38 protein-coding genes (1 of these 38 running past the window's edge) are annotated in these 57,671 nt (G+C 38.3%); 21 read left to right on the forward strand and 17 right to left on the reverse strand.

What is annotated here, in order from left to right; genetic code table 11:
• Nucleotides 1-68: 68 nt before the first annotated feature.
• The 4 genes from M899_RS00035 to M899_RS00050 form a co-directional block, all read right to left on the reverse strand.
• Entirely contained in the window at nt 69-662 is a 594-nt protein-coding gene (locus tag M899_RS00035; RefSeq protein WP_021269373.1) for a globin family protein, read from the reverse strand.
• A gap of 159 nt (nt 663-821) precedes the next feature.
• Complete coding sequence (locus M899_RS00040; RefSeq protein ID WP_021269385.1) at nt 822-2,513, reverse strand: hypothetical protein; 1,692 nt, start codon at nt 2,511-2,513, stop codon at nt 822-824.
• A gap of 80 nt (nt 2,514-2,593) precedes the next feature.
• Nucleotides 2,594-3,337: a hypothetical protein gene (locus M899_RS00045; protein ID WP_021269369.1), complete on the reverse strand. Its 744-nt coding sequence runs from the start codon at nt 3,335-3,337 to the stop codon at nt 2,594-2,596.
• Nucleotides 3,334-5,130: an SH3 domain-containing protein gene (locus tag M899_RS00050; protein ID WP_021269382.1), complete on the reverse strand. Its 1,797-nt coding sequence runs from the start codon at nt 5,128-5,130 to the stop codon at nt 3,334-3,336. Before M899_RS00050 ends, M899_RS00045 begins: the two co-directional genes overlap by 4 nt.
• Nucleotides 5,131-5,364: 234 nt before the next feature.
• Between M899_RS00050 and M899_RS00055 the strand changes: the two genes are divergently transcribed.
• The 9 genes from M899_RS00055 (at nt 5,365) to M899_RS00095 (ending at nt 20,417) form a co-directional block, all read left to right on the forward strand.
• The gene (locus M899_RS00055; protein WP_021269386.1) at nt 5,365-10,101 is read left to right on the forward strand and encodes a tail fiber domain-containing protein; all 4,737 of its coding nucleotides are present in this window, start codon (nt 5,365-5,367) and stop codon (nt 10,099-10,101) included.
• A 70-nt stretch (nt 10,102-10,171) separates the two neighbouring features.
• Nucleotides 10,172-13,690, forward strand: a complete 3,519-nt coding sequence (locus M899_RS00060; protein WP_021269402.1) for a fibrinogen-like YCDxxxxGGGW domain-containing protein — start codon at nt 10,172-10,174, stop codon at nt 13,688-13,690.
• Nucleotides 13,691-13,733: 43 nt separating this feature from the next.
• Nucleotides 13,734-14,483 (forward strand): hypothetical protein, encoded by a 750-nt coding sequence (locus M899_RS00065; RefSeq protein WP_021269396.1) that lies wholly within the window; start codon nt 13,734-13,736, stop codon nt 14,481-14,483.
• Between the two features lie 41 nt (nt 14,484-14,524).
• On the forward strand, nt 14,525-14,827 hold the full coding sequence (locus M899_RS00070; RefSeq protein ID WP_021269398.1) for a hypothetical protein: 303 nt from the start codon (nt 14,525-14,527) through the stop codon (nt 14,825-14,827).
• A 74-nt stretch (nt 14,828-14,901) separates the two neighbouring features.
• Entirely contained in the window at nt 14,902-15,390 is a 489-nt protein-coding gene (locus M899_RS00075; protein WP_021269387.1) for a hypothetical protein, read from the forward strand.
• Nucleotides 15,390-16,790 carry a sensor histidine kinase gene (locus M899_RS00080; RefSeq protein WP_021269352.1) on the forward strand — a complete coding sequence of 467 codons (1,401 nt, stop codon included), beginning with the start codon at nt 15,390-15,392 and terminating at the stop codon, nt 16,788-16,790. Before M899_RS00075 ends, M899_RS00080 begins: the two co-directional genes overlap by 1 nt.
• Entirely contained in the window at nt 16,787-17,563 is a 777-nt protein-coding gene (locus M899_RS00085) for a S1/P1 nuclease (protein ID WP_021269400.1), read from the forward strand. Before M899_RS00080 ends, M899_RS00085 begins: the two co-directional genes overlap by 4 nt.
• Before the next feature lie 62 nt (nt 17,564-17,625).
• Entirely contained in the window at nt 17,626-18,876 is a 1,251-nt protein-coding gene (locus M899_RS00090; protein ID WP_021269389.1) for a C1 family peptidase, read from the forward strand.
• Between the two features lie 50 nt (nt 18,877-18,926).
• Nucleotides 18,927-20,417 (forward strand): PAS domain-containing sensor histidine kinase, encoded by a 1,491-nt coding sequence (locus M899_RS00095; protein ID WP_021269374.1) that lies wholly within the window; start codon nt 18,927-18,929, stop codon nt 20,415-20,417.
• On the opposite strand, the gene M899_RS00100 is transcribed toward M899_RS00095, so the two are convergent.
• Nucleotides 20,414-20,968, reverse strand: a complete 555-nt coding sequence (locus M899_RS00100) for a pentapeptide repeat-containing protein (protein ID WP_021269343.1) — start codon at nt 20,966-20,968, stop codon at nt 20,414-20,416. The genes M899_RS00095 and M899_RS00100 overlap by 4 nt on opposite strands.
• 267 nt (nt 20,969-21,235) lie before the next feature.
• Between M899_RS00100 and M899_RS00105 the strand changes: the two genes are divergently transcribed.
• Both M899_RS00105 and pdxH read left to right on the forward strand, forming a co-directional pair.
• Complete coding sequence (locus M899_RS00105) at nt 21,236-23,182, forward strand: hypothetical protein (RefSeq protein WP_021269338.1); 1,947 nt, start codon at nt 21,236-21,238, stop codon at nt 23,180-23,182.
• Between the two features lie 53 nt (nt 23,183-23,235).
• Entirely contained in the window at nt 23,236-23,835 is a 600-nt protein-coding gene (pdxH, locus tag M899_RS00110) for a pyridoxamine 5'-phosphate oxidase (protein ID WP_021269395.1), read from the forward strand.
• Nucleotides 23,836-23,839: 4 nt separating this feature from the next.
• Here pdxH and M899_RS00115 read toward each other — a convergent pair whose 3' ends face one another.
• Nucleotides 23,840-24,706 (reverse strand): hypothetical protein, encoded by an 867-nt coding sequence (locus M899_RS00115; RefSeq protein ID WP_021269410.1) that lies wholly within the window; start codon nt 24,704-24,706, stop codon nt 23,840-23,842.
• 134 nt (nt 24,707-24,840) lie between these two features.
• Complete coding sequence (locus M899_RS00120; protein ID WP_021269401.1) at nt 24,841-25,413, reverse strand: superoxide dismutase; 573 nt, start codon at nt 25,411-25,413, stop codon at nt 24,841-24,843.
• 242 nt (nt 25,414-25,655) lie between these two features.
• Here M899_RS00120 and M899_RS00125 point away from each other — a divergent pair, with 242 nt between their 5' ends.
• The 7 genes from M899_RS00125 (at nt 25,656) to M899_RS00155 (ending at nt 32,394) form a co-directional block, all read left to right on the forward strand.
• Complete coding sequence (locus tag M899_RS00125) at nt 25,656-26,543, forward strand: hypothetical protein (RefSeq protein WP_155897008.1); 888 nt, start codon at nt 25,656-25,658, stop codon at nt 26,541-26,543.
• A 136-nt stretch (nt 26,544-26,679) separates the two neighbouring features.
• The gene (locus tag M899_RS00130; protein WP_021269399.1) at nt 26,680-27,162 is read left to right on the forward strand and encodes an NADH-quinone oxidoreductase subunit B; all 483 of its coding nucleotides are present in this window, start codon (nt 26,680-26,682) and stop codon (nt 27,160-27,162) included.
• The gene (locus M899_RS00135) at nt 27,155-27,805 is read left to right on the forward strand and encodes an NADH-quinone oxidoreductase subunit C (RefSeq protein WP_021269394.1); all 651 of its coding nucleotides are present in this window, start codon (nt 27,155-27,157) and stop codon (nt 27,803-27,805) included. Before M899_RS00130 ends, M899_RS00135 begins: the two co-directional genes overlap by 8 nt.
• 11 nt (nt 27,806-27,816) lie before the next feature.
• Nucleotides 27,817-28,956, forward strand: coding sequence for an NADH-quinone oxidoreductase subunit D (locus M899_RS00140; RefSeq protein ID WP_021269339.1), 1,140 nt, complete (start codon nt 27,817-27,819; stop codon nt 28,954-28,956).
• Nucleotides 28,953-29,492: a 4Fe-4S binding protein gene (locus tag M899_RS00145; RefSeq protein ID WP_021269350.1), complete on the forward strand. Its 540-nt coding sequence runs from the start codon at nt 28,953-28,955 to the stop codon at nt 29,490-29,492. Before M899_RS00140 ends, M899_RS00145 begins: the two co-directional genes overlap by 4 nt.
• Nucleotides 29,493-29,623: 131 nt before the next feature.
• Nucleotides 29,624-31,558, forward strand: a complete 1,935-nt coding sequence (locus tag M899_RS00150; RefSeq protein WP_021269340.1) for a methyl-accepting chemotaxis protein — start codon at nt 29,624-29,626, stop codon at nt 31,556-31,558.
• 68 nt (nt 31,559-31,626) lie between these two features.
• On the forward strand, nt 31,627-32,394 hold the full coding sequence (locus M899_RS00155) for a murein L,D-transpeptidase catalytic domain-containing protein (protein WP_021269359.1): 768 nt from the start codon (nt 31,627-31,629) through the stop codon (nt 32,392-32,394).
• On the opposite strand, the gene M899_RS00160 is transcribed toward M899_RS00155, so the two are convergent.
• From M899_RS00160 to M899_RS00190, 7 genes are all read right to left on the reverse strand, one after another.
• Nucleotides 32,383-33,138: an alpha/beta fold hydrolase gene (locus M899_RS00160; protein ID WP_021269355.1), complete on the reverse strand. Its 756-nt coding sequence runs from the start codon at nt 33,136-33,138 to the stop codon at nt 32,383-32,385. The two genes, M899_RS00155 and M899_RS00160, sit on opposite strands and share 12 nt — an antisense overlap.
• Nucleotides 33,138-34,094 (reverse strand): M14 family zinc carboxypeptidase, encoded by a 957-nt coding sequence (locus M899_RS00165; protein WP_021269381.1) that lies wholly within the window; start codon nt 34,092-34,094, stop codon nt 33,138-33,140. Before M899_RS00165 ends, M899_RS00160 begins: the two co-directional genes overlap by 1 nt.
• 81 nt (nt 34,095-34,175) lie before the next feature.
• The gene (locus M899_RS00170; RefSeq protein ID WP_021269377.1) at nt 34,176-38,561 is read right to left on the reverse strand and encodes a beta strand repeat-containing protein; all 4,386 of its coding nucleotides are present in this window, start codon (nt 38,559-38,561) and stop codon (nt 34,176-34,178) included.
• A gap of 161 nt (nt 38,562-38,722) precedes the next feature.
• Nucleotides 38,723-43,579, reverse strand: coding sequence for a hypothetical protein (locus M899_RS00175; protein ID WP_021269379.1), 4,857 nt, complete (start codon nt 43,577-43,579; stop codon nt 38,723-38,725).
• A gap of 163 nt (nt 43,580-43,742) precedes the next feature.
• The gene (locus tag M899_RS00180) at nt 43,743-47,360 is read right to left on the reverse strand and encodes a fibrinogen-like YCDxxxxGGGW domain-containing protein (RefSeq protein ID WP_021269372.1); all 3,618 of its coding nucleotides are present in this window, start codon (nt 47,358-47,360) and stop codon (nt 43,743-43,745) included.
• 1 nt (nt 47,361) lies between these two features.
• Nucleotides 47,362-51,450 (reverse strand): tail fiber domain-containing protein, encoded by a 4,089-nt coding sequence (locus tag M899_RS00185; protein WP_155897010.1) that lies wholly within the window; start codon nt 51,448-51,450, stop codon nt 47,362-47,364.
• A 180-nt stretch (nt 51,451-51,630) separates the two neighbouring features.
• Complete coding sequence (locus M899_RS00190) at nt 51,631-53,088, reverse strand: hypothetical protein (protein WP_021269346.1); 1,458 nt, start codon at nt 53,086-53,088, stop codon at nt 51,631-51,633.
• A gap of 339 nt (nt 53,089-53,427) precedes the next feature.
• Between M899_RS00190 and M899_RS17295 the strand changes: the two genes are divergently transcribed.
• Nucleotides 53,428-54,411, forward strand: coding sequence for a gamma-glutamyl-gamma-aminobutyrate hydrolase family protein (locus M899_RS17295; RefSeq protein ID WP_052610284.1), 984 nt, complete (start codon nt 53,428-53,430; stop codon nt 54,409-54,411).
• Here the strand turns inward: M899_RS17295 and M899_RS00200 are convergent.
• Genes M899_RS00200 through M899_RS00210 form a run of 3 tightly spaced genes read right to left on the reverse strand, consistent with a single transcriptional unit; the run spans nt 54,400 to nt 56,402 of the window.
• On the reverse strand, nt 54,400-54,849 hold the full coding sequence (locus M899_RS00200; RefSeq protein ID WP_021269407.1) for a DMT family transporter: 450 nt from the start codon (nt 54,847-54,849) through the stop codon (nt 54,400-54,402). The two genes, M899_RS17295 and M899_RS00200, sit on opposite strands and share 12 nt — an antisense overlap.
• Before the next feature lie 9 nt (nt 54,850-54,858).
• On the reverse strand, nt 54,859-56,112 hold the full coding sequence (locus tag M899_RS00205; RefSeq protein WP_021269351.1) for a class I SAM-dependent rRNA methyltransferase: 1,254 nt from the start codon (nt 56,110-56,112) through the stop codon (nt 54,859-54,861).
• 2 nt (nt 56,113-56,114) lie between these two features.
• Entirely contained in the window at nt 56,115-56,402 is a 288-nt protein-coding gene (locus M899_RS00210) for a hypothetical protein (protein ID WP_021269370.1), read from the reverse strand.
• Between the two features lie 97 nt (nt 56,403-56,499).
• Here M899_RS00210 and M899_RS00215 point away from each other — a divergent pair, with 97 nt between their 5' ends.
• Both M899_RS00215 and ettA read left to right on the forward strand, forming a co-directional pair.
• Nucleotides 56,500-57,360 carry a hypothetical protein gene (locus tag M899_RS00215; protein ID WP_231370241.1) on the forward strand — a complete coding sequence of 287 codons (861 nt, stop codon included), beginning with the start codon at nt 56,500-56,502 and terminating at the stop codon, nt 57,358-57,360.
• Nucleotides 57,361-57,450: 90 nt separating this feature from the next.
• Nucleotides 57,451-57,671 carry the 5' end (the start) of an energy-dependent translational throttle protein EttA gene (ettA, locus tag M899_RS00220; protein WP_021269413.1) on the forward strand. It continues 1,462 nt past the right edge of the window, so the window shows 221 of its 1,683 coding nt (coding positions 1-221); its start codon is at nt 57,451-57,453; its stop codon lies beyond the right edge, outside the window.

A 57,671-nucleotide genomic window follows, 5' to 3' on the forward strand; every position in this document is an offset into this window, starting at 1 on the left:
TTTTCTTATTTAAAGTCTTCAAGATGGATTCTTTAAAAGATTAAAAGGCAGGTTAGACCTGCCTTTTTTTATGCGGCCTTTTTATTGTGAAATAGTTTTTCAGACTCTTCTTCTAAAACTTGAACAAGTATACTTCTTACTTTTGCTCTAACTTCTTCTTTAAAGTTTTCATCAAGTTGTTCTTCAATTGTCTCCAAGAGAAGATTGTTGCAAATTGCTCTGGCCTTTTCTCGAATCTGTGAAATTTCTGGTGTTTTATTTTCTGCACCCTCTAGCATTGTTTCAGCAATAAAAGTATAGGCCTGCGTCCATTGAGATTTAAGCTCTGGCGTCCATTCATCACCAAAAAAGAAGGCGAAAGTTTTAAGTAAACTTTGTCCAACCCAACTGTAATGTTCTGGTTCTGTCCCATAATTTACATGGCGAGAACCCATCTTTTTTAAATAATTTGTTAGCTTTTCGCCGTCTTCAAGATGATCCACAATATAGACTAAAGAATTGATAAGCGCCTTTTTCTGAGCGGCCATATTTACATCAGTAAATAATCCCTTGGAAGCGGGGTAGTCCTGAAAAAGAAACTCATAAAACTTATTGGCCACATCACCTGCGATTGGCTTTGCTTTTTCAAAAGAACTTCTGATCATATTGATATCTAAACTCATGGCATCCTCCAGTATGTTGTATCTTATCGGAGTGCTTTAATCAGTATAGACTCAATTTAATCTTTAGATTTTGGAGATAATGCTTGTCCCTATAAATGGACGATTGTAAGTGGTTAAAAAAAAGACCAGTAGATGATTTACTACTGGTCTATTCTTTTTTTAATTGAAAATTTCTTTTAGGCCAAGATCTTCTTGGGCAACTTTTGAAATTGGTGCACTTGGTAGTTCTCTTAGAGAATAGTCCATTTTCATAGAGTAATCCCTATCAATTCTATTTCTTAGGCCTTGCTGGGCATTGTACCAATCAAGTTTTTCTCTATTTTGACCACAGTTATTGATACTTGTAGAATCAGTCAGACCCCAACGAAGTTCAACACAGTGATATGGGTCAAAAGAAAGTTTGAATAAGTTCTCTAAAACCATATCAAGATTTAATGAAATATCATTGCCAGCACTTCCTTTAATATCAAAGGCACAGCTGGCGGTTTTTTTCTTATACACTCTTTCAAGGTCAGAAAGAAGATCTACTCCATTGTACTGAATGTTTGCATCACCATTGCGATGTCCTTCAATCATTTTTAGGACAAGTTCTTTTCCTTCTCTTACAGATGCTTTTAGACGAGCATCTCTTGAAGGAGATGAGTATGTTTCCCAATCCCCCTCAGTTCCGTAAATATTTTCAGGAAGAGTATCTGGATGAGACTGATTTTGAAGTCCAGCTTTCAAAGAAGCATTTACTGCAAGATTTCTTTCTTTTACATCGTAACAAATCTCATCTAATAACTCTGAAAATTCAGCAACGGGTTCGTAGACAAGATTCCCTTTTGAAAGTTTATTTCTTACATATTCGTAAAAAGACATTGGTCTATCATTGAAATTATAAGTATCGCTCTTTTGAAATTGCTCAAGAGAGTAGTCTGATAGTTCTTTGTTTTCCACAGTTTCAACAGTGTCATTTGCAACACTGAACGAGCGCCAATTTGCAAATCCTCCACCGATGCGAACATCTGTTCTTGAAAATTTCTCACCGTAAGTGATCGCAGTTAAAGAATTGTCTGGGTGGGCATCAATTAAATGGATTTTACCATTACTTGTTACTTCATAAACAACGGCTATATGTCCATTTGGATCATAGAGAACAGTACCTGGTTTAATGGCATCTCTAGAAATTTCAACTGGGTAAGTATCTCTAAAGTTTTTACCATCTTCAAATTTTGAAGCATTCGTACGAAAAGATGCCGTTGAAATTGAACCGCTAATACTAGAGAGGACTTCGTTTACACTGTCACCATTTTGAACATATCTCTTCGAGATAACGACGTTACCAAGTGTATTGTATCTTAAGTCTGGTACTTTCTTTTTCCCATCATTAAGGGCCTGTCTAAGATCTTTAATTTTTGCTTTAATTGATCTTTTCTTAAAAAAACCAGCGTTGTACATTTCTTTTTCAAGCTCTTTTATTTGAGCACGAATTGCATCTTTTTCTGGTGTGTACCATGTCGCTGGATGAAGAGCATTTGGGTAGCTAAAGGGAAGATCGTTCATCCACGCAAAGTAGCCGCGAAGAATATAGGGAAGATCCGCACAATCTGAAAATACATCTCTCAGATTTGATGGATTAAGATTGTAATATTTCGGATTGGCCTCTTTGCTCTTTAGACATTGGTCAGTCGTATGGCAAAGACCAGCTTTTTTTGCCTTACCAAGAGAGGCAATAAAGTCTTCGTAACTTTTTTCAAATGAGCGCGTCCAAGTCTTGTTCTTCACTTGCCAGCTTAAAGATTTTTTTGTGTTTGCAAAAGTCGGAGAGACAACAAGCAATGTTGCTATAACAGCATATTTTTTCAACATAAAATTCCCCCAATTTTAATTGGGGGTAATGTAAGTGAATTAGTAAAATAATCAATGGGTTTCGGTGGGATAGGGCATTTTTACATGCGTTCTCGCTCGAATCTTCGTAAATTTGATCTTAATATTTTCACGCTTTTAGCATTCCAGTTCTGATTTTGCGCCATCTCACTGTACTTGTTGAAAGTATCTTCATTGATAAAAGGAAAAAGACCTTTTGCAAGCTTTTCTTTAATCATTGGTGAGGCCACCTGAAAACTCTCTGTTAAAGCTTCAGTGATCTGCTCTTGGTGACCAAGTTTTTGATACCTTTCAAGCTCCATCATCGCATCTTCAATTAATGCATCGTCATGATACTTGAGTACATCTTGAACTATTGAGTGAAAATTTTCAGAAGATATAGGCTGGGTGCTCATAAGGGCAAGGGCCGCTTCTTTCACGTGCCCATCTTCAATTTTTAAATACTCTCTCGCTATCTCACTATACTTAGGATTGCTTTTTTCGTTCAGGGCCTTCTCTTTAAGTTTGAAGAGTTTATCTTTGATTTTTTGTCCCAATGCTAAGTCATGCATTCGTGGGTCTTTATTTGGAAAATTGCATATCTTTGAATAGCAGTCTTTTAGTTTTTGTATTTCTTCTTCTAGATTTTGAGAAATAGATGTGTCAAAAGATGCTGGAGTACGATCAATGTTTTTATTACTTTGATAGTGAGAAAAATGATGGATCTCGTTATGGGGATCTCTAGACCACAGTTCTTCACTTTTGTTTATTAAAAACAAGGCAACAAAAGTGAAGAAAAATATAAGTGCAGTTAATTTCATTCTCATATTTCACTTATATCCTTATTTTCTAAGTACCCTCGTTTACCTTTGATTTCTACCAGTGACCATTTTGTTCCTTTTGATATAATTTTGAAAGTATAAGAACCAAGTACAGGGCCTCTCACATACATGATACGAGAGCATTTATTACTCTCACAAGAGCGCAATGATCTATACCATATTCCACTTTTTAGCTTTCCATATTTCGGTTCAGGTTCTGGGTGAGGAGTGGGCACAGTATTCGTTACGAGTTCAATTCTCTCTTGTACCGTATTTTCTGGGAGTAGATCTCCTGCATAGATTATTGCACTAAAGCCACTCGATTGGATGGCGTAATAGACGGAATTTTCTTCTCCCGTAATTTTATGAGAGATGACTTCAACAATTGAATCACTTGATAAAAGGCCAATTTCATTATGTTCGTTATCAAGAAGTTTCATATCAACGAGGGTTTTTATTTTATCACCCTTTCTTGCGAGTATAGGATTTATACTTTCTGTTGTTATACTTACTTCGGAGGTCCATGAGCTGTAATCTTTATTTGTTCCCGCAAAAATATAACCTTCGCTATTACCAGATTTAATTTTGTAATAACGGTTGTATATTCCTATTGAATCTGTCGTGTAGTCTAAAATGGTAAAGACTTGTCCTTTTTTTGTGGTTGTTAATAATTTTCCACCAGGAGTCTCTCGGAGGTTGATATTCTTTTGTATTTTAATTTTTGAACCTACACTGTAGAGACCTGGGATTGATTGACAGATGTCATGTCTATCGTGTTTGACTATTTCTTCGTCCACATCTTCAGCAAGTGCGGTAATGATATCAGAAGTCATTGATGGTGAAAATTTGCTGATGAGACATAATTTGTCTTCAATACTTTCCAGACACTCAAAACGACCATCTCTATAGAGACAAGTTGGACCACTTTTAAGTGAATAGAGCATATCTTCTTCATAGGTGATTGGTGTTGGTTCTTGAGGAGTTCGAACACAGTTCTCACTGCCTTCTGCTATACAGGTTACATCTACGCTCGCAATTTCTCTTTTTTCTGAAATGTATTTTTCCCAGTCTTTTTTTCGATATTTATCGTAAAAGCCTTTGTCGTTTCTGGCCCATTTGTCATTAGGATTTGTAAAACGACATATTCTACTTGGACCACCGTTATAAGCACTATAAGCAGCTCTCGATCTCGCTACCCAATTTGTTTCACTTTTTACACAGCTTTGCGAAGGAGCTCTCTTCCATGCACTATAATACTCTTCTAGAGAATAGAGCATATTAAAAACGATATTTGATGCCTTTCCAGATGTCACGGCCTCGAAGTGCCATCGGTCATCAACTTGCATTATTCCATGTCCATGGCCATAGTCGCCTCTCATATATTGAGTGTGTCCACTTAAGGCCTGACGATAATGACTCCAGTAACTTTCTTGATGGGCAATGGCAAAAGTCGCATGAGTGAATTCGCGTTTTTCATCAGCACTTACACCTGGCTTCTTTGTCTCAATAAAATATTCTGCGGTTTCTTTTATGAGAGCGTAAACTTCTTCCATATATCGTTCACGTTCATTAGAGCGCTCGCTTACATCGAAGAATATTGATTCAGAAAAGTTCTTTTCAACCATAGGAAGGTCGATAAATTCATCGACATTACAAATATTGGGGGCGCGTCCAAACGTCCATTCACCACCTCGCTTATCAAGACAGCGCCAATAATCCGGCGTATCGTTGAAAGCAGATACTGAAAAAATGTTGATGAATAAAAGGCCGATTAATACTAGGTTTTTTGCTCTTCTCATGCTCTCTTCATCGGCTAGGACGAGAATCTATTGAGGGCCGATATTTAGCTAGGTTTAAGCAATATTAAGAATATATGAATATTTAAGTACTTAATGCCAGAAAAAAATGCCAATTTGTGAAATAAACCTAATTTGTTACGACATGTTTCCGATAAGTTAACACGGACTTGCTGAGAAATTTGAAGATAAATGTACACTTATATTCATCCTCAAAAGTAGTACGTAGGTGAATTTATGGGGTTTAAAAAAAGATTAATTATTTTTGGTTTATGTGGCCTGATGGGTACGAGTTTTTCGGCAGAAAAACTTGGATACACTGGTCGTCTTGTAAACTCAAATGGTGTACCTGTTGGTGGTGCTTCCGGCAGTGCCGATCTTGTTTTTAAACTTTATGAAGAAAATGGTGGTTCATATACTGGTGTTTGTACTCAAGAGGTTAGTAGTGTTCCACTTAAAAATGGTGTTTTCAGAGTCAGCCTCGATTTTTTAACTGGTTCTCAAACTTGTGATCTTGTTGCAGTTTTTAATAGTGCTAAAGTGAATGCAAGAGAGCTTTATATTGAAGTTACTGAGAGTTCAAACCCTAGTTCTCCCTATCCAAAACAACAATTAACATCAACTCCTTTTTCAACGATCGCCGAAACTGTTGTTGATGGAAATATTTCTCCCATTAAGTTAAGTGGTATCACGGCTGCAGGTTGTTCAACCAACCAGGTTCTAAAGGCCAATAGTAACGGAACTTTTTCTTGTGTTACCGATCAAGGATCATCAGGAACGATTACTGACGTAACTGTTGTGGCCCCATTGGCGAGAAATGTTTCAGGCTCAACTATTGATCTTTCAATTCCTGTTGCTGATGCAGCGACTGATGGTTATTTAAGAAAAGAGGACTTTGCACTTTTTAGTGGAAAGCAAGATGCTCTACCATCAGGTGGAGATACTTCAAAGTATTTGCGTGGTGACAATTCATGGGCAACACTTGCTGATGATGTGGAAAATACAGTACTTGCTAACTTTTCCCCTGTAAGTGCTGTCGTAGCAAATTCAGATACAGTTGTTCAGGCCATAAGCAAGCTACAAGGACAAATTAATACAGTTAGTGCAAGTATTCCAACTGATACCGACTCACTTGCTGAGGGAAGTACTAATCTCTATTTTACAGATACCAGAGCTCAAAATGCAGTTATTAGTAATGTCATTACAGATAATGTTACGAATAAAGCGCCAAGTGAAGATACTGTTTATGAGGCCCTTGTTTTAAAACAAAACCAAATTGTTCAAAGTGACACTATCGTTCCAGGTCGCGTGCAAGTGAGTATGCAAAATGGAGTAACTCTTCTTCCATTTGGTACAAACCCAGGTGAAACGAGTGAAGTTCAATTTAAAGAGCTCATTTCAAATGGGGCCAACTATGTAGGGCTTAAGGCCCCAGATAGCGTGGCCGCTGATATTGTATTTACTTTACCAAGCACAGATGGAACTTCTGGTCAGGTTCTTTCAACTAATGGTTCGAAGGTACTAGGCTGGTCTACAATTGGTGGTTCATCCCTTGCCGGTGATTCAGTTGATTCTTCAAAGATTGTTGATGGCTCAATCGTTAATGCTGATATCAATGCAAGTGCTGCGATAGATGCAACTAAGATTGCTGCTGGAAGTGTGGACAATACAGAGTTCTCTTACTTAAACGGTGTCACTTCAGCTATTCAAGCACAAATTGACAGCAAGGAAGCGGCCTTGCCAACTGGTGGGACAACGGCGCAATACATTCGTGGAGATAAAACTCTCGCGACACTTGATACTCAGGCCGTGCCTGAAAATACAAATCTCTACTTTACAACAGCAAGAGCAAAGGCCGCAACTGTGGCCGATGCCATTGTTGATGGTGTCTTAGATGTGGCGCCTTCTCAAAATATTGTTTATGACAGTCTTCTTCTTAAAGCAAATGTTTCAGATCTTGCCAACTATGTTGAGATTGCTGATGTGGCCAACTGTACGGCCGATGGAAGTCGCTTAACTTTCAATGGAACAACTTGGGCCTGTACGGCCATTAATGAAAATTTAGGTAACCATACCGCTACCCAAAATATTGATCTCGCAACTTATAAACTTGTCGGCAATGGTGGCTCAGATGGAATTTCTGTATCAAGCGCAGGTAGTGTTGGTGTAGGTGCAGCCGCACCACTTGGAAAATTGCAAATCTCACATGCAAATGATGCCATTGATGGAACAACAGTAACTTCTGATAAAGGTCTTGCCGTTCTTCATAATACCAATGCAGGTATTGTCGGTATGAGAGCAGAACACTCCGTTGGAAATGCAAATGATGGTGATTTTGTTCTTTATAATCAAGTTTATGAAACCTCTCAATATGTTTGGCGTGAACGATTTAGAGTAAGAAGTGATGGTAACGTTGGGATAGGAACTTCTGCACCTTCATCAAAACTTACTGTGGCCAACGCGCCAGTGGAAGCAACGATAGTAGGTCAATCTGCAAATAGCGTAACTTTATTTGGAGATGGTAATACTTACTTTCAAGGGCGTGATGCTACTAACGATGTTGAATTTGTCATGGGAACAAGTATTTCCGGCACTGAAGTTTTTGCAGGAAGTATGACGGCCCATCCGTTTACACTGAGAACTTCTAATATTTCTCGACTAACAGTTTTACCAAATGGTGACGTCGGAATTGGAACAACAACTCCAACTGCAAAATTAGATGTGAATGGAACTGTTAAGGCCACGGCCTTTGTCGGTGATGGCTCTGGTTTAACGGGAATTAGTGCTGATAGCTCAAGCAATACTGGCAATGCTGTTATTACCGCAGATAGTGATGTCAATGGTAGTGGTGAAATACAATTCAAAACGGGTGCTACAACAAGAATGAATATTCTAAATGATGGAAAGGTTGGGATAGGTACAAGTTCGCCAACGGCAAATTTTGAAGTGAGTACCAACACAGCGGGTGTAAAATCAGTTGCTAAATTTAGAGATAATTCAGGTACAGCAAAACCATTTCTAGATGTAAAACTTGATGACACAAGTGGAGTTGAGCTTTCTACTGGATTCGCAACAGGAATTGCTGGAGACTTCAAGCTAACGGCCACTGGTGGTTCGTCGAAATTAATTTTTTCTACTAACAGTACAGAAAAAATGAGAATTGATAGCAATGGTAATGTTGGGATTGGGACTATCACTCCAAATGAACCACTTCATGTTAATTCTGCATCTGCAGGAACTACACAAATAAGAATGACTGATTCTGCAACAGGACAAACTTCAACTGATGGTACACTTTTATCAATTGATAGTGCTATGAATACAGTCCTCTGGCAATATGAGAATGCAGGTATGTCGTTTGGAACAAATAACGTAGAACGTATTCGAATTGACCCTGCAGGTAAAGTTGGTTTTGGTACAAGTACACCAACTTTTCATCTTGATATCCAAAAAGATGGTGCAAATCTTAGAGTTGATGATCTTGCTGCTCCTGGTACGTGGGGAGCGAATATTGATATCTCAAGAAGTGGCGTTACTTCAGGACGTTTTGAAGCAGATGCCACTGACAATGTGATTATTTCAAATATGCTAAACAACGACATGAGATTTAGAACTAATGCTGTTGATCGCATGACTATCAAAAATAACGGTTATATTGGTATTGGCACAATGAATCCAAGTACAACTCTCGATGTTAATGGAACAATTAAGGCCACTTCTTTTTCGGCCGAAGGTTATGGCCCTCAGTTCTACAGTTCTGAAGTTGGTAAAACAGATTACAGGCTTACTCTTAATACAACGGATGCCGATTTATCTGAAATTTATAATTATAAAAACGGCAGTACAGGACCTGAGGTATACGGAGACGTTATGCTTGGTCGTAGTACTGTTGGTGGTGTTTTTGTTGAGGGTGATAATGGTAGAGTGGGGATAGGGACAAACGCACCAACGGCTAAATTAAATGTTACAGGTCTTGAAGCTGGAAATGGGACTCCAAATGCAGAAGTTATTATCGAAGACACTGATGCACATCTAGATCTCGTTTCAACAAGTGATGCAGAATGGGGTTCAATAATTAATTTCGTTGAAAACAGTCATGCCACAAAAGCTTTTATGAATGTTTGGAGTGTGGGAAGACAGGCATCTGGAACAGGAACAAGTGGATTTTATTTTAATTACGGAACAGCTAATTCACACGTAAATCCAACGCGATTATATCTTGGAACTAATGGTAATCTTGGTCTAGGAACAGTTGCTCCGGCAGCAAAACTTGCTATTCATGGAGATGGTCAACGTCTAAGATTTCAAGCGACAACTGCAGATCTCGCAGATTCAAGTTCAATTGACTTTGGTGAGAACAATGATACTCATATGCGAATTCGCTACGATGGAAATCAAGTCAGTGGAAGTAATGGCCGCTTAGTTATTTCATCTCCTTTAGATGCGGCCGATAATATAACTGTCTTTGATCGTCTTGGTCGTGTTGGGATTGGTGTAGCGACTCCAACAGAAACTCTCCATGTTGGTGGAAACGTCCTTGCGACGGCCTATCTTTATACTTCAGATTTAAGATTCAAAGATAATATTGAAACAATTCCAAATTCATTAGACAAAATCTCAAAGCTGAGAGGGGTGACTTTCGATTGGAGAACTGATGAATTTCCTGAGCGCCATTTTCCAGAAGAAAAAACAATGGGATTTATTGCTCAAGAAGTAGAAGAAGTTGCTCCTGAATTAGTGAAGACCGCAGAAGATGGTTATAAGTCTGTTCAGTACGGAAATATTACGGCGTTAATTGTGGAAGCGATTAAAGAAGTTGGTGTAAAAATCGAAAAACTTTTCAGCAATGATGAAGAAAATAGTAGAAGAATTGCATCACTAGAAGCTGAGAATGATCAATTGAAAAAAGATATGGAAGATATGAAAAAAGCTATTCAAGAAATGAAAAGTGAAATAAACGAATCGAAAAAGTAGTCCTAACATGATTTCTAATGCTGTACGTACGCTCACAATAATATCACAAGGTATTTTGCTTTTTCTAAGCATGCCTGCGTATGCCCTAAATACAGTAGATACGGGTTTTCAAGTTGCATCGGGAGAATTGAAAACTATTGTGGCCCATAATACTTGTAAAAAAGTATGGAACACTGGGGCCAGTTCTCAATTTGTGGCGACAAAAACAAGTATGGAGTGGACAAACTTCTACGTGAACCACCCAAGCTCACTTACTGTTAGAGATTGCAATGTTAGTTGTTCAAATCTAAAAAAAGCAGGCCCTAGTTACCCCACTGGTATTTACGCATTCGATCCAGATGGGGCTGGTCCACTAGGATCAATGAATATCTACTGTGATATGGACAATGACGGTGGTGGTTGGATGAGAGTTTTTGCCCATGATACATCTGCTGGATATTTTGCATCTTCTGCAGAAGCGGCAAGTGTCAATACGACAACTCCAAGTGCAACCAAGTATTCTATCTTAAATTTAATAGATTCATTTCGTTCTATGAATAGACTAACATTTAAGATCTATTGGCCAACTCTTAATAAAGGCAATATCTGGTCTCAAAGTTCTAATCCTACCTATAATTCTAAAGTTGTAGGTTACAGACCAATTGATCTCGATTCAAAAACAAATTATTGGGGCGGACTTGAATACAGCAGTGTTCAGACCTCAACTTTTATCGACGGCTCTGTTGAACATTCTAATTGGTTTTATTCAATTGGGGCGCGAGTTGCATGGATGGGTGGACTTCCATCATCGAATGAACTCTCATATGAAACAGGTGTTACTAAAGTTGAGCTTTATGTTCATGATGGTGGACTTCGTCCAATGAGTTGTGAACATATTTTAGAGCTTGGAGAGAGTAAGGGTAGTGGTGTTTATACTATTTATCCTGACCAGGTAACGGCCACAGATGTCTATTGTGAGATGAATGTTGATGGTGGGGGCTGGACACTTTTCTATGCGAATGCTGCTGATCCATCGATGACGATAAAAAAATCTTATAATGAACACTTAGCAAGTAAGTCTGGAATCGCTATTACTCCTACTAATTATGCCGATGCCAACACCGCCGGAATGTTAAACTTTGAAGAATTTTCGGCCACACAAGTGATGACCCGAGATATAACCAACTGGAGTGCAACTGATTTCTCAACAGTAGAATTTTTCAATTCCATCGACTTTAATAAAGTCGTTAATATGAAACATAGTCCTACTACGACAACAGTTGGCGATTGTGACGATCAAACAAATGGTTTCATGTTCAGATTTAGAAATAGTAATGGAATGAACTATTATAAAGACAAGGCCAATAACTGGCTTGGATTTGGTTGGGGAGATTGTGATGCTGGCTTCAATCAAACAGCAGCCTCCGATGTTCAAAATTATCCTCGCCACTACGTCTATAGTATTAATGGAAGTGCTGATAGTACACGTGTGCGTGGTGTTGGAGGTTTCAATTCGGGAGATTTAACTGTTAAAGCTCGCTACTTCCTAAGAGAAAAATATGATAAACCTAGAAACTGTATGGACATTCTTTTGTCTGGAAATTCAAAAGGAAATGGCAGTTACACTATTTATCCGGAGGGTAGCGCCATCACTGTTGATTGTGATATGACAACTCAAGGTGGAGGCTGGACAAAAATATGGCATGGCTTTCCAACACATGCGGCGGCAAGTAATACTTCAGCAGAAGTTTATTCTCGATCAAATTCAATTGCCTTTAATCAAATGAGAATGGAAGGAGTAAACTCCGGCTATAATATAGTGGATAATACTTGGAAAACGGCCTATCTCGATAAAACCATTCCACAATACTTTCAGCAAGTCATCGCTCAATCAGATGCTTCTAATGCAACTGTTTCATTTGCTGATTTTGACGGTGTAGAAAATGTAAAACTTGTTGGAAATTATTTTTTTCATGGCTATGGAAATATGTGGCGTGTTTTCAATTCATGCATCAACGTAGATCCGGGCACATCTGATCGTATTTTCGTTGGAGGGACCTATTCTCCTCGCTGTTCAGTAATAGATTCCTTTGCACAAGCATCAATTTCAACTTGTACTTCTACAAATAACTACTACTGTACTAATGCTTATGCTAGCACTGAGATTGATAGTGGTCTTGGCCTTACTCTTAAACAGTATCAGGAAACGAGAGTATGGGTGCGTTCAATTCCTTCAATGAGATCTTGTCGCGATATTTTAGATCGTGGATTCTCTGCTGGAAATGGTGTTTATCTTATCGATCCAGATGGCCCTTTTGGTGCGACGGAGCCCTTCCCAACATACTGTGATATGACGACTAATGGTGGAGGTTGGACTCTGGTTTGGGGTAATACGCGAGCGGGAACAAATAAACCAGTTACTAATTTAAGCTACGCAGATAGTATTAGCACTCGTCCGCGATGTTCTACGGCCAATTCTACAGTTTCTGATTTTACGGGTGCATGTACTTCAATGTATAACACTTTGATTAATTCAAATTTAGAAACTGCGTGGTTAGAAAAATTTAATTATTTTGTCGGACTCAAGCATTGGGACGATATGGTTGATGGCAGTGACTTTCAACTTATGTACAAATGGTCTGCGGATTATTTGAGAAGTCTTGATCAAGAAGCAATACTTCATGTTAAAAACTTCAATGAAGCTGATATGTACCGTTTAAATTTGAAAGGAATGACGCAAACGCTGGGGACAGTGGCCCCAGGATTAAGTTCACTTCATGGTGGAAATCCATGGTCAGCTTTTGATGCTGATAACGATAGTCATGCCAGTAACTGTGCGACTCTTTATACAAATTCTCCTTTTTGGTATCAAGCATGTTGGAGTGGAAGTATGAATGGTGGTGGTGAAGGTTCAGGTTCCGGCCATTACAACGGAGCTTATTGGTATAGCTCAACCGCAGCGTGGGGGGCCGCGAACGGAACGGGTGCAGGTAACGGATGGTATTTTATTCGAGAAAATAAAAGTAAAGGTCGTTTGAAATCTTCATGTAAAGAAATACTTCAAGATGATCCGAGCTCCCCTTCAGGTTATTACACAATTGACTTTAGTGCAGGAAATCCACAAGACCAAGTAACAGTTTATTGTGATATGACAACAAGTGGTGGGGGATGGACACTCGTGGCCTTTTCAAATGGTACGGCCACTGCGAGTACACCAAATGATTTCATGGTTAAAGAATACTCTACGAGCTATCTTTATGATCATACGAGAGTAAATTCTCAGGCCTCAATAAATCCAGAAAATTTCTCTCGTCTCGTTGGAACAACAGACGCAATGTTTGTTTCACCATCTTATAATGGTGGGGCCCCTTATATCGATACGGGCTTTGGTTTATGGGATTATAATTATACAAAATGTACTGGACCGCTTTATCACACATCAAGAACAGCTGGTTGCTCAGGGCAAAATGCCAATGATAATTTCGACACTGCCGATAGATTCAATATTGGATTTAATTCTGGGAACGAGGCCATCGTACCGGCCTATAAAGCGACAGAGGTTTGTTATAGCGGAAAAGGCAGTTGTTCATTCAAGTTCTTTCTAAGATAAAAGCTATTTGACCACTTTGTTTAACCCATGTTAGCGTCCTAGCATGAAATTCCTATTACTTTTTATTCTATTTATTCAAACAACATTTGCTCAAAGTGATTTAGTAGAGTTAAAGCGCCGCTTAGAACTCTATGGACTACTTGAATCGGAGCAATTTGATACTTTTTCTTTTGAATTACAAAAGAAAATTGATGTGAGTGAAGAAAAAGAAATTATTAAAAAACAACTTCATAATGACATCGAAAAAATCTACATTCCGAAATTAGAAGAGGTCCTCGGTCAGTGCTCTGATGGTAAATGCCTTGAAGTTGTGAATGATGTTTATAAACTCCACTTACCTGTGAAATCAGTGTGTCTTCCTTACACGAGTTGTGGTTTTTATTCCTGTATGGAAGAAAAATACCAATGTGATCCAGAAGGCGTGCATTATTTTACAAAACTTGCGAAACCAACATGCGAGGCCTATATGAAAAATATAGATCAGGGTAAGTTTTCTAAGAAAGGTATGGAGTGGATTTATACAGTGATGGTGTGTTTGCAAAAAGGTCTCGTTGATGAATGTGAGGTGAGGGACAATTGCCACAAAAAAACAAAACGCTCAACTTGTGACTATATCACTGATTTTACATTAAAATTTCACCCAGGATGCTATATAAATAGCGGGCCTGGAGTTTGTAAGTTACCGATAAAAGATAAAACTAATATTTGGAAAACAGTGGGACCTTTTTTGACGAAGCGCGAGAGAATTGAGGCCTATAAAGTTGTTTACCATTGCATTAAGACAGGTTTTTAACTATATTGCGCCCAATCTATAATAATCAAAGAGGGTGAAATATGATGTCGTTTCTAAGAAAATCTCTTCTTATTCTTACTTTAATTGCTTCTTCTCAAAGTTTTGCCTTAACTTGTGATCAAAGTGTTCTTGAGCAAGTTATCAACAGAGTAATCGAAGATGAACCGACTTCAGTAATTGAAAGTGGTAGTGTTGAGAACTTAGGAGATGGATTTTTTGAAGTTTATCTTCAGGTTAGCAATGGACAATACCCAGATGTTTGGCCTTCACACAATTACTATGAAGCAGTTATTGATGCTCAGTGTAAGGTCTATATGCTTACACTTGTAGAAACTCATATGTAATATCACTGGTATTCACATTGTAAAATTGCACGCCTTAGGTCAAAATAAGGGGACTTTTACAATGTGGATGGCCTATGAGTATTACAAGATTATTGATTCTTTCATTTCTTTTTTTTGCATTTAATACGTCAGCAGAATCTCTCCCAAGACAAAAGTTTTATTTCAAAGGCAAAGTTAAAAGTGACATGCCTAAGTCATTTAAAATTTCATTTTTAGAAAAATATCCGATGAGTGTCATTAAGGTGAATGACCCCTATCAAGGCGACAAGGAATTCTCTTTTACAGGAATTTCTCTTTGTCAGCTCTTTGATTTATTTTCTTTGGATAAAGCAAGCTCCTTAGAAGTAACGGCCATCAATGACTATGTTGCCACATTCACTCGTAAAGAGTGTGATAAATCAGATATCTACTTTGTTTATAAGCAAGATGGAAAATACATTACAACTGAGCTTATGGGGCCACTTCGTATTGTTCGTGCGAATCTAGGTGTTGTAGATAAATTGAAACTAGCAAAGGAAGGAGTCTATTGGGTTTGGATGGTGCAAACCTTAGAGTTTAAATAATGATTGAAACAACTTTTTCTAAAAGAAGATATATTACAAGTATTGCGGCGTTTTTCTCCGTATTTGTGATTGTTATTTCAATTATCTATATTTCTTATTATCACGGCTTCAAAGAACTAAGAACATCTCAACTTAAAGTTTACTCTTTTAGACTTTATTCAAGGGCCTATCTCCAAGCGATTGCTGCCAACTACGACACACTAAAATTGTTAACAGATTATCGAGTAACGAAAAACTTTGAAAATGCTGAAGACTCTTTTGTTCGCTTAAAATCAGGACTTGGAATTTTTCAAGCTTTGTTTAAAGAGTCGTGGAAGGCCGGTGTAAGAGAAAGTAGGATCGAATCGGCCCGTGCAGAAGAAATTATCGCGAACTACACTAAAGTCGTTGCTGAATTTGATGAGTGCTTAAATGGCTATGAGAGTACAGGGCAGATGGATTTTGAGAAGTTAGAAAGTGTAGAGAGACAAATTAAAGATCTTACGAGAATTCTCTCTTTTTCTGAGGCCAATTATTGGAAAAACCGTGCTCAAGATTTTGATGACCTCCTTAGCCGTCACAGACTCATTCGCACAATCTTCTTTACATTATCAACTCTACTTGTCGTATTGATTTCGATACTAGGTTTATTTGGATACAAGAGAATTCAGCTCGAAGAAAAAATTGAATCAAATCGAATGAAATTCATTGCACAGTCACGAATGGCCTCTCTCGGAGAGTTCTCGGCATCTGTGGCCCATGAAATCAATAATCCATTAACTGTAATTTTATGGCGAATTAAAATGCTTCGTAAATCGCTTCTTGAAATTGAACAAGACCAAGAGCTCGCTAAAATTATAGAATCAATTGAAGTTCAGGCCCGTCGTATCGATCAAATTATTAAAGGGATTCGTACTTTATCTAAGAACACTGATGATCTTGATAGTGAGTATTTTGATTTAAAACAAACTTTAAATCAGCTCCATGATATTATCGTTAATAAATCACTGACAAATGATTTCGAATTTCAAATTAATCATGGTCCTGAAGATGTCATTATTTTCGGCAAGCCAGTTCAATTAATTCAAGTTGTAACTAATCTAATCAATAACTCGATAGATGCCATTGCAAATAGAGAAGAACGTTGGATAAAAATCTCGTGGGAACAAGATAAAAAGAATGTAAAAATTCTTGTAACTGATAGTGGCGAAGGTATTCCAAAAGAGCAACAAGATCGTTTATTTGAATTATTCTATTCTACTAAACAAAAACATGGGACAGGAATTGGTCTAACAATATCCTCACAAATTCTTAACAGTCATGGTGGAAAACTTATTTATAATCACCATTCACCTAACACGCAATTTATGATAGTTCTTCCCAAAGCAGAAATGAATCACAAAAAGGTAAATTACGTATGAGAAATTTTTTAGTTTTAGCTCTAATTATGACAGCAACAAATGCAATGGCATGGGGACCAATCGGCCATAGAGTTGTTGGTAAAGTTGCAGAACTTCATATGGACTCAGCGACAAAAGCAAAAGTAGCAGAAATTCTTGGAACTGAGACATTAGCTTCAGTTGCTAATTGGGCAGATTTTATTAAGTCTAATCCAGATTGGAGAAAAGCGAATCCTTGGCACTACGTAAGTATTCCAGATGGGAAGAATTATAAGGCGATTGAAAAAAACAAAGATGGTGATGTGGTTTGGGCCATTAATCACTTCAGTGCGGTTCTAAAAGATAAGAAAGCAACGAAGGAACAAAAAGCAGAGGCGATTAAATTTCTTGTTCACTTTGTTGGAGATATTCACCAACCTCTACATGTTGGTCATGCCCATGATCGCGGTGGAAACAGCGTGAAAGTTGAATGGTTTCATAGTGAAAGTAATCTTCATGAAGTATGGGATGAGAAGCTTCTTGATATGCAAAAATTATCTTATACAGAAATGGTAGAGTTCATTAATCATCCAACAAAGGATGAAGTTATAGCATGGCAAAAAGATGGAATGGACACTTGGATTAAAGAATCAATGGATTTAAGAACTCAAGTTTATGACATCGATAAAAATAAAGAGAAGTACAAAAAATACGGTGAGTATCTTTATAATTATAACAATATCCAAGCATTAAATAAAAGAATGCTTCAAGCTGGTGTTCGCCTTGCGGCGCTTCTACGAGAGAATCTAAAATAATACTTATTTTTAATAGGCGGCCTTCCTTAATGTGATAAAATAATTCACTATAAGGAAGGCACATGAAATCAATTCTTTTTTTACTATTTTTCTTTTCTCAATCTGTATATTCAAGCTCCCAAAACGCTACATTAATTCTCGATGAAATTAAAAAATCAATTGCTGTAGAATATGGGTTACAGGATGAATTTGTTACAGTTGAAGAAACTGTTATTGAAGAACAGAAGATTAATAAAGTTCAATCTAAAATTGATGAACTTAAAATCAAAGAACAAAAGAGATTAGGGCTTCCTACAGATCGTGTTTTAACAGGGGCTGAAAGAGTAGAGTTACTTAAAAAGAAAAATCGAGAAAGTATCAATCAGAAAAAAAATCATCAAGTTGCAGGTGATTGGCTTGATTCAAAAAAAGCTGAAGTTGAAAATTGGCAAAATGAAAAATTAAAGCAATTAAAAATTTGGGAAGATGAAAGAAAGAAATTTCTAACAAGAGTTGATGATTATAAAAAAGATCTTACAAAAATTCCTGAACCTCCAAAAGAAATCATAAAAAAGATTCCCGTAAAAAAAGTGAAAAAAATTAGAGTAGAAGCGCTTCCTGATTCTTTTATAATTGAAGGGGCACTTGATCTTCCAATAAAAGATCAAGGAAAGAGACCTACTTGTGCTTCTTTTGCTGGAGTTAGGTCGGTAGAAATTCTTCTCAATCAGCAAAATAAATATACTGAACTTTCGGAGCAGTATTTTTATTATTCTTCAAAACCTGAGTGTCAAACTTCACCATGCTCGAACGGTGGTTCTTGGGTCTTTAATGGTTTTGAAAATAGCAAGAAATCTTCACAATTTGATATCCCACGTGAAAAAGATTGCAGCTATGTTGATAATCCAAAAAGAAATAATGAAACACAAATTCCTTTAGAAAATGGATGCCAGCGAGGTGTGGCGAAAGTGGAAGATTACGTTTTTGTGAAAAATAATGATGCAATTATCTCTGAGTTGAAGGCCGGACACCCTGTTATTGTAGGAACAAAGTTATCTGAGAATTTTTATACTAATAAGGGCCATGTTTTCTTGAAAGATGCATTGAGTGCTGGTTTAGACTCTCATGCAAACGGTCACGCCATTGTTTTTGTAGGCTTTATTAAACTTCCGCAAAAACTTCACGCCAGCGAAGGAAGATTCTGTTTTGTAACGGCCAACAGCTGGGGGCTTGGCTGGGGGCGTGGTGGGCATTCCTGTGTGAGTGAAAAATGGTTTGATCGCTTCAAATTCGATATGAATTTTATGGCCCTTTCTGCTGTTAAGTCACGCTAGGTAAAAAGTTTAATTTGACTGACATATTGAATAGATAGAAAATATTTATTATGTCAGATTCAAAATCGGGCGTTTTTAAAAAACGCCAATTTTTAAAAGATGCCTCCAGAATTTATCAGAGTATAGTTGATAACTCTAACGATGCCATTATGCTTCTTGATGAAGAGGGATTCTTTGACTGCAATTTGGCAACAGTAAAACTTTTTGGCTGCAAAGACAGGGAACATTTTTGTAGTTTTCATCCAAGAGATCTTTCTCCTGAAATTCAACCTGATGGAGTATCTTCTGCTGAGAAGTCTGCTTATTCTATCAAAAAAGCACTCACCGAAGGACATCATAATTTCGAGTGGGTACATAAAAGAATGGACGGAACTCATTTCAAAGCAGAGGTAACTTTAAGTGCCTTTGAAGTTTCAGGAATGTGGGTATTGCAGGCCTACGTTAAAGATGTTACCGAACAGGTTAGGGTTAAAGAAGAGCTTGAAGAAAAGAATAGTTATATTCAAGCAATGCTCGATGCTATTCCTGGTTTTGTTTCATGGATCAATCAAGATTATACCTATCTCGGAGTTAATAATGAGCTTGCGGGTCATTTTGGTGTTCCGGCAAGTGATTTTAGAGGAAAGCCTATTGGGTTTAAGAAAAATTTCAGCCGCCCGAACTTAGAAGAGTTATGTAAGATGATGTTCAACTCGGATAATGATTTTTATCAAGAAGAAGTTGTCGTAGATACAGAGAGGCTAGGTCCAAGAAATTTTATTTTGACTCTTAGAAAATTTAATCAAGGCAAAGGTATTATCATGATTGGAATTGATAATACTGAGCTTAAAAAAACTCAAATACAATTGGCCCTTGAACAGGAAAAGGCCGTGACTCAAGCAAAGTTTGCAAGTCTTGGTGAAATGACTGCTGGAATTGGGCATGAAATTTCTAATCCTCTATCCATTATGGATGGGTACTTAAAAAGAATCACGCGACGTGCACCTGAAGAAATTAAAGAAGATGTCGATCGCACAATTTGGGCCCTTGATAGAGTTGAGAAAATCGTTCAAGGCCTAAAGAGAATTGCTCGTAATGATGAGAATGATCAAAAAAAATGGACTTCTCTCAAATTGATTCTCGATGACACAATGGCCTTTACAAGTGCTAAGCTAAAAAGAAGTGGCGTCAATTTAGAAGTTTCAGAGTATGACGCTTCAATGCAAGTTTTGTGTCGTCACGTTCAACTTTGTCAGGTGCTTTTAAATTTAATTGTGAATGCCAAGGATGCCGTTGAAGGGCTTGATAGAAAATGGGTTCGCTTAGAGTTTGAACAAAATAAAAATCATACTCTTATCCATATTATTGATAGTGGGGAAGGTGTCCCTTCCGATTTGCGAGAAAAAGTATTCAATTCTCTTTATACGACGAAGGCCGAAGGTAAGGGGACTGGAATTGGATTGAGTTTATCTAAAAAGATCATTACATCACACGGGGGAGAACTCTTTATTAATAATGAGCACTCCCACTCATGCTTTACGATCAAATTGCCAAACGTTTAGTGAATTCCTACGTTTTGCATTCCAAGTTTATTTGCAATTTCTGGGGTGAAGGGAAGTACAGTGTTAATATTGTACTTCGCACCTTTCAGCTCGCAGTTTCTAAAGAATACGTTACTTAAATCGCACCCTGAAAAATTAGCGTCATTAAGGTTACAGTTTACAAAAGTAGCTCCGTCGAGATTTGCCCAACGAAGATCAGCGCCTTTAAGGTTACTGTCCACAATGCGAGTTGATTTTAAGCTGGCAAATTGAAGATTAGAGTTTTTAAAATTACTTTTAATAAATTGGTTGCACGACAAATTTGCAAAAGTCATCTTCGTCTTTTCAAGATTTGAATGAACAATACTTGCATCTTTTATATTGGCCTTTTTGAAGTTCGCCTTCGTAAGATCCGAATTCTTGATGCTGATATTATTAATATTGGAAGATTCTAATGATGCTTCAGGCAAGTAAGAAGAACTAATGAGGCGCAGAGTTTTATTGTTTTTAAGGTCTGGGCCTTCGCAATTCTTACCCTTAATTGCCGTAAATGTTTGATTTTTTGTGGCCATAACAAGATTCCTTATTTAGTTCTCAGTGATACTACTAAGGATTACATCATATTGAAAGAAATATCGTTTAATATTCGCCTTTGCCGAAAAAGAGCACTTAAAATCCGCCTTGTAATTTATATCATAATTTTTGTTTTCATTACGTTATAAGTGATTAGAATTGTTCAGTTGACATTTATGGGGCAAATTTGTCAGCCTTTTTTCACACCATAAAGGAATTATGGCGTATAAGGTTGCAAATTATTTTAGTTGGGAGACACACACAGCATGAAAACTCTAATTAAGTTCTTATTATTGATGAGTTTGGGCCTTGGAAGCACTGCTCACGCAGCATCGGGTTCAGTTGATGAATCAATGGATAAAGAGTCGAAGATTATGACGCGACTGCGTCAGGAAGTTGCAGACCTTGAAGTCAAATTCAATCTCGATTTTTTTGACATCGATCTATTCCAAGGAATTAGCTTATCAAGCCGTTACCGTTATGAAGTAGAGCCTTCGTATGAAGCAGAGTACTTCTCACGTATTGATAAGTGGCGCTTAAACGCAAATATTTCTGTTGGAGATATTATTGAAAATAGCTCACCAGTGTATTTCAATATTAAAAGAGATTCAGAAGTTATATTTGTAAGACAATTCAAATCAAAAAAAGAGGCCTTAAAGGCCATGCCATACTCTTTTAACAAACTTCCTGTTAAAGCTGATGTTGTTGATAAGCTTGAGCCAGGAGATTTCGTAAGCCTACCAGCAAATCTTACTGTTGCTTTTGGTGCTACAACAAATTTTGGTCCAGCTAAAATTCCTGGAACTGCAGGTCTATACTACGTGGCACATGGACAATTTCTTGTTCACATTTTCAAAATGAAAGATAACAAAGTTCGTCTAAAAATTATTGCAGAAAGAGGATCTTCTCGTGGTGCTGGTGGTAAGATTGAAGCTGACGTAGAATTTGCAGGAATCAGTATCGTTGATAGAGCTATTGAAAGAGTTTTTGACCTTGAATTCCTGGATGTAGGAACATCTAAAGGAACAGGGCACCAACTTATTATCGATTATGTTTTTGATATGAATGATCAAGATGCACGTGATGCTTATGACAGAGTATTAAACTCTTCATTCAAATTTAAAGATGTATCTATCTTTTCAAAAAATATTACTCACGGAAATATGGAAAACTCACTTGTTTCAACATTTGAAAAAGCTGAAGAGTTAGCTTCGAACGATCTAGAAAAAGAAACAAAGAGGGTAGAGAGACTATTCAAAGGTTTCAATGATTTTAGCTTCAAAAGAAACAGAATCAAATTGAGTGTTATTCTTGCGAACTTCAAAAAAGATAATAGATACACACAAAATAATATCACTTTTGAAGATGATCATGGTCAAAGAGATCATTTCTATTACCCAACATATACAAGAAATAAGCAAGCGAAGCTAAGAACTTGGCCATTTGACTTCAAAGAAGAAACTGAAACTCAGTTATTCGGTCTAGCACCTACAAAAAGTGATGGAGAAAGTGATTACTATTCTGACTTTGGTCTCAACTATTATAGAAAAGATAAGAGTTTTAACGCTGAAGAGCAGGCTAAAGTACACCAAATCCTTATGGATAATCTACCGATTTCTCTTTATGAAAATATCAATTGGGAAGAGTGGAAAGAATTTGATCGTAAACGTAACGTAAGAATCTTTTTCCAAGTCATTTTCAAAGGAAATGCATTTGAAGAGATTAAAGATATGTCAGCTGATGAAGTTGAAACAAAAATTCTTGCCTACCTTAAAGAGAGAAACAGACTTTATACTGGTAAGCTAAGTGGAATTTTTGGGGGGATTTGGAGAAGAATTACGAATGCCTTCAACATCAATAAAAGAGAAGCGAGAAAGCTATCAAGAAAGTTACATACAATTATTTCTAATCAGGATCTTAAAGGTGCTGCAAAAATTAAGGCCCTAATGGAGCTTAGAGATGAGCCGATCTTTAGACAAATTGGTGTAGGCTTTTTAGCATCCCTTCTTGATCAATCAGATCTTGAAGATAAGGTTTATTATGAGCTTAAACTTGTGGCCACTGATGTTGAACCATTAGAGCTAAGATATGGGCAAAGGGCCTATAGTGAGCTGTATGAGCAATTACTTCAAATTCATGCGGCCCTAAATAATAGATCTTACGATATGAGAATCAAGGGTCCAAAGATCCAGCTCAATGAGCTTCTTGATTAAAAACATCTTTTTGAATCTTGCCAAATAATCCATGGGAGAGTTAAATTTCTCCCATGGATAATCTAAAAAACTTCGATTTACTTTCTGACCCAATAACATCTTTTGAACAATGGTTTCAAAAAGCGCTAACACTTGAAAAAGATGCTTATGCGATGACTTTGGCCACAGCTACACCAGATGGTCTTCCCTCTGCTAGAACTGTTCTTTTCAAAGGAATTAAAGAAGGATGTTTTTCTTTTGTGACAAATTATAATTCTCGCAAGGGCCAAGAAATTGAAGCCAATTCTAAAGTCGCTCTATGTTTTTATTGGCAACACTTTGGCAGACAAGTGGTTGTAAAAGGACAGGCCAAAAAAATGTCGGCCCAAGAGTCGAAGAGTTATTTTCAATCTCGTCCTTTTGAATCGCAAGTGGCCTCTTATATTTCTCAGCAATCTTCACCTATAGAATCTCGTGATGACCTTGAGAAGCTCTACAACGAAAAGTTGGAGGAGTTCAAAGATAGTGGTGTGCCTTATCCTGAGAACTGGGGAGGCTATTTAATTGAGCCTTCAGAAATTGAATTTTTTCTTTATGGGAAGTTTCGCTTAAATGATCGTTTTTCTTTTAAGAAAGAGGGAAGTGGTTGGAGCGTGAGCCGTCTCCAACCTTAGAGACTTATTTAATACTTAATTCAATTCGATGTGATTTGAAGCAATCATAAATGCCGCAAGTTGAAGTGCTTGCGGGAGCTCTTTTTCCTGTCACTCCATCAGTTGCTGCAACTCCAGACACTTGTAGGCTAGAGACAAATTGCTCTTTGTATGGAAAATCCCCAAATTCATCTGACATAATATAGCTGGCAAGACTCATTCCTTCTTGCATACTTTGAGTCAGATTTTTTGCATAATCTTTTTGAGCATTTTCTGGTTTTGTAAAAGTCACAAAACTAATTTTTTTATTATGATTAAGGTTTTTGATATGGGCCTGCATAAAAGCACCAATAAACTCTTTTAATTCTCTTTTTTCTCTTGGATCAATATCTAATTTTCCATCTTTGAAAAGATCTGCAATTGAATACGTTGAATTGTCTGTAACTGTAGTTGCAACACTTGCTGGAGTTCTACCAGATGTGCCCATTTGTGAGCGCATCTTTTTCATTTCTTCAAAAGCATCTTGCATCTTTTTATTCATTTCGTTGGCATGATCAACAAGTTCTTGATTAAGGTAATTCAATTTGAATACCTCTTGTTCTTTTGCTTCTAATTGTTCTGTCGTTGCAAAAAGTTCTTCTTTTGTTCTTCTGAGTTTAGCAACTTCTTGAGTATGAGAGTTGATTAATTTATCCATATTCATTTGTTGAATAAAATCATTAGCACCAATGGTATTTGTATGTTCGATTAAACCTTGGATTCTTCTTTCCATTGAGGCTATTTCTGTTTGTTTGGCAGCGATCTCACTATAAAGCTCACGCATATCTGCTGCGAAAGTTGTGGAAGTGATGGCCATTAATAAACAAGCTGAGAAAGGTTTCTTAAAATTCATGTCCTGTCCTTTTCGGAATACAAATTTACCCACCATTCTTATCGGGCAATTTCAGGAAAAAGTTTAGGTCTTATGTCATTGAAAAGAGGTGTGAAGGCATAAAAAAGGCCCGATTTCTCGGGCCTTAATCTTGATTAAAGATTTTTGTTTGCGAAATCCCAGTTTACTAGGTTCCAGAAAGCGTCTAGGTAAGTTGGACGAGCATTTCTGTAGTCAACGTAGTAAGCGTGTTCCCAAACGTCTACAGTTAGAAGACATTGAGTACCGTTTTTCATAGGAGTATCAGCATTGCTAGTGTTAACGATATCAAGACCGTTAGCTGTGTTAACTAGCCAAGTCCAACCTGAACCAAAGTTAGTTGCAGCAGACTTAGTGAAAGCTTCTTTGAAAGCGTCAAAAGAACCCCATTTAGCGTTGATAGCATCAGCAACTTTACCAGTTGGAGCGCCACCACCGTTTGGTGCTAGAGAGTTCCAGTAAAAAGTGTGGTTCCAAACTTGAGCAGCATTGTTGAAAATACCACCAGAAGATTTCGCAACGATTTCTTCAAGTGTCATATTTTCAAACTCTGTACCTTTGATAAGGTTGTTTAGGTTTGTTACGTAAGCATTGTGGTGTTTACCGTAGTGGTACTCGATAGTCTCTACAGAAATGTGTGGAGCAAGAGCATCTTTTGAGTACGGTAGTTCTGGAAGTTTGTGTTCCATAGTTACTCCTTTTTATATCCCTATTTTAAGAAGGACTGTTTATATGTTTTCGCTCTTAATTTATAGGGCCAAACGCTTTTGTTAGCAAGTCAGGATGCTTCATGAAAATTTTATCATGACTCCTATAGTCGGTTATTAACCTTCTAAACTTCTTGTGCTTTGCTCCGATAGGCTTTCTTATGAGGCCAATTCTTCTAATTGTGTTAATTTTTTCTTCTTTTACTTCCTTTGCTCAAAGGAAAGTGGCCACTATTGTAAAAACAATCCACACCGAAAAAGTTAATGAACAGAAGATGAGATGGCGCTTTTTGGGTGGCACTGAAGAAGACGCCCTTCGAGAAATTTTTAATATTCTCCAAAAAAGTGATACCGCCTCGCGCTTGCTTGTGCGCGCCCAATCAGTCGCAGCAATGCAAGGAATGACACTAAATGATGTCATCATTCCTGGCGATGGTTCTTTAACAGACACGACTTTAATTAGAAAATTTAATCCAAAAAATCCTTCTATGGTCGCCTATGAATCGCGCTCAAAAGTATTTCTTAATCGCGATCTAAGTGTAATGGATGCCGTACTTGATTTGGCCCATGAATTAACTCATTTTTCATTTCGTTCACCGTTCAATCCTTATGTTGGAGAGTTTGATGTTGAGTCTTTTGTTGCTTCAACTATTGAAGGCAAAGGTGGGGAAGTGGATGCTTATCTTATAGAGTGCCGTGTGTATGACGAAATATTTAAAAAAGATTACGGCGCAAAAGAAAATTGTGAAAGCATTCGTGGTACTGATAAAAAGTTTAGCAAAGAACTCACGACAAGAGAGTTTTATAAAGTAGGTCCTTTTGATAGAGATCTTGAAAAAGAATTAAATCAAAATGGCGGCAAGAGTGCGGCCTTAAAAAATCTAACAGACCGCCAAGCTGTCTTTATATCATCGGCCTATGGTGTTCCCTATCCGCTTGCTGCGGTGAGAGAATATGTTTCAATCATGGGCAGGGCCTGTGAAAATGACAAAAAACGTTTAGCTTATGCCTCTGCTGCGATAGATCGTAGTCCTGCTTCGACAAGTGAAAATATTTATAGCGCTCTTAGCAAAGGCTATCAGAAGCGCTGTTCACAGGTTGATCACAAATAATCACGCGCCGCCTCTAATGAAAACCGTCCATTATGCTCGTTTTTTCTTCACCATTCATTGACTATAAATCGCCACACAGGTAAAAATATGACATAATAATCTTTATTAAAACCCTAAAACTTAAAGGATTGCGCTAATGCAAGACGGCGTTATTTTAATGAAAGTGGATGACTTCCTTAACTGGGGAAGAAAGAACTCTTTGTGGCCAATGACTTTTGGTCTCGCTTGTTGTGCTATTGAAATGATGGCAACAGGTGCATCTAAGTACGACCTTGAGCGTTTCGGTTGTGGTGCCTTCATGGCCACTCCAAGACGTGCCGATCTTATGATCGTTGCAGGTACTGTTACTTTAAAAATGGCCCCAAGAATTAAAACATTGTACGAGCAAATGGCAGAGCCTAAGTACGTTATCTCTATGGGATCATGTGCGAACAAAGGTGGACCATATTGGCAACACGGTTATCACGTACTGAAAGGTGTTGATGAAATCGTTCCTGTTGATGTTTACGTTCCAGGTTGTCCTCCAAGACCAGAAGCTCTAATTGAAGGTTTAATGACTCTTCAAAAGAAGATCGCTAACGAAAGACTTCTAAGAGACAAGTGGGTGAAAAATGCTTAAGGAAATTACAGAATTTTTAAATAAAGAAGTTGCTGGTTGCAACGCTACTTTAAAAGAAGCAGAAGTTGGGGATTCAACGATCTTCGTTGAAGCATCTTCAATTAAGAAAGTATGTTTTGCTCTTAAAGATAGTGCTGAGTTTGATGTTAATGTTCTTCAAGCAATTACTGGTTGTGATTATTCAGACCGCATTGAAGTTTCATATATCCTTGCTTCTTTCACTAAGAACATTGAAGTTATCGTAAAAGTAAAACTTCCAAAAACTGGTAAAAATGATTTAGTGAAAATTGAATCAGTTTGTGATGTTTGGAAAGCTGCTAACTTTCAAGAAAGAGAAACTTACGATCTACTAGGTGTAGAGTTCACAGGTCACCCAGACCTTAGAAGAATTCTTTGTCCATACGACTGGGAAGGTTACCCTCTAAGAAAAGATTATGAAGTTCAAAAAGTTTGGCAAGGTTTAGAAGTAAATCCGGCCCATAAAATTAATCAAGAAGATCATGACTTCATGACGAAACTTAAACTTTCTTCTGATAATCCAAAAATTGTTACTGGATCATGGGAAGGTCACGTTTCTCCTGAGCTTCTAGAGCAACTCAATACAAAAATGGCTTCTTTAAAAGATGCTAGCAGCGAAGAGTAAGGATAGATTAGATGGATCAATATAACGAAGAACAAGAAAAATTACATACAGATCTTCTGACTCTTAACATGGGTCCTCAACACCCTGCTACTCACGGGGTTTTACGTGTTGAGATTAAGACTGATTCTGAGGTTGTAGCACAAGCTATTCCACATCTTGGATACCTTCACAGATGTATGGAAAAGCACTGTGAAGACGTAGATTATAGAGGGGTTATTCCTTATACTGACAGACTCGACTACCTTGCTTCAATGAGCATGGAGTGGGGATACTCACTAGCAGTTGAGAAAATGCTTGGAACAGAAGTTCCTGCTCGTGCGGAATATATCAGAGTTATCATTGCTGAGCTTCAAAGAATTGCATCTCACTTAATGTACTTCGGTACTTATGCAATCGACCTTGGTGCTTTTACTCCATTCCTATACGCTTTCCAAGATAGAGAAGAAATTCTAAGACTTTTCGAAGAAATTTCTGGTGCACGTCTTCTTTATAACTACGTTTGGATCGGCGGTGTTTGGAACGATCTAAATGATGAGCAACTAAGAAGAATTGGTAAATTCTGCGACAAGATGGAAGAGAACATGAAGAAATACCACGCTCTTGTTGGTATGAACAAAATCTTCCGCGACAGAACTGCTAATGTTGGTATCATCTCTAAAGAACTAGCTTACGAATATGGAGCAACTGGTCCTGTTCTAAGAGGTTCTGGTGTAGAGTGGGATTTAAGAAAAAATAGACCATATGGTTACTATGATAAATTTGATTTCGATATCGTAACTGGTAAAGGTGAAATGGGCCAAGTTGGTGACTGTTGGGACCGTTACTATGTTCGTGTTTTTGAGATCAATGAATCAATCAAGATTCTAAGACAAGCTCTTGACGGAATTGAAGCTGGTCCAATTATGGGTAAAGTACCTAAGATCATCAAAGTTCCTGAGGGTGAAATCTACCTTAGAACTGAGTGTCCTCGCGGAGAGCTTGGTTACCACTTAATTTCTGACGGTGGAAAGAAACCATACAGACTTAAAGTTAAGTCTTCATGTTTTACACACACTTCAATGCTTCCTGATTTAGCTCCAGGTCAACTAATCGCTGACTTCGTAGCAACAATTGGTAGTATCGATATCGTTCTTGGTGAGGTTGACCGATGAGCACACATAACGAAACAACAATTCTAACTTCGAACAGAATTCATGAGCCTCTTACTTTAGGGAAGTGGTTTAAAAACGTTTGGACAGCTGTTTCTACAGTTACAAAAGGTATGGCAATTACATTCCGTTATGTATACGGTGTTAAGCCTGTTACAATTGAGTATCCAGAAGTAAGAGAAGAGCTACCAGCAAACTCTCGTTCTAGACTTTTTAACGACGTTGAAAACTGTATTTCTTGTTACCAGTGTGCAACGGCTTGTCCTGTTGACTGTATCTATATTACAGCTACAAGAAGAGACAAAGAAGCACCTGCAATTAAGACAAAAGACGGTACGCCAATTCGTCTTGATCTTAAGCAATATACAATTGATACAGCACTATGTTGCTACTGTGGTCTTTGTACAACAGTTTGTCCAACAGAGTGTTTAACTCATACAACTGACTATGAGTTTGCCCAATACACACTTTCATCAATGAAATACGACTATCTTGCTGATGATATTAAGGTGTGGAGAGATCGTATCGTTAAGGATTAATTAAAAAATTGATCAATCATATGAGGGCCTAATTTTTAGGCCCTCTTTCATTAAGAAATATTAAGAATATCTTTAACCCCAAAAAATTCATTTAAATTGATAATAGTAAGAAACACTTAAAAGGGTTTCTTATGTTTAAAAAACTTAGCCTTCAGCAAAGGTTATCGCTTTCAGTTATTGGGGTGGTGACTTTATCTTTAATTATCCTCTCTGTTTATAGCTACAATAAATCAAGTGAGCTACTAAAGGCCGAGGCCTATGCGAGAGCACAGGAGATGTCGCTAAAATACGCTAAGGATATTAAGGCGACTATTGATGAGGCCTTTACCATCACCCGCACCATGGCCTACGCCATAGAGGGAATGCGAAGTAAAGGTGAGCTAAAAAGAGAAGGTATCCTTCAGGCCCAAAAAATAATTCTAGAGAGGACTCCTTTTTTGTATGGAAAAGGAGTGTACTTTGAACCCAATGCTCTTGATGGAAAAGACAAAGAGTATATGGGCTCTTCCGACTTTGGAAAAGAAGGGCGTTATGGCCCGTGGGTAAGGCGAGATGGTACAAATTTTGTGGTTGAGCCTAGTGATACAGAATCAATGGAAACAGAGGGCAAGGGAGATTGGTATCTTATTCCTAAGAGAACGATGAAAGAGTCGAGTATTGAACCTTACTCATACGATCTTTCAGATGGTACAAAAATTCAAATCACAAGCCCAACCGTGCCGATTATTATCGATGGAAAATTCTTCGGGATTGCTCAAACAGATATTCGCCTCAATGATATTTTTAAATTGGTTTCGCAGATAAAACCATACGGTACTGGCTACGCTGAGCTCATTTCGGCCGACAAAAAATATATCGTTCATAAAAGTATCGATATGGTTGATAAACCTGTCCCTGACTTTGAAAAAACCACTCTTGAGGCCCTTGAAAAAGGGGAAATGAAGACATTTGAAGATCATGAGTACTACAAGGTTATGATTCCAATTCAAGTGGGGAAAACACAGAATAAATGGCTTTTAAAGGTTGATGTTCCCATTGCAAAAATATTAGAGCCAACAAAGGCACTTGCTACAGTTCAGCTTATTTTATCTCTTGTAAGTATTGCTGTGATATCAATTGTTATTTATTTTATTTCACTCACAATAAGTCGTCCTCTTACAGAACAAAATAGAGCGGTCGAAAATATCGCAACATCGCTTTCAGAATACTCTGAAAATCTGTTGGGCCTAAGTAAAAATCTGGCCGAGATGTCGACTTCACAATCAAGTGCCCTTGTTCAAACTTCAAGTGCCATGGATGAAATTAGCGCCATGGTAACGAGAAATAACGATGCCGCTAAAGAGTCAAAGGTTAGTGCAGATGAGAGTCGTAAAAGTGCTAACGATGGTAAAGAGGCCACAACTTCTTTAGTTCTTTCGATGGAAGAAATTAAAAGTTCATCTGAACAAATCTCGGCCCAATCTGCAAAAGGAAATCAAGAAATTCAAGAAATCATCGGGATCATTAAGCAGATTGAGGAAAAGACGGCCATTATTAACGATATCGTTTTTCAAACTAAGCTTCTTTCATTCAATGCTTCAGTTGAAGCGGCCAGAGCAGGCGAGCACGGAAAAGGATTTGCTATTGTTGCAGAGGAAGTTGCCAATCTCGCGGCCATTTCTGGAACAGCATCACTCGAAATTACTGAAATGCTTGGCCAGAGCTCAAAGAAGGTTGAAGATATTATTGCCACAAATCAAAAGGCGATTGAATCACTTATTAGTGAATCAATTCATAAAGTAGAACAGGGGATTTTAAATGTTCGAGAGTTCTCGGACAAATTAGAAGGTATTGTCGGAAGTTCTCAAAAAGTTGGAAGGCTGGTTGATGAAATTGTTGATGCCTCAGAACAACAGACTTCAGGGGTGTCTGAAGTTGCTATTGCTATCAATAATCTCGATGCAGATGCTCAGAAAAATTCATCTATGGCGAAGGATACTTCTAAGGCCGCTGAAAAGGTCCAAGAAGATGCCCTGGTTCTTCGCGGTATTGTAAAGAATTTGGATACTATTATTTCAGGGGGTTAAAGCAGTTTTTTACGTGAAAAAACTATAAGTCCTCTTGTCTTTTTTATTTAATGGAGTAGGAGAGTACTATGAAAATAGCACTACTCTTACTTACATTTATTAGTTATCAATCCATCGCCTTTAACGAATATGAAATCACTGAAAATTTCAAAAAACTTGGCGGTGATGAAGATGCCATCGCCCAGGCCCTTTGTTTTTATTCAAGATACGAGGGTAAAAAATTCAAAAGAAAAATTGGTGGAAAAATCAAAGGCAGTACAAAGATTACGAATGATAATTATATTGCCATTGTTGATCTGACAAAGCCTTCATTCTTGAAAAGATTCTTTCTAGTGAATCTAAAAAGCTCTGAGGTAAAAGTCTACAATGCCGCCCATGGTTCAGGAAATTTCAATGGAACATTTAATCTTCCAGCAAACGCGAAATATTTTAGCAATACTCACGGATCAAATCTAACTCCAAGAGGTTTTATGATTAGTGGTGAGCGCGTTGTCTCTCGACTTGGTTGGAAGTGGCATATGAAGCTTGATGGTGTCGAACAAGGTGTTAATGATAACAGTCGTGACAGGGCCATCGTTTATCATGCTGGCGTGGCCTCTTATGACAGTAATGAAATTAGAGTGCGTGAAGGTGTTGCAAGTTCAAATGAAGATGAACCCATTTTAAGAGATAAAGATGGTGCTCAATTTATGAGTAACGGTTGTACAATGGTTGCTAAAGCACACAGTGAAGAAATATATTCTCTAACTAAAAGTGGAACACTTTTTTACAACTTTACTCCCTACGAAAAAGAGCAAGGCATCTACTATTGTGGTGGAGAGAAATTACTCCGCTAACCAGCTCTTAACTGACTCAACAACCCACGGCCCAGCATCTAATGTAAGGTCGTGGCCGGCAGTCGAATGACAAAATAATTCTGCATTGTATTTTCTGCGTAGGGCCTTTGTACTTTCGGGATTTACTAGACGGTCACCTTCTCCAATAAGAAATAAGGTATCTTTTGAAAGTTTACTCGGTGAACGAAAACGAGATGCCGCAAATAATTGTCTAATTTGATTCTTTCTAGAAATTGGTTTTTCTTTATAGTGATTGGCAAATTCTTTTGCAAATACTTCTCTGTTTTCTAAAATATTTGTCGTGAAATTTAATACAGTCTCAATTTGTGTTTCAATGGATGGTTTTCTAAATACATCTAAAAAGAAAAGCATGCCTTCGGGACGAACTCGTTTGTACATCGGAACAACATCTTTTGCTGATGTGTTCATAAATACAAGTTTTTCAAAATCATCGGGAAATAACTCATTCCACTTCATCCCAATCATTGCCCCCATTGAAATGGCCATGAGCGCGTAAGGGCCTTCTTTTTTTTGTTTCTTAAATTGCTCACGTAAAAAGTAAACATACTCTTCAATACTAAGTGGAGAGTGTTCACTATTGTTATCTCCTGCACCAGGAAGATCGATCATTAATACGTCTCTATCTCCAACTTCACTTTTAAGCACTTCGGGAAAAGGTCCCCATTGTCTTTTTTCTGTTGAGAGTCCACGTAACAATAACCAGTTGTAAGATTTAATACTCATTATTCATTCCAGTTTGTGACGTTTCTTGAGGCCTTGGCCAAAAAGTCTATGAGAAGAAAATGTCTTCTCATTGTTCTATTATAACGGTGATCTTTCATTGGGTTGAATAGCCCTTCAATATTAAAAAGTTGAAGCGGATTTTTTCTAACCCAATTCCATGAACCCATCTCTAAAGTCCAAGGAATATAGACACCATTTGGATTGTGTTTCATATACTCATCAAAGAGATAGTCCCAAAGATCACCATAGATTCCATAAGAAGCACTTTGAGGTTCTATTTGGTAAACGTGATGAGGAATTGTATTGTTAAACAAATTTATAAGTGAATCAATTTGTGGCTGCATAATACTTGGATTATTTGTGTAGCCATAAGGATACCAAAGTCTATCGACAAGGCCAAAACCAGAGTGAAAATCTACTGAAAGCGCAACTTTAGAAGGGAAGATTTCCTTTTGGATGAAATCCACAAGTGCATGACTTTCTTTTTCCATTTCACCTTCAACTCCACGATACCAAGGAAGTTTATTTGAAAACGTATGACCAGAAATTAAAGGAATAGTATTTTCTACATCTTTAATCACTGGGGCGTTTCTCATGAGATCAACACCTCTAGGGTTTGACCTTTTGAAATGGGCCATTCCGGCTGGATTAATTAAAGGAATAGAAACGATTCTAAACTTTGAAAATAATTCTCTTAAATCACGATCCCACTTTAATTGATAAAAAAGACTCGAGAGATAACTAAGCACTACGTGTGTACCAATTTTCTCTAGACCATGCACTCCACCAAAAAGACCAAGCACTGGGGCCGTCTTATCTTTTGTTCCAATTGAAAATGAAACGATAGGGTAGTCTTTATTTTTATAGTTGATGGTATCAAGTACATTTGTACTTATAAGTGGATCTTTGTTCTCACAAAGATGCTGAATGGTTTCCAATTCTTTAGACTTGAACATGTTATGACTATAACACTTTTAGGAGCGATGTTAAGGGGGAAGATAAAAATTTAACAAGGAGTTGACCTATTTGGTCTAGCATTAGTAGCAGTTAAAAGGTGTTGAACCAACTTGACCAATCATATGAGCCGCTTGCCATCTTGCACCATCCCAATAGATTGTCGCTTCAACTTTTCCTGGACCAGTTACAGTTGTTACATTTGAAGGGTCTTTGAGCGCCGCCTGCCAACCTGACCATGTTAAGTGTATAAGTCCATTTCCATTTGGATGAACTCCAAACGTAACAGAATATTTTCCTGGCCATGTAGTCTCAGTATCTTCAAAAGTATAATTTGCATGCGACCCTGCGACACAGCCCTGATAATCGCGAAGACGAGGTCCGTTGTCTTGCCAATTGAGAGTTCTGTTTCCACTTGCGATAACTTCCGCATTTGTCCATGGAACTGAAATATCTTGAGTTGTTCCATCGTGGAAAACTTTGATAACGCCGTAACCTGAGTTTGTAACCCCTTCTCTGGCGACAATTCTATCTGTCACAAGAGCGTCTTTTAAATCTGTTGTTAAGGAGCCAAACGCTTCAACATTGGTAATTTCATCGTCGGCAACAAGACGAAGTTGGTTAACTCCTGCACTACCTGCTGATGCGTAACCAGTGAAGCGCCAATTTGTAACACTTGAATTGCTGTTAATAGCAATGGCCAAGTATTTTTCTGCGGCGTAGTCGACATATTTAAGTGTGACTCCTTCATTGTAACCAATCACTGAACCGCGACAAGTTTGATAAGCACAGGCGGTATTCACTTCAAGTGAAATCTTTCTATTCCAAGTGCCAGTACTTCCTCTTTCACCATTTATGCGACCGAGTACATACGACTCTGAAAGATTTGTTCCAATATAGGCCTTATGAAGAAGTATGTAATTCACACCACCGGAATCTTCTGTTGATGTTCTACCTGTTATTGTTCTGTTTATGAGATAATTTTTTGAACCATTGACGACATTAAGTTTTGAATCAGTATTTGGATTAGGTGTACCGATTCCAACACTTCCTCCTTCAGAGATAGAAAGTCCAATTGTGTCGTCGCCATCAGCGGCATCTCCAGTATAAATAAGCACACCTTCTTCACCACTTAAATTGAGTTTACCTGTTCCAAATTGACGGATTTCATTTCCATCAATGGCCATAAACTGTCCTTCAGCATTACTAACAACAATTCCCGAATTGCCCATATTGGCCGAAGAAGCTGCAATCGTAAGACCGTGTGATGTATGAACTTGTAGTTTCCCGGTCGGCGTTGTTGTTCCCATACCGATATTTCCATTTCCTGCAATTGTAAGTTGATCAACCTCAGTCGCAGGTGTGGCATTATCTGAATTTCTTTGTAATGCTCCAATTTTCATAACTGCATTAGAAGCATTTGAAACACTTTTTTCAGAGCGGATATAGTGACCAGCAACATATCCTACATCTCCGTGGTTTGGAGTTAAAAGTATCCCTGCAGTTTGCTGTCCACCTGAAGTGTATTTTTGTGAACCCACTTGGATATAACTTGCAGAGTTTGTATTCGAACTTGGGGCAGAGAATCTTGCCACAACGTTATTGGGGGCATCACTTGTTTCAATATAATTATAAATAGAACGATTACTTCCTACATCAAGCATTGATAGTGGATTCGTCGTCCCAATACCAACCTTTCCATCATTTTTTATCGTGACGTAATCATTTGTTCCAAGTCCACCAGGACCCGCAATTGAAAATGATCCTGTAGCATCATTAAGACCCATATTTACTTGGTCACCAGCACCACTGTCGGGTCTAAATGTCATATAGGTATTTGTGGCCCCAGTGGATTCTAAAATCATGCGACCATCACTTGCTGCGATATGGGCCGTTACTTCTGGAGTTGTCGTCCCAATACCTAACTTCCCATCGTTTTTAATAACTGCTTTCGTTGAAGCGCCTGTGTTGAAAATAATATCACCGGAAGTATTAGCATCTGAATCGGCAGTGATCACAGCATTTGTTGTATTACTTGAGCTCTCAGCATTAAGTCCAGTAAGTGCTGAACCATCTCCTTGGAAGGCCGTTGCCTTGACTGTTCCTGTAACTTCTAGAGGAGTTGAAGGAGTTGTATTTCCAATTCCCACGTTTCCATTGGTATCGATAATCATTCTTGTTTGACCGTCTGTTTGCAATAACATTTGTGCGGCCATGGGATTTTTTATGGCCGTCATTGGTTCTACCGTGGCGAATGCAGGAGTCGTTCCATCATCTAAGATGGCCACAGGGGCGGTAGATGCAGTTGATTTCACCACAACATTATAAGTATAGCTATTTCCTACCTGTCCAAATCGTAAATAAGCAGTGGAAGTGGCGCTGTCAAAATACCATTGATAGCTTATTAAATTATTGCTCACTTCGGCATGTAAAACACGAAAAGCAGTTGTTCCTCTTGTTAGTGCCACTGTGAATTTGGCCGCGACAGCTGTTGTGGAATCGGCCGTTGTTCTAATAGAGCGAACTTCAACTTCAGTGAGTTGAGGAGTTGCAGGAAGAGAGAGAAGAATTCTTTTACCTGCAGTTGCATCAGCATGGGGTAATGAGATTTTTGTTGCCCAACTATATTCAGTTTGATTGAGAGAAAGATTTCCTTGAACATCTAAAGTGGCCAAAGGTGTAGCGCCACCAATTGCAACTTTTCCAGTACTATAACTTAGATCATTGGTCGTTTTTGTCCAGTAGTTAATTGCAGCTGGATCTGCATCAATAGTGATATCACTTGAAAGGGCACCGCCTCCTGTGAGTCCAACTCCTGCTGTTACTGTCCTTGTGTCAGGCACGGCCCCAACGTCTGAAGCTGTGGCCCCTGTTTTACTTATCTTTGCCCAGTCAATGGGACCAACGATTTCACTATTTTCAATAGTGCTTCCAAGCTTTGAAACATTACTTGAAAGTTGAGTATCTGGAAGTGTTCCCGTTGTTATTTTAGAAGCATCAACTCCACTTGCAATCATGGTATTTGTAATACCACCTGTTGCCACTGAAATTGTTCCTGTCGAAGTAATAGGTCCACCTGTAAGACCTGCTCCTGTCGCAATATTTGTAACTGTTCCCGTTGTATCAGAAGGCCAACTTGTGCGGCAGTCTGTACCAATACAAAGCTCTGTTGCCTTCACGCCTCCAGAGACTTCTAATTTTTTAGTAGGGGAAGCAACTCCAACTCCGACATTGACATTAGTGAAGTTGATTTTTGTTCTTGCTGCATCGATACTTGAAATTTCTAATACGGAATTATCTTCTGCGATGCTGTAAGAATCCCCAATAATAATAGAACCGTTAGGTGTTCCATCCGCTGTGTCAATATAGAGGTTTTTAATAAAAGCATCGCCTTCAACATGCAACTTACGCGAAGGAGTAGCGGTTCCTATTCCCACATTGCCCGTAAGGCGATATACATTTCCACTATTCTCAGTCCATAAATCTGTATTGTCGTCATTTGCACAAGCAACAAAAATTGGACCTGCCTGATATTTTAAAATTTGACCCGGTAAACATTCTGCTGAGAAATCTGCAAGCTCTATTGTTCCATCTGCGATCATTGCAGAGGTGATGCTAGGGATTCTTGCACTAGCGAATACACCAGTAGTAATTTTTGCGGCATCTAAATCATCTAGTCGTGTAGCTGGAAAAGTTCCTGAACCTATTTTTGTAGCATCTAAAAGAGGAATCCTTGCCGTTGCAATTGTACCTGCAGTTATTTTTGAAGCATCAATGTCAGCACCTAGTTTTGCATTTGTAATGGAATTGTCTTTGACTTCAATTTCATTACTAACATTAAGACCAATAGTTGCATTGTCATATTTAACATTAACCGTTGCACTACCAGTTGGATCTGTGACAGTTATGGCCTCTCCTGCATTTACTCCTGTAACAGTTCCAGAAGCACCACTTAAATCATCAGCACATGTCATATTGCCACTACCATCAAATTTAATAATTTTTCCAGCGCTACAAGTTCCACTTGTTATCTTTAGATGTCTCACTTCAATACTTGCATCGTCTACAGATTTTGCTTTTTGTGAATATAAAGAAATAGGAGAGTTGTTAATCTTTTGTTTTGTATAGGTCTTTGTATTTGTTCTATCTGTGATTTGAATATAAAGAGAAGAGCTGCTTGCAATGGCCTCACTGATTATTGTCGTTAGAGTTTTTGTATTTCCTTCACAAGTTGTTGCATAATCAAATTCAATATTGAAAACACCGTTTGCGAGATTCACGCCATCAATGTCAATTGAACATTTTGAAGTTGTATCAACAAGGATTTCAGCAGTTAAATTGACTGGACCAGATAAGGGCGCACCTGAGGAAGCATCAGTGAGTCGACCAGAATACGAAATTTTATCGGCCGCATAAATTTGCAGTGAAAATAAGAGAAGTGAAAATGGAAGCCACTTTTTTATCGTCATTAAATTTCAACCAACGTACAGCTAAATAAGAGTAAAAAATCATTAACTGCTCTTATTATATCGGCAATTTAGATATATTTATTTAAATTCAGATTCAAAGAATAAGCTCTTGAAAGTTAATTGTGTTTCATTGGGTTAAACACTCGCTGGTGACAAAAATATTAGTCAGTTCTAAATGAGATTCCTTCGAGAGAAATCCAAACATTTGACCCACTAGTCGGTTGAACACATCCATTGGTCAAAATATCCATACGACCAATTGTATTGGGATCAGTTTGAACAGATTGTAAAATGCGGTACGCAGGAGTGTAGCCTGTAGGGAGTGTGAAAGCACAAGTGACAAATGTTCCACCTGTGATTAAACCTCTCAAGTGAACAATGCCATTGTTGTCTTTATAATAACCAGCAGGAGAATATCCATTATTGTAATTAGTCCAAGAATTTTGAAATGTAGGTGATTGCCATGACTCAAGAGTAGGGATTTTGTGAATCTCTACTGATTCAATCACTGAGTTTCCTGTTCCATTATAATTGGCAATGATGACGACATTAAAGTATTTTGCTCCCGGATCAAATTTATTATCTCCTGTTCCTCCTGCAATATTATGACCTGAAATAACTCCTGATGCCGTATAGGTGCTTCCTGCAGCAAGATTATAGGCCTCGGCAGCGAAGTAGTTGTAAGAGTTTTCATTGTCAGCTTTAATACTTGTAAAATTTGCGTCTAGTGAATCAGCTCCGACATAGAAAGTACCAGTGCCATCAATTTTTTTCGCTCTTACTGTTACTCGATATGAACCTTTCGGATCTATGGGAATACGTGAATTGATAAGAAACCATGAGTTTCCAGTCGCCTTCATCCCTTTATCTGCAGAGCTATAAACTATTGTTCCTGATTGCGGAATGATCATGTCAGACCAGTCTTGATCTCCAAGCTGTATTCCCATACTAGGATTGTATCTGGTAAGAGGATTTCCTCTAACGTCGATATTTCCATTGTCTTGAATGGTAATAGCGTTTTTAAAATTTGTTGTTCCAAGAACAAGGTCAGTATTTGAAGAGGCCCTAATTTTAGCGGCAGTGAGATCTGTTCCATCAGCTTCGTATCCAATGACGACTCCACCTTCTGTTGTACCTTTTTCAAAACGTGCGAGCCAATGCTCTCCACTAACAACACCTAAATCTTTTTGTAAATGAAGCGGGTCCGTTGGAGCATTCGGGCCAATTCCAAACTTACCATCTGCGCTCATAATAAAGTTGGTTGTATATGTTGAGGGTTTTGTAAAAAAATCTGCAGAAGTTTCAAAGTATAAATTACTCGCATCTGCCCTAAGTCTTATATCTTCGGGATCACTTACTGTTTTATCTTTAAAATATAAAGAAGGTTGATAGTTTGAGATGACAATACCATCATCATCATCGTTAGTGCCTTCTGTCGCTATATCTCCTGCACTAACTTCAAATCGTGACAATGGTGTCTCTGTACCAACACCAACGCGTCTATTTGTTCCAACATGAAAAAAGTTTGTCCATGAGTCTGTGACAAGTGCTTTGTGCCAAATTTGAAAACTATCAGTTGATGGTCTTACTCCATAGGCAAATGCATTTGTTTGAGCATTGTCATCCCCATCATAAGAAGAATAAAAATCTAAGTTTGGAGAATTATCAGTTCTTGAAATCATGATGGCATCATTGGCCGGATTAGTTCCATAAATTGAAACTAAAAAGTTTGGATCAGGAACCGTTGTGTTGATCCCAATATGTGGCCCTAGGGCATTTGCTCTTAACGTTAATGGAGTAGAAGTATTCGCGTTAGCACCACCGCCAGTCTCTGTGTCAGTATTGTTAATACGGAAGATTATTTTTCCTTCGACCTCATCGTTTTGATAATTCTGAACAGTCGTTCCATCCGTTAAGTGAGTTGAAAATGATTCACTTACACTTGAACTTCTGAAAATACTGAATGGTCTATTGGCCCAAGGATCTGGACTTTCTGCTAAGTATGTTCCTGAGATGATGGCCGTTGGAGTTGAGCCTGCTCCTTGCACATGGAGATAGGCGGCAGGACTTATTGTATTAATCCCTAGAAAACCATTGTTTTTAATCGTTACATAATCATTAGTACCAATTCCGCCAGGACCTGCGATTGAGAAACTTCCTGTGGCATCATTTAATCCCACATTAACTTGATCGGTAGCACCACTATCTGGTCTAAAAGTCATAAAAGTATTTGTGGCCCCTGTTGATTCTAAAATCATTCGTCCATCATTTGCGGCTATGTGTGCTGTGACTTCAGGTGCAGTTGTTCCGATACCAAAACGACCATTGTTTTTTATAATGGCCCTTGTAGAAGCGCCAGTATTGAAGAGAATATCCCCTGAAGTATTTGCATCTGAGTCGGCAGTGATCACGGCATCTGTTGTATTGCTTGAATTTTGAGCAGTGATTCCTGTTAGAGCTGAACCATCTCCAACAAATGCGGTGGCCTTAACTGTTCCAGCGACATCTAGTTTTTGGGTTGGAGCATTTGTTCCAATACCAATATTGTTATTTTTTGCAGCATAAAGTTGGTTTGATAAACGAGTGTATTCTTTTGCAGAAACTTCGGCCGTGAGATTGGCATTATCTTGACTGATAAAGGTAAACACTTCGGGATCTGTTGTTTGTTTGAACCCTTGGAAGCCAATTCTGTTGGCATGAAATTCGCTGCCTGTATCATAGCGAAGTGCCCACCAGTTTTCACCTTTGTAAGTAATTTCAGTCAGCGCAATTTTATTTTCGATTCGATATGCTTTTGTGATTTCGCCAATGTCTGCATATGCAGAAGAAGTATCAATGACCACATCAACAAAATAGGGGCGCGGTATGGCATCACTCGCGCCACGGTGGCCATAGATTCTTCCGTAGATTTTGTCTTCACTTGATGTTTTTGCGAGAAGAAGATAGGTGATTTTAGTGTAGTCGTAGCTGGCATAGTTCACATAGTTATGAGTATAAAAACCTGAAAACTCAGCAGGTCCTTTAACTGTAAGCATAGAAGTAGGTGTGGTCGTACCAATTCCAACTTTTCCACCTCTTGTAATTGTAACAAGCTCTTGTGAATCAACGACACCTGTCCCACCATAAATATGAATTTTATTATCATCGCCAGACAGTCTTCCATCATACTGAATAGACATTGAATGAGTAACTGTATTATTTTCAGTGAAAATTAAACCTTTAGGTGCAACGTCACCAATATCTGTGACCTTGATATTTCCACCAGAGTACTCAAGATCGTTTGAGACTTTTGTCCAATAGTTAATGGCCGCAAGATCGGCATTAATAGTTATATCACTTGAAAGAGCTCCGCCTCCTGTAAGACCTGTTCCCGCTGTCACTGTTCTCGCTGTAGGGACAGCGCCAACATCAGAAGCAACGGCCCCGGTCTTACTAATCTTGGCCCAATCAAGAGGGCCTACGATTTCACTATTTTCAATAGTGCTTCCAAGTTTTGAAACATTAGATGAAAGTTGAGCATCAGGTAAAGTGCCTGTTGTGATTTTTGAAGCATCAATTCCAGTGGCGAGCATAGAGTTATCAATACCACCAGTTGCAACAGAGATCGTTCCAGATGAAGTTATTGGACCACCTGTTAGACCTGCTCCCGTGGCAATACTTGTGACTGTTCCTGAAGTATCTGATGGCCACGTTGTTCTACAATTAGCGCCTATACAAACTTCTGTCGCTTTTATTGCACCATTAACATCTAGTTTTTGACTTGGCGTTGTTGTGCCAATTCCAACGTTACCGTTAACATCGACTCTTACTTTTTCTGTACCATTTGTTGTGAGAATAAGATTGTCGTCGCTTGCTCCCACTCCTGGCATATTGCCAGTTCCACTACTGCTAAAGCGAATGAGCGCAGTTGCGGCCGTACTCGAAATTCTCGCAGGAGAATTTGTCGTTGAACTGACATGTAAAGGTTGAGTAGGGGAACTCGTTCCAATACCAACGTTGCCGCTAGTGCGATAGATGTTCCCAGCGTTTTCAGTCCATAAATTAGTGTTATCATCATTTCCACAGGCCACGAAAATTGGGCCCGCTTGATATTTTAAAATTTGACCAGGTAAACATTCGGCCGCAAAGTCTGAAAGTTGTATTGTGCCATCTGCAATCATCGCGGAAGTGATACTAGGAATTCTCGCACTCGCAAAGACTCCTGTTGTAATTTTAGCAGCGTCTAAATCATCAAGACGAGTGGCCGGAAAAGTACCAGAAGCAATTTTGCTCGCATCTAAAAGTGGAATTCTCGCATCAGCAAGTGTTCCCGATGCAATTTTTGCAGCATCAATATCAGCAGCTAGTTTTGCATTATTCACACCAGCGTTTTTAATTTCTAATTGATTTGAACCATTAAGCGCAATGCTTGTGTTGTCATAGAGAACGTTTACAACAGCATTACCCGTTGGGTCTGTGACGCTTGTTGCTTCACCAGAATTTACACCTGTAACAGTTCCCGAAGCACCACTAATATCTGTCGCACATATCATATTTCCACTGGCATCGAATTTAATCACTTTGCCAGAATCACAAGTTCCACTAGTAATTTTTAAGTGCTTTTTTTCAATTGAATTATCAGTAACAGTGGCCGCCTTTGTTGCAAAAAGCGCTAGAGGTGTGTTGTTGATTTTCTGCTTTGTGTAGATTTTAGAATGAGTTCGGTCAGTGATTTGAATATAGAGGTTACTCGATGCACTCACAGCTTCGGCGATAACTGTACTCAATGTTTTAGTATTTGATTCACAGGTTGTAGCATAGTTGAATTCAATATTGAAAACACCATTTACAAGTTGAACACTATCAATATCGATTGAGCATTTGTTTGAAGAGTCCACGTAAACGTCTGCAGTTAAGTTCACTGGGCCAGATAAGGGCGCACCACTTGTAGCATCAACAAGACGACCTGAGTAAGAAATCATCTCACTTGCAAAGATCGGATAACAAAATGTGACTAAGATTAGTAATACTTTTTTCATATTTCACAACAAACGTGCAGCAAATGTTAAAGCGCATTAACTGCTCTTATTATATCGGTATTTTAGGTGGATTTATTTATCTTTAGGATAGGTGTCTAAGTAATTGTTTGCTCGAACAAAGTTTTTAAGTGGGATTTATTAATATGGCAATATTATTGGCCAATTAACGGACGTAAATAATGACTTGGCGTGAATCATTCCCAAGGGCATCTCCACTACAATAAGGGCCTGATTGGCTTGTGCCTGCTCCACAATAGGCCGTTCCAAGGCCCCACCAATTGACGGCGTAACGATTATTTACTGTACAGCAATCTCTCATGAAAAAGCCCTTCGTACTATTTGTAAAACCCATATGAAGCTGCATTGAAGGTACTGTAGAGTAACCCCATGTTGGTCTTTGAATCCAAGTTGCAGGAACGTTAGAAAATAGAGTCGTCTGATTATCAGAAACATTTTGCTGTGAAATTGTTCTTTTGATTTGATGATAACCAGATTGGTTGGCCGTTGCAGTTTGCTGACCAATGAGAATGTCGCTAAATCTCATGCCTGTATTCATGACACCCATTGAGTAGGCCTCTGAGGTTGCTTGTAAAGAGCCTGTCGATGAATACCATCCGAAGTCCATCAAGTTATTATTTGGAAGCCAGTTTTTGCCATTGCTTTGGCAATCAGTTTGATTGGTATAAGTTGGGTCATCACAGGCGTATTCTCCTGCTGTTGGAGGGCGAGTTCGAGCAATAAGAGTCCATCCACCACCATCAGTTGTCATATCACAATAGGCAAGCATTGGAGCAATAGCGCCATTACCATCTGTATCAATGATATAATATCCATCTCCCTTTGAGAGTCCCATACTCAATATTTCTTTACAAGATTTATAGTTTTTATCAATGCGTGAAAATAAAGAGGCTTGAGCTACACCATTGCTTGAACCGTGAGTTTGATCAGAGGCCGGCATACCTACAACAGTACCCCATCCCTCAGTTGCACCAATTGCGTAAAACCAATTCGTATGATTAATAGAACCATCTAGTAAAGAACCATCACCATTTGTAGGTCCATGGGTTCCATTTCCAAGTTCAAGACCACCCCAAAAATTTGAAGTGGCATCGAGGTAGAGACCAGCATAGCCAGCAACATTTACATCATCAGTGGGAAGTGATGTTTGTGTCCAATAGTTTCTTTTTCCATTGTCAGGCCAGCGAATCTCTAATTGATAGCGGCCATATTTATTAAACCAAGGTAATTTGTCTATGATGGAGTAGAGATTAGATTCAGGCCATCTTTCATTGCTGTTGATTGCTGCACTTGTAGAAGCAAAATATCCACCAGCAATATTTTGATAAAAGACTCGTGTTAAAGCACGACCCTTGTCATAAATTTCATCAAATTTACAATAAACTCTAATGGGAGTTGTGTTCGCTTTCCAAAGTGGCTGCACAGTATAGTAATCATTCGCTGTTACTCCTTGATAGGCGAGAACATCACAACTTTCAGGATAAGGAACATTAAAACTATGAACATTTTTAAGATTTGCAATCTCTGTATCGCTTAGAGTTCGATCAAAAACAAAAGTTCTTGTAATGTCCCCAATAAAGAATCTGTCACCACTATAAGCATTCGAAACAGTTCCCCCTATGAAGAGTTTTTCATTGGCGAGGTTAATAGTATAAGAATCTGTGTGAACTAGGGCCCCATTGTGATAGAGCTTAATTGTGCCGTTATTATATGTGTATGCGATGTGCTGCCATGTGTTTAGTTGGATTTCATTACCTGTTGAACATCGATTGGTATCAGAGTTGGTAGTGCTATACTCATGAAAACAAAAATTCTGATTATTTAAAACTAGTCCAGCATCAATATTATTTCCAACTCCTTGGCCTATAACGACTTTGAAACCACCTGTGGTCGTTGGTTTAATCCATGCCGACACGCTAAATGCGTTTGTGTCTTTTATTGGAATAGGTGAGTAGACTTTGTCATAGGTCGTTGCGCCTTCAAATTGTAGGGCGGTATTTGGAATACCATCTGGTCCTGTTGAAAAAGTTGCTCCTGATATCGTGGCCCTTCTTCTTTGAGGACCATTGTCATAGAGCTCTCCCGGATAAGTTGGATTGTTTTCAAAAATTAGATGAGATACTAGACCTGTTCTTAATGAACCTGAAAAATCACAATAAGTAGTGACGCTCGTTTTACCATCAGGAAAGATTTTATAGTTACCATCAGTAATACTTGGAGTTCTATCAAACAAATCAAAACAGTTTTTTGGAAGAGAGTTGTCTCTAATATAGTAGCGTGCAATGACATTGGCATCTCCACCGTTAAAGCCACCAACACCTCGAACTCTATTGGCATCAGTGTTACTTACTCTGCTGTAGATCCAATCTCTTGGGAAGTTCTCGACATCTGAGATTCCAGTTTGATCAAATGTCTCAGGATGACAATTTCCCCACCCAATATTCGATCCGGAGCTTCTCATTTGATTAGCTGAGTATGTAACACCACGGCTATTTCTAAAAGTAAATTGCTCACTGTTTGGCAATGGATCACATGTGTCTGAAGATGAAACAAGTGTACCCGAAAGAAAAGAGTTTAAAGTTGAGTTTTGCTCAAATTTAATTGCACTGTAATCAGTTGCTGCCCAATTCCCAATATCCTTTGCCATAATTTCTGTGGCCGTAGGGAATTTCGAAATATTAAGCATTCCTGTAAGAAGGGGATTATCATGATTGTATGTAGAAAAAGAAATTCCCGGAGTATTTGCTAGATACCAATCGAAATGCTGTTTAACTGGGGTTGATGCATTTGCTGAGTTCGCATAAAATAGAGTCCAACCTCCACCGTTTGTAACCATGTCGCAATAGACATCAAATGGCGCATTTCCCTCTGGACCATCGGGATCAATTTTATAAACACCACTTTGCACAGATGAATATTTGGCCAGTTCGTTACAACTTTTTGGGTAGTAGGGGCGAACCCAAAATTCTGTTTTTGTGGTATTCGTTTCAGTTCCTGAATAGTAAGCAGGAATTTCTCCAGAACTATAATCGACAAAAGATGCTATAGCGTAGTGCCAGTTTGAAACACCAACTGAGCCATCTATAAAAGAACTAGTACAAGCGATCGAGCAGTTTCTTTCAACTCCACCCCATGAAGCACCAGAATAGGTTATATCTATCGGAAAATATCCTGCAACGGGTTGATTTACAGTTGGATTTGTCTTTTGTACCCATACATGTTTCGCTGCAACTCCTGCCCAGATAAAACTGAATGTGAAATGGTCCTGGCTACGGAAAAGTTCTAACTTGTTTAGAATGGAATAATCTGTTGCAGTTGGAGTATTTTCATTTTTTAAATAGGCTTCTCTTAATGTGAAAAGATATGGTCTAGTTTGTCTTAATAAAAGTGTCCAACCTCCATCTTCTCGGAAGTCGCAGTAGGCATTGAATGCGGGGTGGCCACTTGTCCCATCGGGATCAATAGAAAAAACGCCATCAGTTCTTTCACCTACTTGGAAATAAGAATGACAATCTTTTAACGAACTTGTTCCAGTTACAGTTAAACCTGTTGGAACATTTGCCATGAAAGAAGTCCACGTCGCTGCAGATTGGGTTGGAATATAGAAGTTGTTATCTGTATTGTTTGCAACGTGAAAGAAGCCACTTGTTGATTTAATGTATCGGCTTGTCCTTGCTTCGACAACATAGCCTTCACTTTGAGAATTGATAGCAAAGATAAATTGTGGTGTGAATAATAAAAGAAAAAAGATCGTCTTAAACAAACTATTGTCCTTTTTCAAGATTATCTAGTCTCTCTAGGATCGATTGCATTGCCTTGTTTTGCAATTCAATTTTTTCTTTTAGAACTTCGTTCTCTTCTTCCAGTGATGCAATCTTGCGTTCATATCCTTCGACTTTATCATTGAGCTCTTTTACGGCCTCAACAACAGGTGCAACTAAGTTGGCATATTTTACGGCCTTATAACCAGAAGTTTCATCTGTGACAACAAGTTCAGGAAAAATCTCTTCCACTTCCTGAGCAATAAAACCATAAGTTTTAAGATCATTCTTTTTCCAAACAAATGAGACACCGCGAAGACGTAGTACTTTATCAAGTGCAGAATCAATCGGGTGAATATTTTTTTTCAAGCGGCGATCAGATGTTGTAAGGTACGATGTCGCTTTGACATTGTTGGCCACTTCAAGTTGTTCAGAAGGTGCCGCAACTCCAATTCCTACTTTTCCGTTATTGCCAATTTGCATGATATTTAAATTTGCTCTGGACTTAAAGCTCATCCCATCAAGAGTTGAGTTGAAGTGAAGTCTCATATCATAATCGTCTGCAGTATTGTCTTTGAAGTCGATATATCCTGCAGTGTCCGTAGGAGTCGTAGCTGGATTGCGATAAATTTCGACGCCTTCACCAGTTAATCTTGTACTGCCGGTTGAACTTTTAACTTCAAGTTTTGCACTTGGAGTTGTTGTTCCAATCCCAACGTTTCCAGCTCCATTCATCATTAGACCTATACTGTCAACACTCGCAGTGTTTCCTGATGAATAGCGAATGGCAAAGGCATCGTCTGTATTGTTATTTCTTAGATCCATTATAAAAGATGCATTTGTAGGCCCTTGAATTACCCCTCCATTTGTAGTGGTTGTTCCAGGATTAAGTGCTGATATATCTTCAGCTGGACTGAGTCTAATGGCCGTGCCTGAACCTGTCGCATTGGAAACTCTTGCGACACCAATAACTTCCAAGTCTGCACTCGGTGATTCGGTTCCAATACCTACATCTCCAGTGGCAGTAATTGTCATTCTTTTTGTATCATTGGTAAATAAACTCATTGGTTGAGCAACAGTGTTACCAATCATAATTTGATGGTCTGTAACAATTGTATTTCCATCAAAGAACATATTTGGGCCTGTGGCATTTTCTTGAATTCGAACTACTGCTCCGGCTGTGTTCATGGCCCCAATACTTCCCATGGATGTTGTTTTAAAAACATGGAGTCTCGCATCAGTAGGAGTATTTGTTCCTATTCCAGTGTCACCAGCTTTGTTAATTCTCAATGTATCAACGCCACCGACTTGAACTCCAAAGTATGAAAGAGCATTTTCATTATTTTTATCAACTTGAATATTGAAACCACCATTTGCCGACTGGGCAAGAATAGAGTGGTCAACTCCTGTGTCTGTATCTGTAAAATCCATCGCGGGAGTTGTGCCAGAGATATGGAACATACTTGAAGGTGAAGTCGTGCCAATACCGATCTTACCATCATTTTTAATCGTCATTTTTGTGGATGCACCTGTATTGAATAAAATATCACCAGTCGCATTGGCATCAGAGTCGGCAGTGATGACAGCGTTTCCTGTATTGCTAGAGCTACTTGCATTTAATCCTGTTAAACCAGAACCATCTCCGATAAAGGCCGTGGCCTTAACAGTACCGTTGACGTCAAGAGCTTGAGTGGGGGTGACTGTTGCGATACCAATTTTTCCATCACTTTTGATGACCATTCTTGTTTGTTCTATAGTTGAATTATCGGGAGTTGTTCTAAACTCCAAGCGTCCTGGCATATCATTGTCTCCAGGAACTCCATCTATGTGCCCAACGATCCTTGCAACATTGTGATATTGATCACCGTCGTACCCTTGACCCCATAGCGTAAATATTTCGTCATTGTTTTGAACGATCGTTCTTGCGTCTACAGTCCCGCGCGATTTTCTTAGTTGTAAGTGAGAACCATTTACATTGTCACTGCTTCTTGAATTGATAATTGCAGGGTTATTTTCAACATGAAGTCTATACTCAGGAGTATCTGTCCCAATTCCCACATAACCATTATTTCTTCTAATTGTAAGGGCATTAATATCTTTAGTGATATCTTTATCACTTGAGTCGTGAGCTCCAATATGAAGAAGATTTGTTGAAGAAGCATCATAATGAATGTAAGTACCTTGATATGTACCATTACCTTCAGTGAAGCGAATTCGACCACCTTCAACTTGATTGATACCACTTCCTCGCAAATGGATAATAGGTCCATCATCTTGGTGGTCAGCCCCAGCTATTGTTAGTGCATTTTCTATACTTGTTGTTCCAATAGCAACTTTACCAGTGTTGTAGTAGAGATCATTTGTGCTTTTAATCCAGTAGTTGATGGCCGTTGGATCAGCATTTAGAGTAATGTCACTCGACAATGCTCCTCCGCCAGTGAGACCTGTACCAGCTGTTACTGTTCTTGCCGTTGGAACTGCTCCTACATCTGAGGCCACGGCCCCAGTTTTGCTTATTTTTGCCCAATCAATGGGACCGACGATTTCGCTATTTTCGATAGTAGAACCAAGTTTTGTAACATTTGATGAAAGCTGTGCATCTGGAAGAGTACCAGTCGTTAATTTTGAAGCACTAATTCCTGATGCAACCATTGTGTCAGTAATACCACCAGTTGCAACAGAGATCGTTCCTGTCGATGTAATCGGTCCACCAGTAAGACCCGCGCCTGTGGCAATATTTGTAACAGTTCCAGTCGTATTCGAAGGCCATGCAGTTCTACAGTCTGCTCCAATACAGAGTTCTGTCCCTTTTATGCCACCATTGACGTCTAGTTTTTTCGATGGAGTTGATAATCCGATTCCGACATTTCCTGTTTCAGTAAGGCGCATAGAATTCGCAACACTAGAACTATTATTATAAAATCTTAAATCTCCGGCGTTAGTAAGACTGATCGTCGCATATTTAGCGCCATCAGTACTTTCCATCTTTATTCCACCATCAACGGTGTCCATAGAAGATTTAATAGTTAGTCTTGCTGATGGAGTTGTTGTACCAATACCAACGTCACCTGTAGCACGATAGACATCACCAGAATTTTCTGTCCATAGATTTGTATTATCATCATTCCCACAGGCCACAAAAATGGGACCCGCTTGATATTTTAAAATTTGACCAGGAAGACATTCTGCTGCGAAATCAGAAAGCTGAATAGTGCCATCTGCTATCATGGCAGAAGTGATACTTGGTATTCTTGCTATTGCAAAAACACCTGTTGTAATTTTAGCAGCGTCTAAATCATCAAGTCGAGTCGCAGGAAAAGTACCAGAGCCAATTTTGCTTGCATCAAGAAGTGGAATTCTTGCATCAGCAATTGATCCTGCAGTAATTTTTGAAGCATCGATATCGCTGCCAAGTTTTGCATTTGTTATACTTCCATTTTTTACTTCAAGTTCATTTGATACATTCACTCCAACAGTCACATCATCAAAAAGAACATTGATGGCCGGGCTTGTTGTAGGGTTTGTTACATTTGTTGCAATACCTGAATTGACATCAGTAACAGTTCCAGATGCTCCACTGATATCTGTCGCACATGTTAAGTTTCCGCTAGCATCAAATTTTAAAACTTTCCCATTATCACAAGTTCCACTAGTAATTTTCAAATGACGTAGTTCAATTGATGCATCTTCAACTTGCATGGCCTTTTGGGCCACAAGGGCAAGGGGAGTGCTATTAACTTTTTGTGCTGTATATGTATTAGAGCCTTCTGTTACTCTAATTTCTAATTTCTTATCACCAGTAACGGATTCAGAAATAATTGATGATAAATTTTTTGTATTACCATCACATGTTGTGGCGTAATCAAATTCAACGTTGAATACACCATTGGCCAAGTTGACTGTAGGGAAATTGAGTGAACAGCGAACACTATCATCAACAAGAATATCGAAAGTTAATGAAACTGGTCCGGATAGTGGCGCACCATTCGAAGGTTGAACTAATCGACCAGAGTAAGAAATTTTCTCACCCGCCAGTGCAACACTCGATAATAGAAATAATGTTAGCGCCAAAATTCTCATTAGTTCTGCCAATATAGTTCAGTTAAGTTAATTTAACTGCATTGTCTTTATCGGTAATTATAGGCCCTTAATAAGGGATCATGATGATAACTTAATGTTGTCGTTGTAAGTGTTTGTAAATTAGAAATTATTTTGGTCCAATCTTAAGAGATAAAAGCGAAAATGCCTGTTAAAACAGGCATTGGCCTTCGCTTAATTTAAGATATTTAAGGCCCCTGATTCTAGATATGCTGTCACGTTTGATGTATCAACGCCGCTACCTGAAGCGCCCGCGCCAAAGTGGCCGTAGCTGTTGAAGTGACCTTGAAATTCCATATGGCCGTTACCGTTAACAGGAACCGAACCTGTTGAAGAGTTGAAATCCATTAGATAATCAAAGTCACTAAGTACGATGATATCAGTTGAACATGAATATAAGTGAGAGTCTTCATAAACAGTATTTTCAATTAAAGAAACGATGTAATTTGGTCCATAGCTTAACTCTCTTTTTACATCACTCAAAACATAGGCCCCACTTAGAGAAGCAAGGTCGTATTGGTCAGCATTACCATCATTATCAATATCAAGACCAACTGTTGCATGATCGTTATTTTCTGAAATCTCAGAACACGTACTTCCCGTTGGGTCGCTTGGTAAATTATAAAATCTCATATAGTGATCACTCTCACCAAAGTCAGTGGAAGTTACATTAATACTTAGGGCCTCTGTTGTTTGTAGGTATCTTACGTTTGGAGTAACAGTAAGGTCTGGAACTTGTGAGTCTACAGTATATGTATAATCGATTTTATCTAGGAATGAGCCGTTAGCGCTTTGGCCAGCAATTGATAGACAGTAATTTCCATCTCCAGATGAAATAGGAAATGAACTTGAATAAAGTTGTCCACCTGAAGTTGGATCACAACAACTTCCATTTCCAATACAGTAATAGATTCCAGCAACATCTTGACCTGATAAAGTAATTGTCGGAATTTGTGAATATGTACCAGAGGCCTTGTCTGCATAAAAAGATGGGTCTAAAGCTTCCGATGGAGATGGAATATTTCCACCGCTAGAGCTAGTAGAACTATCTCCTGATGAAGATGAAGAACTGTCACTTTCTGTTGTTGTCGTTGATGAGACCGTCTGTCCACAGTTTTGTCCACATCCTGATACTGCTTCTGAATCACCTGCAGCAAAACTTCCTTCATTACTTGGAGAAGAGCTATTTGAAGAGCTTCCGCTATCTCCAAGAGATGGTGCAGATGAATCAGAAGAAAATGAAGAAGCAGATGAAGAAGGAGAAGAATAACTTGAACCACTTGAAGAAGATGAAGAAGGACTAAAACTTGAACCTATTGATGAAACATTCTCTGGCTCATAGGCCTCACTTTGTTCTGAGGCCAAGTCTTGAATATTATCATTACTTCTTGTTGGTGATTCATTTACTGAACTTGGGGCACGATTTGCTTGATTGGCCACAACGGGCTTTTTACTCGTATTATCATCCCAATACTTTTCAGTATCATAGTCTTTGTAATCCTTTTCGATACTCTCTTTCTTATCAACTTGCGCAACTTCTGGAACTTCTGGTCGAAGAAGGAAAGGGAGTACTAAAGTCGCAACGACTGTTAGTGATGTAATGGGAAATTCTTTAATTGTTTTTAAAATCATAACCGTCAACCTACGTGCAACTAATCGGTAAATAAGAGTTAATTTCTTTAGTATTCTTGATCATTTTTCTTAATAAAACTAAATCAGACGTGATTCTCTATATTTAAGTACTGCAAAGGAGGGTTTCTTAATCCAAATTGTGTCAACTTTTTGTGACAATTGTTTGGCCTCAAGATATTGCCTAAAGTTTCGACATTGTTCGCCAGATTATACGCTTTTCATTTGAAAAAGAAGGAAATAGTTGGTCACTAATTTGCATTGTTAATTTCTATGTATCGCATACTTGTCCTTCTATTCATCTCAATTTGTTCCATGGATTGTTTGTCCATAGAAGTCTTCTTGTGGAAACAATTCCCAGATTCTGTTCCTATTGTAATGGCCAAGAAAGAGGGAGAAAGTCCTAAAGAAGCAATTGATCGCTATTTTAAAAAAATAAATTCAACAAAGAGTCTTAATGAACTTGTCGCGAAAAGTGATATTCAAGATTTTGTAGATGAAGTAGGTGAATTACAATTTCAATATGGAGAGTTTCAAGATTTTAAACTGACCCATGAGCGAATCAACTTCATTGTTGTAACTAACGAACTAAGAGAAATGTATACGGCGCCTTACAACTCACGAATTCAAAATGTGAGTGCGCGATTAAAAAAGTACGGGGCCGATGTGGTTATGCTTCCTGTCGTTCACGATTTAGGACTAAACGCCATTGAAGCAAAAGAGTATAGAGCAATACTCTTTCAATCTTTTGATGCTGATTTAGTTCTCGGCGGTGATGATATTGATCCCTATCTCTATGGTGAGAAAAAAACCTATGCAAAAAATCCAATACGAAAAAGAGACGTTAGCGAATTAAAGTTTGTAAGAGGTTTTATAGAGGCAAAAAAAGGGATCTCATTTGGAATATGTCGAGGCCATCAAATGTGTGCTGTCGCCAATGGGAAAAAACTCTATCAAGATATTCAAATTGAAAAAGATGCACCAGCACATCATGTAAAAGGTGAGCATCCAATTCTCATCGACAGAAGTTCAGATACATTCTCTATGTTTGATTATGAAGAGATAACTGTAAATTCATTACACCACCAAGAAGTACAAGTTTTGGATGATGATCCCGATTACAAAATTACGGCAAAAAGTTTAGATGATATTCCAGTAGTCGAGGCCCTCGAGTTTAGAGATGGCATGGGAGTGACTTTACAATTTCATCCTGAACTTATGTATGATGATATCGGAGAGAAGATTCTTGAGCGCTTTGTACTTCTTGCAAAAAGAACAAAGGCCCAAAGATCATCTTGTTATAATTTTATAGATTTATTTCGCTAGAGTAATTAGCGTAACTGAAAGACCTGCACTTAGGATTCCTAAGATTTTCATAGTATTTACGGGAATTTTCTCAACATATAGATCCCATAAAACACCGGCAATCATTTGGGCGGCAATGAGTCCGACAGTAACTTTAACGGCCCCAATTTTATAAATCCCCCATGGAAGACCAATAACAAAGAGGAATCCGAAAATTCCCGGTACGATATACCACCACTTGAAATTAGTGATTGATGATTTTAATTGGAAAAATGACGGAAAGCTCTCTGGAGTCGTTTTTATAGCAATTAATAAAATCGTACTGGCCAAAAGCGTGATAAGATTACCAAATAGGGCCGTAGTCGTTAGACCTAAGTCATTAGACATATTTCTATTAAGTCCTGCTTGTAAAATTCCAACTGTTCCCAAAAGAAGGGGGATAAGAAGAGCTGCGTTCATATATATTTCCTAGTTAACTTTTAGTAATAAACCTTTCAGATAATCTCCCTCAAAGAAACCACTTGTACGTGGGCAATCATCAGTAAGATTAAATTTCTTTTCAATCACAACTTTTCTTTTCACTCTTTCATCAAGGATCTTATTTATTTGTCCTTCGAACTTTTTCCAAGTGATATTATGTGTGTTTAAGAAAATAAGAATATGCCCACCATTCTTTGTCAAGCGTACAAGTTTTGGCAATAGGGCCTCGTAACTCTTAAATGAAGTCGACATTTTTTTACCGTCACTTGAAGCACTTGGTGGATCACAAACGATGAATGAAAAAGTTTTCTTTTCAGCAAGAAAGTCTTCAACGGCCACTTCAACGGGAGCTTCAATATTTTGATTCAATCCTTCAAGGTCTGGATTAAGGGCGATATTTTCATCTAGCCATGAAAGATACTTTCCAGATAGATCAACACTATAAGTTCTCTTTGCCCCGCACTTTAGTGCAAAAAGTGAATAAGCTCCTGTGTATGAAAATAGATTTAAAACATCTTCAGCATTTTCAAAATAAGGGGCCATTTTCTTTCTTATTGCAGACATGTCAGTGTAAATTCCAAAATCATAATTCTTATCGATAATTATTTTGTAGTTCACACCAAATTCTTGAATTGTTTTTTCAGCTTCAAGAGGTTTACCAATTTTACTTAAATGGATTTTTTGAATTTTTGATCTTTGTGAGAAAGTTCTCTCTTGAAGACAAATAGAGAATTTTTTCCCAGGGAAATAGGCCGTTAATGCCACTTCGATGGCCGTCACAAGAAATCCTTGAAGGGCATACCAAAAGTTTGCATAGTACTGAACCAAAACAGTATCACCAAGAAGTTGCACCATAACACCTGGAACTCTATCTGCCTCACCAAAGACAAGATAATAGTTATCGCGCTCATTGCTTTGAATGAGTTTTTCTCTTCTTGAAAATGCTTCTCTAATTCTATTTTTTAAATCATCTGGGAAGTGCTTAACCGCTTCTACAAATGGAGGCTTTGTCGTCCATACACGTGCCTTTACTTGCTTGTGATTTGGATCATGTAATAGAAGTGAGTTCTCTGTATCTTTTCCATTTGTTCCAATAAGAAAAGTTCTATCCTCAGGAAAGCGTGCCGTAAAACTATCGGCCGTCACCCACGGGTGTCCTTTTTTCATGTATTGAATGGTCATAGTGTGAAGCTGGACCCTTGGATAAGGTCTTTGCAAAATTTCTGGCAAGTACTGGGCCATGATTATTCCTGAATTTTTTGTTTAAGCTCTTCTAGTTCTTCTAGCGTATCTTCAGTGAGAAGAAGAAGTTGGTTCGTTAATAGAAAGGGATCGTCGAATTGAACAATTTCTAAAGTCTCAAGTGACACTTTTTGCTCTTCAGTGATCTTTGAGTAAGGGTCAATCTCATGGCACAACTTTTTTAATAGCTCTGCTTTGTTCTCAAGTTCGAGAATTCTTTTTTCGGGTTCATTGTTAAGAAAGAATTTTCCGCCATTGAGGATATGTGTTGTGTCATTAAATGTACTCATAGGCCCATTCTCTTTGATGTTACTCACTCAGTCAATATATATGGCCCGCCTTTCGCATAAGAGGTCACAGAGGTGGATGATGTTGATATTTCTTATAATGTTAATTGGTGCATTGTGTCTTTTTGAGTTTAGCTCAATTCTTTTTATATTCAATTATTTAAGGGATTTTTTCGGTCATGAAAAGAAGGCCCGACTCCTTGAGCAAGAATTAACTCGTCGAATATTCTTGTGGCACAAGGGTGAAGTTGGGCAAAATAATAAGACCATTCAGTATGGTTTTTATACCGAATTAATTGAGATGTCCTCACTCGTCGCTCGTACATTTGGTGCCGACATATCTTCTTTTCTTAAACAAACTAAAGCAGGGCTAAAGACGTGGGTGAAAATAAAAAAGAAAATCAACTCACAGATTGCTTCCTCACTAATGCAAGCAGCGATCTCAATCGTTTTTATTCAAGTTTTTATGAAAGCTGCACTCTATGTTTTAAAAGGTCGCATAAGTTTTAGTACAACTGGCTTTTTGATGTATCAGCTGGCCGGTATGGTGGTATTTACTATCGTTTGTATTTTTCTCACATACCGTAAAGAACAGGTATTCGCTCCTTGGTTTCTTAAAGTTCACTCTTTCAAATTGCTAACCGATGTTGGTCTCGATGTAGATAGCACTATTGAAAAATCTCAGATTAATACGCTTTTGGCCCAAAAGGGGAGAGACAAGGCCCTCGATTTATTAAGAGAGCAGATGAATACACATATTATGCGATGGAAAGATGACGGTATGGAAATTGCCGCTCCATTAGCGGAATCGCTAAATGATTTATGGGAAACTTATGAAAGGGACATGGAGCTTTTGGCCAAACGTCTTGAAGTCGCAAAGTTTGTATTTTTGTGTTTATTTGCACTGCTTCCATATTTTGCCATGATGCTCAGTTTCTTTGGCTCGTTGTTATTTGTCTAAACATCCGAATATTATTGAAAACTGGCCCTCTCTATAATAGGTTAGAGGGGCCATTATTTTTAATAATTTAAACCATAAGGGATGAATCAAATGAGTCAAACTAACGATAAGCAAATTATCTATTCTATGCACAAGGTAGGTAAGGTTTATAAGAATAAGCATGTTCTTAAAGATATTAGCCTTTCATACTTCTATGGCGCCAAAATTGGGGTTCTAGGTCTTAACGGTGCAGGGAAGTCGACTCTACTTAAAATTATGGCCGGAGTTGATACTGATCACCTTGGTGAAACGACTATGTCTAAAGGCTACTC

This window comes from Bacteriovorax sp. BSW11_IV (genome assembly GCF_000447755.1).
GTDB lineage: Bacteria > Bdellovibrionota > Bacteriovoracia > Bacteriovoracales > Bacteriovoracaceae > BSW11-IV.

Coding starts and splice junctions, on each gene's coding strand:
- M899_RS00035 (WP_021269373.1), bottom strand. CDS start 662: ATGAGTTTAGATATCAATATGATCAGAAGTTCTTTTGAAAAAGCAAAG.
- M899_RS00040 (WP_021269385.1), bottom strand. CDS start 2,513: ATGTTGAAAAAATATGCTGTTATAGCAACATTGCTTGTTGTCTCTCCG.
- M899_RS00045 (WP_021269369.1), bottom strand. CDS start 3,337: ATGAGAATGAAATTAACTGCACTTATATTTTTCTTCACTTTTGTTGCC.
- M899_RS00050 (WP_021269382.1), bottom strand. CDS start 5,130: ATGAGAAGAGCAAAAAACCTAGTATTAATCGGCCTTTTATTCATCAAC.
- M899_RS00055 (WP_021269386.1), top strand. CDS start 5,365: ATGGGGTTTAAAAAAAGATTAATTATTTTTGGTTTATGTGGCCTGATG.
- M899_RS00060 (WP_021269402.1), top strand. CDS start 10,172: ATGCCTGCGTATGCCCTAAATACAGTAGATACGGGTTTTCAAGTTGCA.
- M899_RS00065 (WP_021269396.1), top strand. CDS start 13,734: ATGAAATTCCTATTACTTTTTATTCTATTTATTCAAACAACATTTGCT.
- M899_RS00070 (WP_021269398.1), top strand. CDS start 14,525: ATGATGTCGTTTCTAAGAAAATCTCTTCTTATTCTTACTTTAATTGCT.
- M899_RS00075 (WP_021269387.1), top strand. CDS start 14,902: ATGAGTATTACAAGATTATTGATTCTTTCATTTCTTTTTTTTGCATTT.
- M899_RS00080 (WP_021269352.1), top strand. CDS start 15,390: ATGATTGAAACAACTTTTTCTAAAAGAAGATATATTACAAGTATTGCG.
- M899_RS00085 (WP_021269400.1), top strand. CDS start 16,787: ATGAGAAATTTTTTAGTTTTAGCTCTAATTATGACAGCAACAAATGCA.
- M899_RS00090 (WP_021269389.1), top strand. CDS start 17,626: ATGAAATCAATTCTTTTTTTACTATTTTTCTTTTCTCAATCTGTATAT.
- M899_RS00095 (WP_021269374.1), top strand. CDS start 18,927: ATGTCAGATTCAAAATCGGGCGTTTTTAAAAAACGCCAATTTTTAAAA.
- M899_RS00100 (WP_021269343.1), bottom strand. CDS start 20,968: ATGGCCACAAAAAATCAAACATTTACGGCAATTAAGGGTAAGAATTGC.
- M899_RS00105 (WP_021269338.1), top strand. CDS start 21,236: ATGAAAACTCTAATTAAGTTCTTATTATTGATGAGTTTGGGCCTTGGA.
- pdxH (WP_021269395.1), top strand. CDS start 23,236: ATGGATAATCTAAAAAACTTCGATTTACTTTCTGACCCAATAACATCT.
- M899_RS00115 (WP_021269410.1), bottom strand. CDS start 24,706: ATGAATTTTAAGAAACCTTTCTCAGCTTGTTTATTAATGGCCATCACT.
- M899_RS00120 (WP_021269401.1), bottom strand. CDS start 25,413: ATGGAACACAAACTTCCAGAACTACCGTACTCAAAAGATGCTCTTGCT.
- M899_RS00130 (WP_021269399.1), top strand. CDS start 26,680: ATGCAAGACGGCGTTATTTTAATGAAAGTGGATGACTTCCTTAACTGG.
- M899_RS00135 (WP_021269394.1), top strand. CDS start 27,155: ATGCTTAAGGAAATTACAGAATTTTTAAATAAAGAAGTTGCTGGTTGC.
- M899_RS00140 (WP_021269339.1), top strand. CDS start 27,817: ATGGATCAATATAACGAAGAACAAGAAAAATTACATACAGATCTTCTG.
- M899_RS00145 (WP_021269350.1), top strand. CDS start 28,953: ATGAGCACACATAACGAAACAACAATTCTAACTTCGAACAGAATTCAT.
- M899_RS00150 (WP_021269340.1), top strand. CDS start 29,624: ATGTTTAAAAAACTTAGCCTTCAGCAAAGGTTATCGCTTTCAGTTATT.
- M899_RS00155 (WP_021269359.1), top strand. CDS start 31,627: ATGAAAATAGCACTACTCTTACTTACATTTATTAGTTATCAATCCATC.
- M899_RS00160 (WP_021269355.1), bottom strand. CDS start 33,138: ATGAGTATTAAATCTTACAACTGGTTATTGTTACGTGGACTCTCAACA.
- M899_RS00165 (WP_021269381.1), bottom strand. CDS start 34,094: ATGTTCAAGTCTAAAGAATTGGAAACCATTCAGCATCTTTGTGAGAAC.
- M899_RS00170 (WP_021269377.1), bottom strand. CDS start 38,561: ATGACGATAAAAAAGTGGCTTCCATTTTCACTTCTCTTATTTTCACTG.
- M899_RS00175 (WP_021269379.1), bottom strand. CDS start 43,579: ATGAAAAAAGTATTACTAATCTTAGTCACATTTTGTTATCCGATCTTT.
- M899_RS00190 (WP_021269346.1), bottom strand. CDS start 53,088: ATGATTTTAAAAACAATTAAAGAATTTCCCATTACATCACTAACAGTC.
- M899_RS00200 (WP_021269407.1), bottom strand. CDS start 54,849: ATGAACGCAGCTCTTCTTATCCCCCTTCTTTTGGGAACAGTTGGAATT.
- M899_RS00205 (WP_021269351.1), bottom strand. CDS start 56,112: ATGGCCCAGTACTTGCCAGAAATTTTGCAAAGACCTTATCCAAGGGTC.
- M899_RS00210 (WP_021269370.1), bottom strand. CDS start 56,402: ATGAGTACATTTAATGACACAACACATATCCTCAATGGCGGAAAATTC.
- M899_RS00215 (WP_231370241.1), top strand. CDS start 56,500: ATGTTAATTGGTGCATTGTGTCTTTTTGAGTTTAGCTCAATTCTTTTT.